The sequence below is a fragment of the Pseudomonas neuropathica genome (assembly GCF_051174785.1).
Taxonomy (GTDB): Bacteria; Pseudomonadota; Gammaproteobacteria; order Pseudomonadales; family Pseudomonadaceae; genus Aquipseudomonas; species Aquipseudomonas neuropathica_A.
In genome coordinates this window covers 3,271,186-3,327,748 of sequence record NZ_CP195111.1, presented here as the reverse complement: position 1 = coordinate 3,327,748, position 56,563 = coordinate 3,271,186, and the positions used below count along the sequence as shown (strand labels likewise).

49 protein-coding genes (2 of these 49 running past the window's edge) are annotated in these 56,563 nt (G+C 59.8%); 24 read left to right on the top strand and 25 right to left on the bottom strand.

Going from position 1 to position 56,563, the window contains the following annotated elements; genetic code table 11:
* From ACRRSD_RS15205 to ACRRSD_RS15195, 3 genes are all read left to right on the top strand, one after another.
* A protein-coding gene (locus tag ACRRSD_RS15205) for an acyltransferase family protein (RefSeq protein ID WP_435034161.1) crosses the window boundary here: on the top strand, positions 1 to 974 show its 3' portion. The gene continues 178 nt to the left of window position 1, outside the view; only the last 974 of its 1,152 coding nucleotides appear in the window; its start codon lies off the left edge, out of view; it ends in the stop codon at positions 972 to 974.
* A gap of 143 nt (positions 975 to 1,117) precedes the next feature.
* Positions 1,118 to 2,302 carry a DUF3142 domain-containing protein gene (locus ACRRSD_RS15200; RefSeq protein WP_435034160.1) on the top strand — a complete coding sequence of 395 codons (1,185 nt, stop codon included), beginning with the start codon at positions 1,118 to 1,120 and terminating at the stop codon, positions 2,300 to 2,302.
* The gene (locus ACRRSD_RS15195) at positions 2,289 to 4,427 is read left to right on the top strand and encodes a hypothetical protein (protein WP_435034159.1); all 2,139 of its coding nucleotides are present in this window, start codon (positions 2,289 to 2,291) and stop codon (positions 4,425 to 4,427) included. Before ACRRSD_RS15200 ends, ACRRSD_RS15195 begins: the two co-directional genes overlap by 14 nt.
* Here ACRRSD_RS15195 and ACRRSD_RS15190 read toward each other — a convergent pair.
* Positions 4,424 to 5,053 (bottom strand): LysE family translocator, encoded by a 630-nt coding sequence (locus ACRRSD_RS15190; RefSeq protein WP_435034158.1) that lies wholly within the window; start codon positions 5,051 to 5,053, stop codon positions 4,424 to 4,426. The genes ACRRSD_RS15195 and ACRRSD_RS15190 overlap by 4 nt on opposite strands.
* A 144-nt stretch (positions 5,054 to 5,197) precedes the next feature.
* On the opposite strand from ACRRSD_RS15190, the gene ACRRSD_RS15185 reads away from it, so the two are divergent.
* The gene (locus tag ACRRSD_RS15185; RefSeq protein WP_007960832.1) at positions 5,198 to 5,671 is read left to right on the top strand and encodes an Lrp/AsnC family transcriptional regulator; all 474 of its coding nucleotides are present in this window, start codon (positions 5,198 to 5,200) and stop codon (positions 5,669 to 5,671) included.
* 129 nt (positions 5,672 to 5,800) lie between these two features.
* Here ACRRSD_RS15185 and lpdA read toward each other — a convergent pair whose 3' ends face one another.
* The gene (lpdA, locus tag ACRRSD_RS15180) at positions 5,801 to 7,201 is read right to left on the bottom strand and encodes a dihydrolipoyl dehydrogenase (RefSeq protein WP_435034157.1); all 1,401 of its coding nucleotides are present in this window, start codon (positions 7,199 to 7,201) and stop codon (positions 5,801 to 5,803) included.
* 208 nt (positions 7,202 to 7,409) lie between these two features.
* Here lpdA and hflK (ACRRSD_RS15175) point away from each other — a divergent pair, with 208 nt between their 5' ends.
* The 5 genes from hflK (ACRRSD_RS15175) (at position 7,410) to cfaB (ending at position 14,705) form a co-directional block, all read left to right on the top strand.
* Positions 7,410 to 9,371 carry a protease modulator HflK gene (gene hflK, locus ACRRSD_RS15175; RefSeq protein ID WP_435034156.1) on the top strand — a complete coding sequence of 654 codons (1,962 nt, stop codon included), beginning with the start codon at positions 7,410 to 7,412 and terminating at the stop codon, positions 9,369 to 9,371.
* Entirely contained in the window at positions 9,368 to 10,399 is a 1,032-nt protein-coding gene (gene hflC / locus ACRRSD_RS15170) for a protease modulator HflC (protein ID WP_435034155.1), read from the top strand. Before hflK (ACRRSD_RS15175) ends, hflC begins: the two co-directional genes overlap by 4 nt.
* A complete protein-coding gene (gene hflK / locus ACRRSD_RS15165) occupies positions 10,396 to 11,445 on the top strand; it encodes a protease modulator HflK (protein WP_435034154.1) in 1,050 nt (349 codons plus the stop codon). The genes hflC and hflK (ACRRSD_RS15165) overlap by 4 nt, the downstream gene beginning before the upstream one ends.
* Positions 11,442 to 13,349: a cation-translocating P-type ATPase gene (locus tag ACRRSD_RS15160; RefSeq protein WP_435034153.1), complete on the top strand. Its 1,908-nt coding sequence runs from the start codon at positions 11,442 to 11,444 to the stop codon at positions 13,347 to 13,349. Before hflK (ACRRSD_RS15165) ends, ACRRSD_RS15160 begins: the two co-directional genes overlap by 4 nt.
* Positions 13,350 to 13,517: 168 nt before the next feature.
* On the top strand, positions 13,518 to 14,705 hold the full coding sequence (gene cfaB, locus ACRRSD_RS15155; RefSeq protein WP_435034152.1) for a C17 cyclopropane fatty acid synthase CfaB: 1,188 nt from the start codon (positions 13,518 to 13,520) through the stop codon (positions 14,703 to 14,705).
* A 36-nt stretch (positions 14,706 to 14,741) separates the two neighbouring features.
* Here cfaB and cls read toward each other — a convergent pair whose 3' ends face one another.
* The gene (gene cls / locus ACRRSD_RS15150) at positions 14,742 to 16,181 is read right to left on the bottom strand and encodes a cardiolipin synthase (protein WP_435034151.1); all 1,440 of its coding nucleotides are present in this window, start codon (positions 16,179 to 16,181) and stop codon (positions 14,742 to 14,744) included.
* 131 nt (positions 16,182 to 16,312) lie between these two features.
* Here cls and ACRRSD_RS15145 point away from each other — a divergent pair, with 131 nt between their 5' ends.
* The gene (locus ACRRSD_RS15145) at positions 16,313 to 16,831 is read left to right on the top strand and encodes a DUF3617 domain-containing protein (RefSeq protein WP_435034150.1); all 519 of its coding nucleotides are present in this window, start codon (positions 16,313 to 16,315) and stop codon (positions 16,829 to 16,831) included.
* A gap of 82 nt (positions 16,832 to 16,913) precedes the next feature.
* Here ACRRSD_RS15145 and ACRRSD_RS15140 read toward each other — a convergent pair whose 3' ends face one another.
* The 6 genes from ACRRSD_RS15140 to folE2 are packed head-to-tail and all read right to left on the bottom strand — an operon-like array spanning position 16,914 to position 22,120.
* On the bottom strand, positions 16,914 to 18,245 hold the full coding sequence (locus tag ACRRSD_RS15140) for a dihydroorotase (protein ID WP_435034149.1): 1,332 nt from the start codon (positions 18,243 to 18,245) through the stop codon (positions 16,914 to 16,916).
* Positions 18,246 to 18,248: 3 nt separating this feature from the next.
* A complete protein-coding gene (locus ACRRSD_RS15135; RefSeq protein ID WP_435034148.1) occupies positions 18,249 to 18,809 on the bottom strand; it encodes a carbonate dehydratase in 561 nt (186 codons plus the stop codon).
* Positions 18,806 to 19,681, bottom strand: coding sequence for a metal ABC transporter substrate-binding protein (locus ACRRSD_RS15130; RefSeq protein ID WP_435034147.1), 876 nt, complete (start codon positions 19,679 to 19,681; stop codon positions 18,806 to 18,808). The genes ACRRSD_RS15135 and ACRRSD_RS15130 overlap by 4 nt, the downstream gene beginning before the upstream one ends.
* Before the next feature lie 11 nt (positions 19,682 to 19,692).
* On the bottom strand, positions 19,693 to 20,559 hold the full coding sequence (locus ACRRSD_RS15125) for a metal ABC transporter permease (RefSeq protein ID WP_435034146.1): 867 nt from the start codon (positions 20,557 to 20,559) through the stop codon (positions 19,693 to 19,695).
* On the bottom strand, positions 20,559 to 21,227 hold the full coding sequence (locus tag ACRRSD_RS15120) for a metal ABC transporter ATP-binding protein (protein WP_435034145.1): 669 nt from the start codon (positions 21,225 to 21,227) through the stop codon (positions 20,559 to 20,561). The genes ACRRSD_RS15125 and ACRRSD_RS15120 overlap by 1 nt, the downstream gene beginning before the upstream one ends.
* Entirely contained in the window at positions 21,224 to 22,120 is an 897-nt protein-coding gene (folE2, locus tag ACRRSD_RS15115; protein ID WP_435034144.1) for a GTP cyclohydrolase FolE2, read from the bottom strand. Before folE2 ends, ACRRSD_RS15120 begins: the two co-directional genes overlap by 4 nt.
* A gap of 84 nt (positions 22,121 to 22,204) precedes the next feature.
* Between folE2 and ACRRSD_RS15110 the strand changes: the two genes are divergently transcribed.
* Positions 22,205 to 23,407, top strand: coding sequence for an N-acetylmuramoyl-L-alanine amidase (locus ACRRSD_RS15110; RefSeq protein ID WP_435034143.1), 1,203 nt, complete (start codon positions 22,205 to 22,207; stop codon positions 23,405 to 23,407).
* Here ACRRSD_RS15110 and ACRRSD_RS15105 read toward each other — a convergent pair.
* Positions 23,404 to 23,781, bottom strand: coding sequence for a glutamine synthetase (locus ACRRSD_RS15105; protein WP_435034142.1), 378 nt, complete (start codon positions 23,779 to 23,781; stop codon positions 23,404 to 23,406). The genes ACRRSD_RS15110 and ACRRSD_RS15105 overlap by 4 nt on opposite strands.
* A gap of 209 nt (positions 23,782 to 23,990) precedes the next feature.
* Here ACRRSD_RS15105 and zigA point away from each other — a divergent pair, with 209 nt between their 5' ends.
* Positions 23,991 to 25,196 (top strand): zinc metallochaperone GTPase ZigA, encoded by a 1,206-nt coding sequence (gene zigA / locus ACRRSD_RS15100; protein ID WP_435034141.1) that lies wholly within the window; start codon positions 23,991 to 23,993, stop codon positions 25,194 to 25,196.
* Positions 25,196 to 25,840 (top strand): DUF1826 domain-containing protein, encoded by a 645-nt coding sequence (locus ACRRSD_RS15095; protein WP_435034140.1) that lies wholly within the window; start codon positions 25,196 to 25,198, stop codon positions 25,838 to 25,840. The genes zigA and ACRRSD_RS15095 overlap by 1 nt, the downstream gene beginning before the upstream one ends.
* A gap of 4 nt (positions 25,841 to 25,844) precedes the next feature.
* On the opposite strand, the gene ACRRSD_RS15090 is transcribed toward ACRRSD_RS15095, so the two are convergent.
* Positions 25,845 to 26,201 carry an NADH:ubiquinone oxidoreductase gene (locus tag ACRRSD_RS15090; protein ID WP_435034139.1) on the bottom strand — a complete coding sequence of 119 codons (357 nt, stop codon included), beginning with the start codon at positions 26,199 to 26,201 and terminating at the stop codon, positions 25,845 to 25,847.
* A 29-nt stretch (positions 26,202 to 26,230) separates the two neighbouring features.
* Here ACRRSD_RS15090 and ACRRSD_RS15085 point away from each other — a divergent pair, with 29 nt between their 5' ends.
* The gene (locus ACRRSD_RS15085; RefSeq protein WP_435034138.1) at positions 26,231 to 27,196 is read left to right on the top strand and encodes a CobW family GTP-binding protein; all 966 of its coding nucleotides are present in this window, start codon (positions 26,231 to 26,233) and stop codon (positions 27,194 to 27,196) included.
* A gap of 40 nt (positions 27,197 to 27,236) precedes the next feature.
* Here the strand turns inward: ACRRSD_RS15085 and ACRRSD_RS15080 are convergent, their stop codons facing one another.
* Positions 27,237 to 27,650 (bottom strand): DUF3301 domain-containing protein, encoded by a 414-nt coding sequence (locus ACRRSD_RS15080; protein ID WP_242207967.1) that lies wholly within the window; start codon positions 27,648 to 27,650, stop codon positions 27,237 to 27,239.
* Between the two features lie 117 nt (positions 27,651 to 27,767).
* Between ACRRSD_RS15080 and pdxY the strand changes: the two genes are divergently transcribed.
* Positions 27,768 to 28,640, top strand: a complete 873-nt coding sequence (gene pdxY / locus ACRRSD_RS15075) for a pyridoxal kinase PdxY (protein ID WP_007912061.1) — start codon at positions 27,768 to 27,770, stop codon at positions 28,638 to 28,640.
* Between the two features lie 106 nt (positions 28,641 to 28,746).
* Here the strand turns inward: pdxY and ACRRSD_RS15070 are convergent, their stop codons facing one another.
* Positions 28,747 to 29,229 (bottom strand): acyl-CoA thioesterase, encoded by a 483-nt coding sequence (locus ACRRSD_RS15070; protein ID WP_041073853.1) that lies wholly within the window; start codon positions 29,227 to 29,229, stop codon positions 28,747 to 28,749.
* 279 nt (positions 29,230 to 29,508) lie between these two features.
* Here ACRRSD_RS15070 and ACRRSD_RS15065 point away from each other — a divergent pair, with 279 nt between their 5' ends.
* On the top strand, positions 29,509 to 31,272 hold the full coding sequence (locus ACRRSD_RS15065) for a cation:proton antiporter (RefSeq protein ID WP_007912064.1): 1,764 nt from the start codon (positions 29,509 to 29,511) through the stop codon (positions 31,270 to 31,272).
* A gap of 21 nt (positions 31,273 to 31,293) precedes the next feature.
* On the opposite strand, the gene ACRRSD_RS15060 is transcribed toward ACRRSD_RS15065, so the two are convergent.
* From ACRRSD_RS15060 to uvrD, 3 genes are all read right to left on the bottom strand, one after another.
* The gene (locus tag ACRRSD_RS15060; RefSeq protein WP_435034137.1) at positions 31,294 to 31,701 is read right to left on the bottom strand and encodes an SMI1/KNR4 family protein; all 408 of its coding nucleotides are present in this window, start codon (positions 31,699 to 31,701) and stop codon (positions 31,294 to 31,296) included.
* 138 nt (positions 31,702 to 31,839) lie between these two features.
* Entirely contained in the window at positions 31,840 to 32,715 is an 876-nt protein-coding gene (locus ACRRSD_RS15055; RefSeq protein ID WP_038359440.1) for a Tim44 domain-containing protein, read from the bottom strand.
* A 296-nt stretch (positions 32,716 to 33,011) separates the two neighbouring features.
* Positions 33,012 to 35,195, bottom strand: a complete 2,184-nt coding sequence (gene uvrD / locus ACRRSD_RS15050) for a DNA helicase II (RefSeq protein ID WP_435034136.1) — start codon at positions 35,193 to 35,195, stop codon at positions 33,012 to 33,014.
* A gap of 257 nt (positions 35,196 to 35,452) precedes the next feature.
* Here uvrD and ACRRSD_RS15045 point away from each other — a divergent pair, with 257 nt between their 5' ends.
* The 3 genes from ACRRSD_RS15045 (at position 35,453) to ACRRSD_RS15035 (ending at position 39,682) form a co-directional block, all read left to right on the top strand.
* The gene (locus ACRRSD_RS15045) at positions 35,453 to 38,323 is read left to right on the top strand and encodes a putative bifunctional diguanylate cyclase/phosphodiesterase (RefSeq protein WP_435034135.1); all 2,871 of its coding nucleotides are present in this window, start codon (positions 35,453 to 35,455) and stop codon (positions 38,321 to 38,323) included.
* 127 nt (positions 38,324 to 38,450) lie between these two features.
* Positions 38,451 to 39,317 (top strand): transcriptional regulator HexR, encoded by an 867-nt coding sequence (hexR, locus tag ACRRSD_RS15040; RefSeq protein ID WP_008078846.1) that lies wholly within the window; start codon positions 38,451 to 38,453, stop codon positions 39,315 to 39,317.
* Between the two features lie 161 nt (positions 39,318 to 39,478).
* A complete protein-coding gene (locus tag ACRRSD_RS15035) occupies positions 39,479 to 39,682 on the top strand; it encodes a PA3496 family putative envelope integrity protein (RefSeq protein ID WP_150694310.1) in 204 nt (67 codons plus the stop codon).
* On the opposite strand, the gene ACRRSD_RS15030 is transcribed toward ACRRSD_RS15035, so the two are convergent.
* Complete coding sequence (locus ACRRSD_RS15030; protein ID WP_435034134.1) at positions 39,624 to 40,586, bottom strand: LysR family transcriptional regulator; 963 nt, start codon at positions 40,584 to 40,586, stop codon at positions 39,624 to 39,626. The two genes, ACRRSD_RS15035 and ACRRSD_RS15030, sit on opposite strands and share 59 nt — an antisense overlap.
* A gap of 189 nt (positions 40,587 to 40,775) precedes the next feature.
* On the opposite strand from ACRRSD_RS15030, the gene ACRRSD_RS15025 reads away from it, so the two are divergent.
* Both ACRRSD_RS15025 and oadA read left to right on the top strand, forming a co-directional pair.
* Positions 40,776 to 42,191 carry an acetyl-CoA carboxylase biotin carboxylase subunit gene (locus tag ACRRSD_RS15025; protein WP_435034133.1) on the top strand — a complete coding sequence of 472 codons (1,416 nt, stop codon included), beginning with the start codon at positions 40,776 to 40,778 and terminating at the stop codon, positions 42,189 to 42,191.
* Between the two features lie 11 nt (positions 42,192 to 42,202).
* Entirely contained in the window at positions 42,203 to 44,011 is a 1,809-nt protein-coding gene (gene oadA, locus ACRRSD_RS15020) for a sodium-extruding oxaloacetate decarboxylase subunit alpha (protein WP_435034132.1), read from the top strand.
* A gap of 181 nt (positions 44,012 to 44,192) precedes the next feature.
* Here oadA and ACRRSD_RS15015 read toward each other — a convergent pair whose 3' ends face one another.
* Positions 44,193 to 46,364: an autotransporter outer membrane beta-barrel domain-containing protein gene (locus ACRRSD_RS15015; protein ID WP_435034131.1), complete on the bottom strand. Its 2,172-nt coding sequence runs from the start codon at positions 46,362 to 46,364 to the stop codon at positions 44,193 to 44,195.
* Between the two features lie 198 nt (positions 46,365 to 46,562).
* The gene (locus tag ACRRSD_RS15010) at positions 46,563 to 49,520 is read right to left on the bottom strand and encodes an autotransporter outer membrane beta-barrel domain-containing protein (protein ID WP_435034130.1); all 2,958 of its coding nucleotides are present in this window, start codon (positions 49,518 to 49,520) and stop codon (positions 46,563 to 46,565) included.
* A 242-nt stretch (positions 49,521 to 49,762) separates the two neighbouring features.
* Between ACRRSD_RS15010 and ACRRSD_RS15005 the strand changes: the two genes are divergently transcribed.
* Positions 49,763 to 50,041: a helix-turn-helix domain-containing protein gene (locus ACRRSD_RS15005; protein WP_435034129.1), complete on the top strand. Its 279-nt coding sequence runs from the start codon at positions 49,763 to 49,765 to the stop codon at positions 50,039 to 50,041.
* 32 nt (positions 50,042 to 50,073) lie between these two features.
* Here the strand turns inward: ACRRSD_RS15005 and ACRRSD_RS15000 are convergent, their stop codons facing one another.
* Complete coding sequence (locus ACRRSD_RS15000; protein WP_435034128.1) at positions 50,074 to 50,922, bottom strand: amino acid ABC transporter permease; 849 nt, start codon at positions 50,920 to 50,922, stop codon at positions 50,074 to 50,076.
* On the bottom strand, positions 50,919 to 51,740 hold the full coding sequence (locus ACRRSD_RS14995; protein ID WP_435034127.1) for an ABC transporter substrate-binding protein: 822 nt from the start codon (positions 51,738 to 51,740) through the stop codon (positions 50,919 to 50,921). The genes ACRRSD_RS15000 and ACRRSD_RS14995 overlap by 4 nt, the downstream gene beginning before the upstream one ends.
* Before the next feature lie 113 nt (positions 51,741 to 51,853).
* Between ACRRSD_RS14995 and ACRRSD_RS14990 the strand changes: the two genes are divergently transcribed.
* On the top strand, positions 51,854 to 52,753 hold the full coding sequence (locus ACRRSD_RS14990) for a homocysteine S-methyltransferase family protein (RefSeq protein WP_435034126.1): 900 nt from the start codon (positions 51,854 to 51,856) through the stop codon (positions 52,751 to 52,753).
* Positions 52,754 to 52,865: 112 nt separating this feature from the next.
* Here the strand turns inward: ACRRSD_RS14990 and ACRRSD_RS14985 are convergent, their stop codons facing one another.
* From ACRRSD_RS14985 to ACRRSD_RS14975, 3 genes are read right to left on the bottom strand one after another with little or no spacing between them, the layout of a single operon-like run.
* On the bottom strand, positions 52,866 to 53,537 hold the full coding sequence (locus tag ACRRSD_RS14985; protein ID WP_435034125.1) for a GNAT family N-acetyltransferase: 672 nt from the start codon (positions 53,535 to 53,537) through the stop codon (positions 52,866 to 52,868).
* A 12-nt stretch (positions 53,538 to 53,549) separates the two neighbouring features.
* On the bottom strand, positions 53,550 to 53,996 hold the full coding sequence (locus ACRRSD_RS14980; RefSeq protein WP_435034124.1) for a GNAT family N-acetyltransferase: 447 nt from the start codon (positions 53,994 to 53,996) through the stop codon (positions 53,550 to 53,552).
* Between the two features lie 10 nt (positions 53,997 to 54,006).
* Positions 54,007 to 54,630, bottom strand: coding sequence for an FMN-binding negative transcriptional regulator (locus ACRRSD_RS14975; RefSeq protein ID WP_435034123.1), 624 nt, complete (start codon positions 54,628 to 54,630; stop codon positions 54,007 to 54,009).
* A 92-nt stretch (positions 54,631 to 54,722) separates the two neighbouring features.
* Here ACRRSD_RS14975 and ACRRSD_RS14970 point away from each other — a divergent pair, with 92 nt between their 5' ends.
* Positions 54,723 to 56,276, top strand: coding sequence for a PLP-dependent aminotransferase family protein (locus tag ACRRSD_RS14970; RefSeq protein WP_435034122.1), 1,554 nt, complete (start codon positions 54,723 to 54,725; stop codon positions 56,274 to 56,276).
* On the opposite strand, the gene ACRRSD_RS14965 is transcribed toward ACRRSD_RS14970, so the two are convergent.
* Positions 56,233 to 56,563: the 3' portion of a dermonecrotic toxin domain-containing protein gene (locus ACRRSD_RS14965; RefSeq protein ID WP_435034121.1), read on the bottom strand. 4,265 nt of this gene lie beyond the right edge of the window; the window shows 331 of its 4,596 coding nt (coding positions 4,266–4,596); its start codon lies off the right edge, out of view; the stop codon is at positions 56,233 to 56,235. The two genes, ACRRSD_RS14970 and ACRRSD_RS14965, sit on opposite strands and share 44 nt — an antisense overlap.

Sequence of the window (56,563 nt, the reverse complement as noted above, 5' to 3'; positions counted from 1 at the left end):
TCATCGCCCGCAGTCTGATTCCCGCACTACGAGGTTGCAGCAACCGTCAGGAATACTGGGAGCAAACGCGTAACTTCTGGTTGCGTCGAGTCTTTCGCCTGTTGCCATCGGCCTGGTTGTGGCTGGCACTGGTGTTGTTGCTCTGCATGTTTTTCAACCGCTCCGGGGCATTCGGGACGCTACAGGCCAATCTGCAGGCCACGCTCGCAGGGGTACTGCAGTACGCCAATTTCCGTTTTGCCGACGCCTTCTTTCGCTACGAGTACGGCAGCAGCTTCGTCTACTGGAGTCTGGCGCTGGAGGAGCAGTTCTACCTGCTGTTTCCGCTGCTCATTCTGCTGTGCCGCAAACACCTGGTGTGGGTGTTGCTGGCGCTGGTGGCCGTGCAACTGTTGCTGGTGCGTACGCCGCTGCTGATGGTCGTGCGAACCGACGCGCTGGCCCTTGGCGTGTTGTTGGCCATGTGGAGTGTTCAACCGAGCTATCAACGCTTTCAACCGACGTTTCTACGACGTCCCTGGGTCGGGATTTCAGCACTGATCGTCGTCGGGTTACTGATGAGTTACCTGGCCACCGACCCTTTTTCTGCCAGTCACTATCGCATCGGCGCTATCGCCATACTCAGTGCCGTACTGGTGTGGATCGCCTCTTACAACCGCGATTATCTGTTGCCGACCGGCCGCTTGCAGCGGCTGATGGCGTGGGTGGGCAGTCGTTCCTACGGCATCTACCTGATCCACATTCCGGTGTATTTCCTGGTGCGCGAAGTGATTTTCCGATTGCAGGGGGCAGGCCTGCCAAGCCCGGCGGGGCACCCGATCATTACCTTGCTGTTGGCATGCGGCCTGATCGTATTGCTCAGCGAACTGAATTATCGCTTCATCGAAATGCCAATGCGCGACCGTGGCACCGCACTGGTGAAACGCCTTGGAACGTCCCGAGCGAACGTCGTACCTTCTGAAGTGACCTCCTGATCGACGTGTGGGAGCGAGCTTGCTCGCGAAGAGGCTGTGTCAGTCGCAGAGCTTTCGGCTGATACACCGCCTTCGCGAGCAAGCTCGCTCCCACATGGATTTGTGTAACCTTGCAGCCTGGTGGTGTCTGGGATCTGGAAGGTATGCGGTTTATTGTCGGTCTGTTTGCTTTGATGGTGTTGTCTGCTTGCAAGCCGCAGGACGCGCCAACCCTCGAGCAACAACTCTACGTCTGGCAACGCCAATGGACGCCGGCCCATGCGCCGGCGCTACGTGACAGCCGCGCTGACTTCTCGACGCTGCGCGTGCTGGCGCTGCAGGCCTTTCCCAATGCGGGATGGAACCGGGCGCGGATCGATGCGCAATTATTGAAAGCTGATGGTCGTCCGTTGATTGCGGTGATTCGTCTCGACGGCCAGCTCAAGTCGCTGGATCAGGATCAGGTCACCACGCAGATTCTGCAGGTGCTTGCCGATTGGCAAGGGCAAGGCCTGACGCTGAGCGGTGTTGAAATCGACCACGACGCGGGTAATGCGCGGTTGCCGGCGTACGCTGAATTTCTCAGACATCTGCGCTCGGCCTTACCGGCATCCCTGCCTTTGAGCATCACGGCACTGCCGGCCTGGCTCGGCAGTGCGCAATTGCCCGAACTCCTGCAAACCGTCGACAGCAGCGTGCTGCAAGTGCATGCCGTCAGCGATCCGCGCCGCGGTTTGTTCGATCCAGATCAGGCGTTGAAATGGGCCGAAGCCTGGGCGCGTATCACCGACAAACCGTTCTATCTGGCGCTGCCCGCTTACGGCGTGGCGCTGTTGCCCGATGACGGCGGGGCGCCAGTGGTGGAAAGCGAAGTGCAACTGGAGCGGGGCGGGCAGCGCCGGGAGCTGCTGGCTGATCCGCTGCAACTGAGCCTGCTCGGTCTGGCATTGCGCGCAGACCCGCCCGCGCATCTGGCCGGTCTGATCTGGTTTCGTCTGCCGCTGGCCAATGATCGCCGCGCCTGGAGTCTGACCACCCTGCGAGCAGTGGCTCGGGGTGATCAACTCACCCGTCAGCTCGGCGTGACGTTCAGCGAACACGACGGCCTCTACGACATCAAACTCGACAATCCCGGCAACCTCGACAGTGCCTGGCCCGCGCGGATCACCCTCAAGGTGCAAAGTTGTGAAGGCGCCGATGCGCTCGCCGGTTACTCGTTGCAACAAAGCCCGGATCTGCTTACCTTCACCCGCCTGCGCGACGGCCGTTTGCCGGCGGGCGGACAACGCGCTATCGGTTGGGCGCGTTGCGCAAATATTGATCAAGGAGGTTCGCATGTTGACCCGTAACTGGCCCCGCCATCTGCTCTGCCTGAGCCTCTGCCTGCCGCTGGGTTCGGCGTTGGCCTGCGGGCCGGATTTCCCCATGCGCCTGCTCGACAATCGCGGGCAGACCCTCGCGGATCTGCCGGAGGGCAACTTCAACTTCGAACTCAGCCGCCTCGGCAAAACCATCGCCGGGCTGAAAAACGTCACCGCGGCAACGCACAATCCCAATGATATGTACGGCGAGGAAAACGCGGCGGCCGAGGCTCGGGAAAAGGCTGAACAGGCCGGACTAAGCGCTGAGCAGCAAGCGTTGGTCAAACAACTGCGCGGCCTGAGCGATGCGCGTCAGGTCGAGGCGCAGGGCGCCAGCCTGCCGGCGGAAATTCGCTTGTACGTGGCTGGTGCGGTGGCATTTGCCACTGGCGAACATCAACTTGCCGTCGAGTACTTCAACAAGCTGCTGGCGCTGCCGGCGGATCAGCGTCCGTTGCGCAGCACGTGGGCGGCGTATTCGCTGGGTCGCACCTGGTTTGCCATGAGCAGCGCAGGCGGGGATTCGGTCGAGGCGCTGGAGCGATCGCGTGATGCGTTCCACCAGGCCCGGCAACTGAGCATCGACGGTTTCAGCGATCCGCTGGAGTTGGGCGTCGCCAGTCTCGGCGAGGAGGCGCGGGTGTTGCGCACGGCGGGCGACTGGAGCGGCGCCATCGAATTGTATGAAGCACAGAACCTGCACGGCTCGGCCGTGGGTTATACCTCGCTCAAGCAATTGATGAATGAACTGGCGGAGTTGCCCGAGGCCGAACTCGCCGAGTTGCTGCAGCACAAAGCCGTGCAGCAACTGGTCACGGCATCGCTGGTCAGCCGCCAGGGCTGGTCGTTTGGCGATGAGCCGCCGAACGAGAAGAAACTGGTCAAACTGCTGCAAAACAGCACCCGTGGCAGCCTCGACAACGCTGATCGTCTGGCGGCGATGAGTTATCAACAGGGCGATTACGCTGGCGCCAAAGCGTTCCTTGAAAATGCCGGCGACGGCGGCCTGGCGTGGTGGCTACGGGCGAAACTGGCGGTGCGTGACGGCGATAAAAATGCCGCTGCGGCAGCTTATGCCAAAGCCGCGCAGGCCTTCCCGCAGAACGAGGACTGGGGTTACCGGCGCACGCCGGACTGGGCGTTTGAAAGTGTTCAGCCGAAGTGCCGGGTCGAGGGCGAAAGTGCGATTCTCGCGTTGCAGCGCGGCGAATACCTGCAAGCCTTCGTGCAGTTGTATCGCAGCAACAGCACCTATTGGTTCGACGCCGCCACCGTGGCCGAGCGTGTGCTGACGGTTGAGGAATTAAAACGCTACGTCGATGAAAACGTGCCGGCGCCGCCAGCGTTGACCCAGCAGCAGCGCGACAACTATGTACCGCTGCCGGTCGCCGCCAGCCTGCGCAATCTGCTTGGTCGGCGCTTGCTGCGTGAAGGGCATTACGCCGACGCGGTCGCTTACTTCGACAATCCCGATCTGCAAAACAAGGCTCGCCTCTACGGCGAACAACGGCTGAAGGCCGATGCTGCGTGGTGGCCGACCAAACGCGCCAGTGCGCTGTACAACGCCGCGTGGACGGCGCGTGAATGGGGCATGGATATTCTCGGTTACGAGATGGCGCCGGACTACGCCACGTTCGGTGGCAACTACAGCCTGGAAAGCGCAGAGCTGAAAGTCGGCCCGCTGGTCAGCGAAGCCGAAGTGCAGCGTCAGGCCGCCAGCGAAGCGAGACCGGATCAGCGCTATCACTACCGTTTTGTCGCCACCGAACTGGCCGGGCGCGCCGCTGACAACCTGCCGCATACCAGTCAGGCGTTTGCCGCCGTGCTGTGCAACGCCGCTGGCTGGAACAGCAGTCTTGAAGATCAGAGCGCGCTGTATCAGCGCTACATCAAGGAAGGCCCGTTCGTACCGTGGGCGGTGGACTTCGGCAATCAGTGCCCGTACCCGGATTTCGAAAACGCCGACAAGCGTTATGTCACTCAGGTAACGGATGCTGTGCGCTCGTCGCTGCGGCCGTACAAATGGCCGGTGCAGATCGGCGCGATTGTGCTGGTCGCGGGTGCTGCGTTGCTGTTGATCAGCCGTCGCCAGCGCAAGGTCCGCAAAGGCTAAGCCTGCTGGACGAAGGTCAGGCGCACGGCGAAACCGATCAACAGGCTGCCGAACAGCCATTGTTGTACGCGTTGGGCCGTTGGACTGTGTTGCAGCCAACGGCCCAACGCGGCGCCGGTCAAGGCGTAAGCACTGTCGAATAGCAGGCCGACGCCGACCAGCAGCATCCCGAGCACGGCGAACTGGCTTAGCACCGGCGCACCATCATTGACGACGAATTGCGGCAGCAACACCGAACAGAACAACAACGCTTTGGGATTGAGCAGATTAGTCAGCAAACCGCGTCGGACGGCTTCGCGCCATTGCCCGTGGGAATCGCCAGGCTCGACAGCATTCAGGTTCGGCAGCAGGGTGCTGCGCAGGCATTGAATGCCGATCCACAGCAGATACGCCGCCCCCGCCAATCGCACTACCTCGAATGTCCACGGCGCGGCTTTGAACAGCGCCGCCAGCCCCAACGCCGCCAAGGCCACGTGACAACCACGGGCAACGCCCAGGCCGATGGCAGTGGCCAGCGCCGCGCCGCGACCCTGGCGGGCACCGGTTTGCAAAAGCAGGATCATGTCCGGACCGGGCAGCAGATAGACCACGGCCAATGCCAGGAAAAACAGCCAGAGACTCGCCACGCTACACCCCTTTCGTTGTCGATTCGGTGAGCCAAGTCTAGGGCCGAAAGGTGGGGCAGGTGCTTGCGTAGTCCGCTTCAAAAGCCTGCTGCTTTGGCATAACCTGCTGGTTTTCACCGTAACGACTATCAGGATCTGCCAAACATGAAACTCGACGCCTTTGATCGCAAGATTCTCGCGGCCCTGCAACGTAATGGACGCCTGAGCAATGTCGAGCTGGCGGACGAAATCGGCTTGTCGGCCTCACCGTGTCTGCGCCGGGTGCGGATGCTTGAAGAGGCCGGGGTGATTCGCGGTTATCAGGCCAATCTCGATCGCGATGAAGTCGGCTTGGGGCTGACGGTGTTTGTCGGGGTCAAGGTCGAGCGCCACAACGATGAACAGGCCGAGGCGTTTTATGCTGCGGTAACGGCGCTGCCGGAGGTGATTTCAGCGTTTCTGGTATCGGGCGAGTCGGATTTTCTGTTGCAAGTGGTGGTGCCGGATCTGCGCGCGTATGACCGCTTTCTCAGTGGTTGCCTGCTGAAGCTGCCGGGTGTGAGCGATATTCGCAGCAACTTTGCGATCCACACGGTGAAGACGCCGGGCGCTTTGCCGTTGGGGCATCTTCCGTTATAGACCGAGTCGCATCCTTCGCGAGCAAGCTCGCTCCCACAGTGACCGCGCTCTTTCAGGCGTATTACGGTCGAATGTGGGAGCGAGCCTGCTCGCGAAAGTGGCAGTCCGGTCAATAAAGATTTCAGAACCCTACATCTGCGTCGCCATCCCCTCGACATTCATCGCCGCCTGGCGCAAAGCCTCGGAGCGCGTCGGGTGTGGATGGCACGTCAACGCAATGTCCTCAGCCGAAGCGCTGAACTCCATCGCCACACAGAACTCGCCAATCATTTCACTCACACTCGGCCCCACGAGATGCACGCCGAGTACTTCATCGGTGCGCTCATCAGCGAGGACTTTGGCGAACCCCTCGGTCTCGTGGTTGATCTTCGCTCGGCTGTTGGCGGTGAACGGAAACTTGCCGACCTTGTAGGCGCGGCCCTCGGCCTTGAGTTGTTCTTCGGTCTTGCCGACGCTGGCCAGTTCCGGTTGGGTGTAGATCACGTTAGGGATCAGGTCGTAATTGACCTCGCCAGCCTTGCCATGGATCTGCTCGACACACGCCATCGCTTCGTCTTCAGCCTTGTGCGCGAGCATCGGCCCGGAGGTTACGTCGCCGATCACCCAAACCCCGGCGGCTTCGGTGCGATGCTGTTGGTTGGCGAGCATGCCGCGTTTGTCGGTACTCAGGCCGACGTTCTCCAGACCGAGGCCCTGGGTGTACGGGCGGCGACCGATAGCGACCAGCACGTAATCGGCTTCGAGCAGTTCAGCTGTGCCACCCGCAGCAGGCTCGACGCTGAGCTGCACACTGTTTGCAGAAGAAGTGGCGCTGGTGACTTTCGAACCCAGTTTGAACGCGATGCCCTGTTTGCTCAGCGAGCGTTGCAGGGTTTTACCGGCTTCGCCATCAACGCCCGGACAGATGCGGTCGAGGTATTCGACCACGGTGACCTGTGCGCCCAGACGCCGCCATACCGAACCCAGTTCCAGGCCAATCACCCCGGCACCGATCACCACCAGATGCTTGGGTACTTCGCTCAGCGACAACGCGCCGGTTGAATCAAGAATGCGCTGGTTGTCGATCTCGACGCCGGGCAGGGGAGTGGGCTCGGAACCGGTGGCGATAATGATGTCCTTGGCGGTCAGTTCGATTTTGCTGCCCTGATCGTCGGTCACTGTGACCTTGCCGGGGCCATCGATGTGGCCCCAACCCTTGATCCACTCGACTTTGTTTTTGCGAAACAGAAACTCGATGCCTTTGGTCAGGCCGGAAACGCTCTCGTCTTTCTGTTTCATCATTTGCGCGAGGTTCAACGTCGGTTTGACCTCGATGCCGAGGTTGGCAAATTCCGCGCCCATCGCCGCGTCGTACAGCTCCGAGGCATGCAGCAAAGCTTTTGACGGCATGCAACCGACGTTCAGGCAGGTGCCGCCGAGCGTTGCCCGGCCTTCCACGCAAGCGGCCTTGAGGCCCAACTGGCCGGCGCGGATTGCTGCGTTATAGCCACCGGGGCCGCCGCCCAGAATCACCACGTCATAGTTGCTCATGCGCTTGCTCCTGTTTGATGGATGCGGATCGCTAAAAGTAGTTCCGGATGAAAATTACGAACGTAATATGTGCGTTTCCACACATTTCGGTCAAGGCTTCAGGCAAGCGACAGGTTGGGCATCTTTGAATAAGCGTAATTGTGTACGAATATTTCACCTATTTCGTTATATCGTAACGATAGGTGTGAGCCAATGAATTTGGGGTGATATGCAAGTCGATCTGGACGTAGAAGGCACGCAAGTGACCGGACTGCCGCGCTTTCAGCAGGCAGCCGTGCAAAGCCGACGCCTGCGACGCTGGGCAATCGGTCTCGGCGGTTTGGCCGGGGCAGGGTGGGTGCTGGCATTTTTTGTCGGACTGTTCGCTCCGCAGTCTTTGTGGCTGCCGCTGCTGGTCAACCAGAGTGCGGGGTTGCTGGTGCTGGTCGCAGGGCTGCAATCGGCGTGGTGGGTGACGCAATGGCGCGCGCAGGTGATCAATCCTGTTGTACTGACGCCGCTTACTGAGGAGGAACAACCCGCGCCGGAAGGTTGGTACGAGCGGCTATTGGATCGCTTCAGTCAAGGCAGTCTGCATCTGCTCAATCAGCTCGGTGCGGCGACGCTGTGGCTGGCGGGCTGGTCGCTGCTGGTGATGCTGAGCATCGAGCCGGTGTGGAACCTCGCGTTGCCGGCCTCTGCCGTGGGGGTATCTGCCACTGTGGGTGCTGCGTTGGCGCTGTTGCTGGCGTTCGGTTTGCTGGTACTGGAGCGGCAACTCGCTCAGGAAAATCCGGCGCAATGGCCCGAAGCAGGTGCATTGGCGCAACTGACGCGCGTGGCGATCATCAGTCTGGTGCTGGGCGCGATGTGTTTGTTGTTTGCAGGCGAGAATGCCGTGTGGCCGGTTCGCGTCGCCGTGTTGATCGGCATCTTGCCGGGACTGGTCGCGATCGAGCTGCTATTGCGCGCTGTTCTCTCAATATTTAGCCCGCGCCGTGAGCAGCTTGAACCGACGTTGCTGGCACGCTGTTTTGTCGCCGACATGCTGCGTTGGCCACCACAGCCGTTACTCGCCTTGCAGCATGAATTGCACAATCGCTTCGGCATCGATCTGCGCCAGATCTGGGCGTTCAGTTACATGCGCCGGGCTTTTCTGCCGGTGCTGACCTTGGTCGCCGCAGTGGGCTGGTTACTCACCGGCGTCCATGAAATCCCGTTACAGGGCCGTGGTATTTATGAGCGATTCGGCAAACCGGTGCAGGTGTTCGGTCCGGGACTGCATACGGGTCTACCGTGGCCGTTGGGGCGGGTGTTGATCGTTGAAAACGGCGTTGTTCATGAATTGGCAACCAGCGTCGGCGAGAACTCTGCGCCGCTGCAAGCCGACCCAGCTGAAGGTCCGGCGCCCATTACCGCCAACCGTTTGTGGGACGCCACTCATGTCAACGACAAGTCGCAAGTCATCGCCAGCAGCCGTGGCGAGCAGCAGAGCTTTCAGATCGTCAACATGGACGTGCGCTTTGTCTATCGCATTGGCTTGAGCGATCAGGCCGCGTTGGCCGCCACCTACAACAGTGCCGATGTGCCGACGCTGATCCGCAGCACCGCCAGCCGGATTCTGGTGCACGACTTTGCCTCACGCACGCTCGACGGTTTACTCGGTGAAGACCGTGTCGGGCTGGGCGAGGAGATCGGTCGCGCGGTGCAAAGCGATCTGCAAAGACTCGACAGCGGCGTGGAAATTCTCGCCACGGTCGTCGAAGCCATTCATCCGCCGGCCGGTGCCGCCAATGCCTACCACAGCGTGCAAGCGGCGCAGATTGGTGCGCAGGCCTTGATCTCTCGTGAGCGTGGCGCAGCGGCTGAAGCGAGCAATCAGGCGCAGTTGCAGGCCAGCCTGGCTCGCGATCAGGCCAGCGCCAATGCGCGGGAAACCGGCGCTACGGCGCAGGCAGCGGACCTGAGGTTCAGTGCCGAGCACAAAGCCTTCGTGAGTGCTGGTCAGGCCTTTGTGCTCGAGCAATACCTCGGTCAGCTCAGCCAAGGCCTGAGCAAAGCCAAATTGCTGATACTCGATCATCGCCTGGGTGGCAGCAGTAATGCTCCGACCATCGACCTGCGTACGTTTTCGCTGCCGGCTGACCCGACGCCTGCGCGCACCACCGCTCAACCAGGAGTCGCCCATTGAGCCAGTCGCACACACACGATCATCATGACCACAGCGGACACGCTCACGGTCACGGCGGGCATCACCACCATCACCACCACGGTGCGCCGGAAGAGGCCGGGCCTTTTCCGTGGCGACGGATGGGCTGGGCAGCCTTGTTGGTGGTGTTTGCCATTGCGGCGGCGAGCCTGGTGCAAGTGCGTTCCGGCGAAGCCACGGTCATTACCCGTTTCGGTAATCCATCGCGGGTGCTGCTTGACCCAGGTTTGAGCTGGCGCTGGCCGGCGCCGTTCGAGGCGGCGATTCCGGTGGATTTGCGTTTGCGTACGACCTCCAGTGGCTTGCAGGATGTCGGTACGCGCGACGGTTTGCGCATCATTGTGCAAGCTTACGTGGCGTGGCAGGTACAGGGTGATCCGGACAATGTGCAGCGCTTTATGCGGGCGGTGCAGAACCAGCCGGATGAAGCGGCGCGGCAGATTCGCACCTTTGTTGGCTCGGCGCTGGAAACCACCGCCAGCAGCTTCGATCTGGCGAATCTGGTCAACACCGATGCCAGTCAGGTACGCATCGCCGATTTCGAAGCGCAACTGCGCGAGCAGATCGATCAGCAATTGCTCGCGACTTATGGCGTGCGGGTGGTGCAGGTCGGCATCGAGCGATTGACCCTGCCGTCGGTGACGCTGACTGCCACCGTCGATCGTATGCGCGCCGAGCGTGAAACCATCGCCACGGAGCGTACGGCCATCGGTAAACGTGAAGCTGCACAAATCCGCTCTGCTGCCGAGCGTGATGCCCGGATCGTTCAAGCCGATGCCACCGTGAAGGCAGCAGAAATCGAAGCGCAATCCCGGGTCGAAGCGGCGCAGATCTATGGCCGCGCCTACGCCAGTTCACCACAGCTCTACAATTTGCTGCGCTCGCTGGACACCCTCGGCACCATTGTCACCCCGGACACCAAATTGATTCTGCGCACCGACGCCGCGCCATTCCGCGTGCTGGTCGATGGCCCACCGACACTCGACAGCAAACCCGGATCACAGCCATGAGTGATGAAGTTCCACGTGGAACACATTCGCTGAACAGTCCGTGGATTCAGGCTGGGCGTTTGGCGTTTTTTGCCCTGTATGCGGTGACAGTATTGGCCGCGCTGGCGTGGGCATTTTCTAATGTGCGGCAGATCGACCCGCAGAGTCGTGCGGTGGTTTTGCATTTCGGCGCACTTGATCGCATCCAGAATGCCGGTCTGTTATTGGCTTGGCCACAGCCGTTCGAACAGGTGGTTTTGCTGCCGGCAGCGGATCGGGTCATTGAGCGTCGAGTGGAAAATCTGTTGCGCAGCGATGAAGCATTGAAGGCTGATCGAGTCGCTTCGTTCGCCGTACCGCTGAGCGATGCGCTGGCTGGATCTGGTTATTTATTGACCGGCGATGCCGGCGTAGTGCAGCTCGATGTGCGGGTGTTTTACAAAGTCAGCGACCCTTACGACTTCGTATTGCAGGCCGATCATGTGCTGCCAGCCCTGGATCGATTGGTCACCCGCAGCGCCGTGGCGCTGACTGCCGCACGGGATCTGGACACCATTCTGGTCGCTCGCCCGGAGTTGATCGGCACTGACAATCAAGCGGCCGAACGCCGTGAAAGGCTGCGCGGTGATCTAGTGCAAGGCATCAACAAACGCTTGGCCGAGTTGAAAGCGAGCGGGCAGGGCATCGGCATCGAAGTGGCGCGGGTCGATGTGCAATCGAGTCTGCCGGCTCCGGCGGTCAGTGCGTTCAACGCGGTTCTCACGGCCAGCCAGCAAGCTGACAAAGCAGTGGCCAATGCACGCACGGACGCTGAGAAACTCACTCAGACTGCCAACGAACAGGCCGATCGCACTCTGCAAGTCGCTCACGCGCAGGCCGGTGAGCGCTTGGCCAAAGCTGCTGCCGACACCGCCACAGTATCGAGTCTGGCCAGCGCCACCGACCCGCAAATGCTCCTGCGCCTTTACCGCGAACGCATGCCGAAAATTCTCGGTGCGGCCGGTTCGGTGACCACGGTCGACCCGAAAGACGATTCCCGCCTGATCATTCAGGGAGCCAGTAAATGACTGCGACGACTGCCGTACCCAGCTTGTTGTCCTCCGCCGAACAACGCCGCGCTGCACGGCAACTGACCTTGGCCATGCTCGCGCTGGGGCTGCTTGGCCTGGGTCTGATCTGGCGCTGGTGGGTTCCGGAGCAAACCGGGGTTAGCCAATTGCTGCTCGGTTTTGCTTCATTATTGGTTGCTGTGCCGGTGATGCGTTCGGCGTGGTTCAGCCTTCGCTATCCGAGCCTGCATGGCATCACCGATCAACTGATTGCCCTGGCCATGCTCGGCGCGTGGGCGACCGGCGATCTGCTGACGGCGGCACTGCTGCCGATCATCATGATCTTCGGCCATGTGTTGGAAGAGCGCAGTGTCATTGGTTCGCAGGAAGCGATTCACGCCCTCGGTCAACTGACCCGCAGCCTTGCGCGCAAAGTTCAGGCTGATGGCTCGATCATCGAAGTGGATAACGCCACGCTGAAGGCCGGCGATACCGTTGAGGTGCGTGCGGGTGATCGGGTGCCGGCGGACGGTCGGGTGCTGTCCGGCCAAGCGAGTCTCGATACGGCTTCGATTACCGGTGAATTGGTACCGGTCGAAGCGGGCGTCGGCATGACGGTGTTCGGTGGTGCGATCAACCTCGACGGTCTGCTGCGGATCGAAGTGACGCGCACCGGCGATGACTCGACGCTGGGCAAAGTCATCGCGTTGATGCAAAACGCCGAGCGTTCGAAACCGCCGATCACGCGCTTGCTCGAACGTTATGCCGGAAGCTACATGGTGCTGGTGTTGCTGCTGGCGGCGGTGACCTGGTTTATCACCCACGATGCCCAAGCGATGCTCGCCGTGTTGGTCGCAGCCTGTCCGTGCGCGTTGGTGCTGTCGGCACCGGCCACGGCGATTGCCGGTGTCGCGGTAGCGGCACGCCACGGCATTCTGATCCGCAGTTCGGCGTTCCTAGAAGAACTGGCCGACCTCACTTCTCTGGTCGTCGATAAGACCGGAACCCTGACTTACGGCACCCTCCGCTTGCAGTCGATCAATAGCCCGCGTGCCGATTCGTCCACGGTCATGGTGCTCGCCGCCAGCCTCGGCGCGGCAAGCAGTCACCCGGTCAGTCGTGCGCTTGCGGGGTTGGTCGGTCAGGCAGAGTGTTTACCGCTGAGCGATATCCACGAACGCCAAGGCCTCGGCGTGGTGGCCATGACGGAGCAGGGCGAAGCGGCACTCGGTCGACCGGAATTGTTCGCGCAGTTGGGGATCGTAACCACCGCGGTCCCTGAGCACGATGGACCGATCGCCGGACTGGCCCTGAACGGCGAATTCTTCGCCTGGTTGTTGCTGGCCGACACGGTCAAGCCGGAAGCCCGCTTTGCCCTCGGCGAATTGCGTGCACTGGGCCTCGGTCGGCAACTGTTGCTGACTGGGGATCGAGAGAGCGTGGCCCAGTCTTTGGCGCGGGACGTCGATTTGCATGAAGTCCAGGCCCAAGCCTTGCCCGAAGACAAACTCAATCGCGTGCTCAAGGAAATCGACAATGGCTTCCGGCCAATGGTGGTGGGTGACGGCATCAACGATTCGCTCGCACTCAAGGCGGGCGTGGTCGGTGTGGCGATGGGCGCAGGCGGGGCAGACATCGCTCTGGCCTCGGCGGACATCGTCTTGATTGGCAGCGATTTGCGTCGTCTCGGCACTTGTGTGCGGCTCAGCCGCCAGTGCCGCAGAACGTTGCAGGTCAACGTGATCATCGGACTGGGCTGGACTCTGGTGATTGTCGTGTTCGCCGCCTTCGGTTGGCTCGGCGCTGCCGGGGCCATGATCGCCGCACTGTTGCACAACCTCAGCACGTTGCTGGTACTGGGTAACGCCGGGCGTTTGTTGCGTTTCCAAGAGCCTCTGCTAAAGATGAAAGAGCAGAATTGATCGTTTTTTGAACTGCGCGCCGGGCTGTCTGTCCTTAGATCAGGCGCGTTGAATACGGATCACACAGCCTTGCAGGTTCATAGTCAGCGGCTATCAAATCGATAGCCTGCTATTTTTCAAGGATGGTCTACCCTCAGATCAGACGTCTGAAACAAGGGGGGATTTTCCATGCTCGCGCAACTTCCACCGGCCTTACAGAATCTGCAGCTACCGCTTCGACTGCGGCTCTGGGACGGCCATGAGTTCAATCTTGGGCCAGCGCCCAGCGTCACCATCGTGGTCAAGGACCCGCAGATGGTCACCCAGTTCACCCATCCAAGCCTCGATGCGCTTGGCGCGGCTTTCGTTGAAGGCAAACTCGAACTGGAGGGTTCGATCAGCGAAGTCATCCGGGTCTGTGACGAATTGAGCACGGCCTTGCTCGATGAGGACGAAGGCAGTCAGCCCGTGCGGGTTTTTCACGACAAGGAAACCGACGCCAAGGCCATTTCCTACCACTACGACCTGTCCAACGCGTTCTACCAGCTCTGGCTGGACAGCGACATGGCGTATTCCTGCGCGTATTTCGAAACCGGCAGCGAAACGCTTGAGCAAGCGCAGCAAGCCAAATTCCGCCATCTGTGCCGCAAGCTGCGTTTGCAGCCGGGTGACTATCTGCTGGATGTCGGTTGCGGCTGGGGTGGTCTGGCACGTTACGCGGCTCGAGAATTCGGTGCGAAGGTCTTCGGCATTACCCTGAGCAAGGAACAGCTTGAACTGGCACGCGAGCGGGTCAAAGCCGAAGGACTGGAAGACCAGATCGAACTGCAGCTGCTCGACTACCGCGATCTGCCCCAGGACGGGCGTTTCGACAAGGTCGTCAGCGTCGGCATGTTCGAGCACGTCGGTCACGCCAATCTCGCCGAGTACTGCAAAACCCTGTTCGGTGCGGTAAAGGAGGGCGGTCTGGTGATGAACCATGGCATCACCGCCAAACACACCGATGGTCGTCCGGTAGGACGCGGAGCGGGGGACTTCATCGAGAAATACGTATTTCCCAACGGTGAGTTACCGCACCTGGCGATGATCTCGGCCGAGATCAGCGAAGCTGGCCTGGAGGTTGTTGACGTCGAAAGTCTGCGCCTGCACTACGCGCGCACGCTGGATCACTGGAGCGAGCGGCTGGAGGACAATCTCGAAGCCGCTGGCAAACTGGTACCGGATCAAGCGCTGCGCATCTGGCGTTTGTACCTGGCTGGCTGCGCCTATGCGTTCGCGCGTGGCTGGATCAATCTGCACCAAATCCTCGCGGTGAAGGCACACCCGGATGGCAGCCATGAACTGCCGTGGACTCGCGACGACATCTATAACCCTTAACACTGAATAATCCGCTCTCCCACGGGAGAGGGTTTTTTATAGAATCGGCGAAATCAGCCGGGCGATCCGCATGCCTACTTGTTGCAGGCGGTGGAGCTCCCGGCTTTCTTCTTTGGCGATTTCGTAGGCTTGTTCGAAATCCGATTTGAGCATGTTTTCCACACTGGCGGCGAATGTACTGTCGACGGTCAGCAGCATCACTTCGAAATTCAGCCGGAATGAGCGGTTGTCCAGATTGGCGCTGCCGATGGCGCTGATCTCGCTGTCGATCAACACCACTTTCTGATGCAGGAAACCGGGTTCGTAGCGGAATACCCGCACGCCAGCGCGCACGGCTTCAAACGCGTAGAGGCTGGAAGCGGCGTAGACGATGCGGTGATCTGGCCGCGACGGCAGCAGCAATCGCACATCGACGCCACGCAGAACGGCCAATCTTAATGCAGCAAATACAGCCTCGTCGGGGATGAAATACGGGCTGGTGATCCACACCCGTTCGGTCGCCGCGTGGATCGCTTCGACAAAGAACAACGAGCAGGTTTCGTAGGCATCCGCCGGGCCGCTGGCGAGCAATTGGCAGAGCACGCCGTCATCCGGGTATTCATCTGGCAGGATCAGCGGCGGCAGGGTCCGTGCGGCCCAGAACCAGTCTTCGGCAAAGGATTCCTGCATACACGCGACGACCGGGCCACGTACCTTCACATGGGTATCGCGCCAAGGTGCCAGTGGTGGTTTTTCACCCATGTATTCATCGCCAACATTGTGCCCGCCGACAAAACCGACCACGCCATCGACCACGACGATCTTGCGGTGGTTACGGAAGTTGACCTGAAAGCGATTGAGCCAACCGCTGCGTGTGGCGAAGGCTTTGACCTCGACGCCGCCATCGCGCAATGCCTGCACATAGTTGTGGGGCAGGGCGTGGCTGCCGATGCGGTCATAGAGCAGATGAATAGAGACGCCTTCGGCGGCTTTCTTCAGTAACAGATCGCGCAGGCGTTGGCCGAGCCGATCATCGTGAATGATGAAAAACTGGATCAGCACCGCTTCTTTCGCTTGATCGATGGCCTGGAAGATCGCGTCGAAGGTGGCCGCACCGTTTATCAACAATTGCACTTCATTGTTCGCCAGGCACGGCATGCGGCCGAGCTTGGGCATTGCGCGTAACGAGGCGTAGGCATTCGAGGCGCGCGCAGTCAGTGCCTCTTCCACCCACGGGCGCCAGTTCAACTCGGAGATGGCCTGACGCATCTGTTCATTCGCCTGGCGCCGCGCCTTGATGTACCCATCAAAGGTGCTGCGGCCGAACACCAGATACGGAATAAGCGTGAGGTAGGGAATGAAGATCAGCGACAATGCCCAGGCGATCGAGCCTTGAGCCGTGCGCACGGTGAGCACCGCATGGATGGCGGCGATCAAGCCGAGGGTGTGTATCAGGGCGATCAGATAACCGAAAATGTGCGGTCCAAAATAATCCATGGGGCAGCCTTGCTCCGGAAGATTCAATGCTTAACAGACCATGTTCTGTCGCGAATGTCGCTATTTAATTGGTGCATGAACCGAAGCAATCGGCCGACGTCTAACGGCCACTACTGATCAGGAGTTTTTCGATGAACGTTCGTCTGCTGGGTTTGGCGCTGGGCCTGGGTTTGGCATTGCCGGTGGTTGCGCAGGCGCAGATGTTGCAGCCGGGGCTGTGGGAAATGACATCGAGCAACGTCAAGGTCGATGATCAGCCAATGGATGTGCAATCGATCCTCGGCCAGTTGCAAGGGCAGATGACCCCGCAACAGCGTGCAGCGCTGGAGAAGAACGGGATCAATATCGGCGGCAAGGGTATTCGCGCGTGTCTGACGCCGCAGCAAGTGGCGACCAACGATATTCCGCTGGCCGATCCGCAATCGGGTTGCAAACAGCAGATCACCGAGCGCAGCGGCAACCAATGGAAATTCCGTTTCAGTTGCCCGAAAGCGCAGGGCACCGGTGTGGCGACGTTCCTCAGTGATCGGGAATTCACCACCGTGGCCAACGGCACGTTCAATGCGATCGGGATCAATCAGAAGGGCAGTCTGGAGACCCGCGCGGTTTGGTTGGGCCAAGACTGCGGCAGCGTTAAACCAAGAGCTTAAAAGCTTCGCGAGCAGGCTCGCTCCCACCTTTGAAATGCAGTCTGATGTGGGAGCGAGCCTGCTCGCGATAGCGTCCTCGAATTCAGCGCATAAATCTCAGCGCTAACCCCCGACACCCCTCGTTCACCCGCCCATTCCGCCACGCAATCTGCCCTGAGACAATCGTCGTACTTACCTGATGACGAAAGCTGCGTCCGGCAAACGGCGTCCATGCACACTGCGACAGAATGGGTTGTCGATTCACTTCCAGCGTTTGTGGCTCCACCAATACCAAGTCCGCCCAGTACCCCTCACGTAGATACCCACGATCGGGAATCGCAAACAGATCCGCGACTCTGTGGCTGGTCTTCGAAACCAACGTTGTGATTGGCAGCACATCGTCCGCCACCAGCTCCATCAGTGCCGGCAACGCATGCTGCACCAGCGGCAATCCCGAAGGTGCCTGCGCATAAGGCCGCTGCTTTTCCTCCCAGGTATGCGGCGCGTGATCACTGCCGATCACGTCCAGGCGATGGCTGTTCAGCGCTTCGCGCAAAGCATCGCGATCGCCCTGCGTCTTGATCGCCGGGTTGCACTTGATCAGGTTGCCGAGGCTTGGGTAGTCGCGATCATCAAACAACAAATGATGCAGACAGACTTCGGCAGTGATGCGTTTTTGCGCCAGCGGTTTGTCCTCGAACAACGCCAATTCTCGCGCGGTAGTCAGGTGCAAAACGTGTAACCGCGTGCCGTGACGTTTCGCCAGTTCCACCGCCAGTGAAGAGGAGCGATAACATGCCTCGGCATTACGTATCAGCGGGTGAGCGGCGGGAGGGATTCGCTCGCCGAACAACTCACGCAGATTGGCTGCGTTGGCGTCGATGCTCGGCGTGTGTTCGCAGTGGGCCAACAGGATCGTCGGCACCTCGGCAAACAGTCGCTCAAGGATCTGCGGATCATCCACGAGCATGTTGCCGGTCGAAGCGCCCATGAACACTTTTACGCCGGCCACTTCACACGGATTGAGCGCGGCGACCGTGTCGAGGTTGTCGCGGCTCACGCCAAAGTGAAAGCCGTAATTGGCCACCGAGTTGATTGCCGCCCGGCGCTTTTTATCCGTCAGTGCTTCATGGGTGAGGGTGGCCGGATTGGTGTTGGGCATGTCCATGAAGCTGGTGATGCCACCCGCAACCGCTGCTCGCGACTCGGTATAAATACTGCCCTTGGCCGGCGCCCCCGGTTCACGAAAATGCACCTGGTCATCGATCATCCCCGGCACCAGCCATTGGCCGTTGGCGTCGATTTCCACCGTGGCATTTTCGCCTTCGATGCAGCGGGCAATCTTGACGATGCGGCCATTGCTGACCAACAGATCACTGTCGAACTCGCGCCCTTCGTTGACCAGTCTTGCATTGCGAATCAGCACGCTGCTCATGGTTCAGAACTCGTTCTGCAAAGCTTTATAGCCGCGCACCAGATCGACGTTGGTGCGCGCTACGTCTTCGGAAAACTCCGAGGCGCTGATACTCACCGGCGGAAATAACGAGAGGTCGGTATTCGGTCCGATGCGAGTCGTGGAGGGCACGTAGAACGCGTCCGGCAAATCGCGACCGTCGACCACCGAGTTGTGCCGCACCACGCAGCCGTTGCCAACGACACAGTTGAACAGCACGCTGTTGAAACCGATAAACACTCGGTCGCCAACCACGCAGGGGCCGTGCACGATAGAGCGGTGGGCGATGGAACTGAATTCACCGATGGTCACTGCCGCGCCGGATTTGGAGTGGATCACCACGCCATCCTGGATGTTCGAGTTGGCGCCGATGGTGATTGGCTCCATCTCTCCAGAGGCGTCCACTTCATCGGCGCGAATGACCGCATAAGGGCCGACGAAAACGTTTTCACCGATGACCACCTTGCCGCAGACGATCGCGGTTTTATCGACATAGGCCGACTCGGCAATCTGCGGCAAATCACCTGAAGGATTCTTGCGGATCATGGTCGGCTCAGTGCGTCGTAAAGGGTGTTGAGGTTGTATTCGAACAGACCCGTGAAGGTGCTTGCCGGGCCGCTGGTGGCGAGGGCATCGGAGTAGAGCGTGCCGCCGATATGCGCACCGCTTTCGTCGGCGATCTGTTTGAGCAGGCGTGCATCCTTGATGTTTTCCATGAACACCGCTTTGACTTTGGCCTGACGAATCTGAGTGATCAGCGCCGCAACTTCAGCAGCTGATGGCTCGCGTTCCGTGGACAAACCCTGTGGCGCCATGAAGTCGATGCCGTACGCCTGGCCGAGATAACCGAAAGCATCGTGACTGGTGACGATCTTGCGGTTGCCCGGTGGCAGCGACCCGAGCTTGACCTTGGCTTCAGCAAGCAGCGCGTAGATCTGCTTCAGGTAGGTTTTACTGTTGCGTTCGTAGTCGGCTTTGTTCGCCGGATCCGCAGCGATCAGTACCTTGGTGATATTGGCGACGTACAACTCGGCGTTTGCCAGGTTGTGCCAGGCATGTGGATCGGGAACGGTCTCGCCGTCTTCATCCAGTGAGCGTGGAATCACACCGTAACTGGCACTGATGACCGTGGCTTTGGTGTCGGTGCTGGTGACCAGACGATCCAGCCATGGCTCGAAACCCAGGCCATTCTTGATGATCAGTCTGGCCTTGAGCAGGGCTTTGGCATCGTCTGGGCTCGGCTCATAAGTGTGCGCGTCGGCGTCCGGGCCGACCATGTTGGTGACCTGGATATGTTCGCCGCCGACCTGATGAACCATGTCCGCGAGAATGCTGAAGCTGGTAACCACCGGCAATTTTTCCGCCGCCGACAAGGACATCGACAGCATCAGGCTGAACAACACGACTAGAGCACGCATCGGGAAACACCTCATTGGGATGTGAGCAAGGGCGGGCGGCGCAGCAGACCGTGTACCGGTCCGAACACCACGGACAGCAGATAACCGAGACCGGCGACCAACACGATGGCCGGGCCGCTGGGCAGCGAGTAGTAGAATGACAGCAGCAGGCCGAACCAGACCGAGAGGCAACCGATGACGGCCGCGATGGCGATCAGGATCGGCAGGCGTCGGCTCCAGAATCGCGACGCCGCGGCGGGGAGCATCATCAGTCCGACCACCATCAGTGCGCCGATGGCCTGGAAACCGATGACCAGATTGAGCACGACCAGCGTCAGGAACACGCCGTGGGCGAGGGGGCCAAGTCGGCTGACGGTTCTCAGGAACAATGGGTCGAGGGTGTCGAGCAACAGCGGTTTGTAGATCAGCGTCATGGCGATCAGGCTGAATGCCGAAACCCATAACATGCCGTTGAGGGTCGGCCCGTCGACGGCCAAAGCCGAGCCGAACAGCAGGTGCAACAGATCGAGGCGTTTGCCGGCGATGCCGAGGATCAGCACACCGCTGGCGAGGGAGATTGGGTAGATCGCAGCGAGGCTGGCGTCTTCGCGCAGACCGGTGCGGCGGGTAATCCAGGCGGCAAGACCGGCCATGCTCAGACCAGCACCGAGGCCGCCGAGTGTTAGGGCGGGTAGACTCAGGCCGGCGAACCAGAAACCCAATGCCGCGCCGGGAAGGATGCCGTGGGCGACTGCATCGCCGATCAGGCTCATTCGTCGCAGGATCAAAAACACGCCGAGTGGCGCCGTGCTGCACGCCAATACCAAACCGCCAACCAGGGCGCGGCGCATGAAGACGAACTCGTTGAACGGTTGCCAAAGGTGGGCGACGGCGAGCATCAGGCCACCCGCGTGTGAGGTGTTTGTTGAATGAGTTGCGCACTCGCGCCGAATACGCAGTCGCGGTTTTTGATCAGCAAAGTCTCGGGAATGTGCTGGCGCACGGCGGCGAGGTCGTGGCACACAACGAGCAGTGTTCGACCTTGGTCATGCCAGGCGTGGATGTGTTGCCATAGCAACTGTTGGCCGATTTCATCCAGTGCGGCGTGAGGTTCGTCGAGGAGCAACACCGCAGCGTCGGTCAGACTCAGTCGAGCGAGCAGGGCACGTTGCAGTTCACCGCCGGACAGAGCCATAAGCGGACGCTGTTCGAGCCCGCTCAGGTGCCAGTTTTCCAGTGCGTCTTTCAAGCGTTGTGCGCGCAGTTGAGTTGAGAGTCGACGTCCCCAGAAACCCGCCGCTATCAGCTTCTCGAGGCTGATGGGGAATTGGCGATCGAGATGTTGCTGTTGAGGGAGAAAGGACAATCCGCTTTGACGTGGAACACTCAGGGCGATGTTGCCAGCCAATGGCTTTTGTAGCCCGGCGATGACTTTCAGCAGGCTGCTTTTGCCGCAGCCGTTTGCGCCGATGATTGCCGTCAGGCTGCCGCTGTCGAGTTCAAGGTTCAGAGGTGCGGTCAGCGGTTGGCCGGGTGCACCCCAGCTCAGGGATTGGCAGCGGATCATACTTGCTCACGCTGCCAGCTACTTTCGGCGACGGCATCGTGGGCGTGCAGACTTTCAGCGTGGACCACTCGGAGGTGGAATTGACTGACGCCGGGGGTTCTACGAAGCGCGAGATTCAGTCGGCGCGCAGCGTCTTCACAGAACATCAGGTTTTGCCCGTTGGCGAGGGCGAAGGCTTGTTCGTCTGCGCGTTTTACGGCGGTCTGTACAGCTGTCCCGAGTGCAGCCTCGGCGTCGTTGATGATTGCGCTCAATGGCAACTCATCAATGAATTCGTCGAGGTGCAGATGCAGTTGCGCCGTGCTGCGTTGGCTGTGGGGAGTGGCGACAATGCCTTGGGTCGAGCCGAGCCAAGCGAGAATGTCAGCGTGTTGAAGCGGCTTGTTGGCGAAGTCGTTGATGAATTGCTGCTGAATCAACTGCCTCGCCAGCGCAGCTGAACATGGGCAAGTTGAGGAGTAGGGCACTTCGATTTTGAGTTCCACGTGGAACATCTGATTTTTCAGGCTCGCGGAAATAGACGCCGGGTAGGATTTCCAACCCGCTAGCGGACTGACCAGTGCCGGTCTCTTCAGCAACAAATCAGTGTGAATATTCAGAAAACCACAGTTGGATAAGCCCGCGTGACTGTGCAAAAACTCCTCGAGAATCTGCCGCAACAAGGCAGGAGAAAGGTTCTCCCGCTCAAGCACTTCTAGCGCCAGATACAGGCGCGACATGTGAATGCCACGTGCTTCGCCATCATCCAGGCTGACGCCAGCGTCGGCCTTTGCGCTCAGTCGTTTTCCTTCCAGCAAGACAGGCAATGCGATGCCGTGCATGCCCACCCATTCGAGTGGCAAAGCTTGGCGAGTGGCCTGCGCGGCGATATCCGGGAGTGTCAGCGAATTCATGTTCGGGACCATCGTGTTGAGTGAAATCGATGTTACATTATAACAATTCAAATCACGATGTCTTTTTCATGAACGGGTTTTCATATGCGTCGACGTCACGTGCTCAATCTGATTCTGGCCAGCGCAGCTTTTGCTATGCCCTTCAGTGTGTCGGCTACGCAAATTCGCAATGCGCGGCTTTGGCGTTCGGATGAAAAGCTGCGATTGGTCTTCGATTTGAGCGGGCCCGTACGCTACAAGACCTTCACGCTCAGCGCTCCGGAGCGGTTGATTGTCGATGTAGCCGATGCGAATCTGAGCAGTGATTTCAGTCAGTTGGCGCTCACTGGCACGGTGATTCGTTCGATTCGAACCGGGCCTTTTGGTCAGGGAAACACGCGGATTGTTCTCGATTTGAGCAGTCCAGTGCTGCTGAACAGCTTTCTTTTGGCGCCGCAGGATGGCCAGAGTCATCGGCTTGTTCTGGATTTAGTCAGCGCAAAAGCGGCGCCAACAACACCGATGGTTCCACGTGAAACACCCAAGATTGGCGTTCACCCGAAGCGCGACATTATCGTTGTCGTCGACCCAGGACACGGCGGGAAGGACCCCGGCGCAGTCGGCGCCAAGGGCGAAAAAGAAAAAGATGTAGTGCTTTCCATCGCACAATTACTCGCCAAACGTTTGAAAAAAGAGAAAGGCTTTGATGTAAAACTGGTGCGCAATGACGACTTCTTCGTTCCTTTGCGCAAGCGCGTAGAGATCGCCCGACGGCACAAGGCCGACATGTTCATCTCGGTGCATGCCGACGCCGCTCCGCGGCTGACGGCTTCAGGCGCGTCGGTTTATTGCCTGTCGGAAGGTGGTGCGACGTCGGCGACGGCCCGTTTCATGGCGCAGCGAGAGAACGGCGCGGATCTGCTCGGCGCCACCAATCTGCTCAATCTGAAGGATAAGGACCCGATGCTAGCCGGGGTAATTCTCGACATGTCGATGAACGCGACGATCGCCGCCAGCCTGCAACTGGGTAATACGGTGCTAGGCAGTCTGGCCGGCATCACCACCCTGCATCAGAAGCGCGTGGAACAGGCCGGATTCGCCGTGTTGAAGTCGCCCGATGTGCCGTCAATTCTGGTGGAAACCGGCTTTATTTCCAACGCGCGCGACAGTCAGCGTCTGGTCACGGCGCGGCATCAGCAAGCAGTGGCGGATGGTTTGTTTGAGGGATTGCAGCGTTACTTCGAGAAAAATCCACCGATCAACAGCTATCTCGCCTGGCAACAGGAGCAACGCAAAGCGCAGGCCTAGCAGCCAGCAATCCGGCTGCAAGTGAATTTCGCGCTACTACCGCCGGAGCTGGAGAAGCGATTGATGGTCGTCCAGCCGACGCGGCGGGTGTAGCCGACCCAGGCTTCCCCGTCGGAGGCGATGCCAGTGAAGAACGTCAGTTGCCCAAAACGGCTGTTGGTTTGGGCCCAATAACGCTGGCCAGTCTTTTCAAATCCGCGCAGATAAAGCGTATTGCCGACGGTGTTGACGCTATACGCGTTGCCCTCGGCATCGACGCACGCCAGCAAGTTAGCGCTGCGTGTACAGCTCGCGAGCGTCGGTAACTGTGCCCACGCGCTATCAGCAACCAGCAATCCAAGACTCAAAAACCAGCATTTCATTACAGTTTTCATTACGAATTCCGGATGTGAGGCTGGCTCAGCTTCCTGCTGTTTTTCGCTAAGAACAAGAGCAAAGCTGGTTTATTTGTGTTGTTATACTATAACATAAATATCAATTGAGCCTGAGCGGTCCGATTTCAAGCGTTTACCTCGTATGAGGTACCAAAACGCCAAGCGCTAGCAAAAGCGCCAGTCGGCTGCATTCCTATGAGGATTATCAAATGTCAGCCGATTTGCCCGTTACCGTACTTTCAGGATTTCTTGGAGCCGGAAAAAGTACACTTTTGAATTACGTACTACGTAATCGCAAGGGTCTACGTGTCGCTGTAATCGTTAACGATATGAGCGAAATCAACATTGATGGCAGCGAAGTCCAGCGTGATGTCAGCCTGAACCGTGCTGAAGAAAAAATAGTCGAAATGAGTAACGGCTGTATCTGCTGTACGTTACGCGAAGATTTATTGGAGGAAGTCAGCAAGCTCGCCCGGGAAGGACGCTTCGATTATTTGCTGATCGAATCCACCGGCATTTCCGAACCATTGCCCGTGGCAGAAACCTTTACCTTCCGTGATGAGCAGGGCCAAAGCCTTTCCGACATTGCGCGTCTCGACACCATGGTCACTGTAGTCGACGGTGTGAATTTCCTGCCGGACTACCAGGCGGCCGAAAGCCTCGCTTCCCGTGGTGAGATTCTCGGTGAGGAAGATGAGCGCTCCATCACCGATCTGTTGATCGAACAAATTGAATTCGCCGACGTGCTGTTGATCAGCAAGATCGACTTGATCAGTCAGCGCGAGCGTGAAGAATTGATCGCTATCCTCAAGCGTCTCAACGCCCATGCCGAAATCATCCCGATGGTGATGGGCGAGGTGCCGCTGGAGAAGGTGCTCAACACCGGTCGCTTCGATTTCGACAGAGCCGCCCAAGCACCCGGTTGGCTGCAAGAGTTGCGCGGTGAACACGTGCCGGAAACCGACGAGTACGGCATCGCCTCAACCGCCTACCGCGCGCGTCGGCCCTTTCACCCGCAACGCTTCTTCAGCTTCATCGACCGTCCATGGCTTAACGGCAAACTGCTGCGTTCGAAAGGCTTTTTCTGGCTGGCCAGCAAACCCACTGATGCCGGCAGCTGGTCGCAGGCCGGTGGGTTGATGCGCCACGGCTTTGCCGGACGCTGGTGGCGTTTTGTGCCGAAAAACCAGTGGCCGCAAGATCAGGAAAGCACCGCCGCCATCATGGAAAACTGGACGCCGAGCGTAGGAGACTGCCGCCAGGAACTGGTGTTCATCGGTCAGAACATCGATTTCCTGCAGCTCTCCGCCGAACTGGATGAGTGTCTGCTGACCGATGAGGAGATGGCAATCGGTGTAGAAGGCTGGCGTGCGCTACCGGATCCCTTTGGCCCTTGGCACGAAGAGGCTGCCTGATGCTTGCCCTCAAACAAATGCAAATCCGCACGCGTCATCAGCACCAAGGATCGACCCCAAAAACGCTGACGCGCATTCTGGACGACGACACCAATCTCGCCGTCTGGAAGCGCCAACTGCCGTTGCACATCAGTGAATTCGCCCACTTGCTGCTATCGCTCAATGAACCCTTTGCGGAATCGTTGTGCCTTGAGTTGCCGGATGAGGACGCGGAGCCTGACCTCACTGGCCTGGCCTCAGGGTTCCGCGATCTGGAGGGCTACGAAGGCTTTGTTGCCGACCTGAAATGGCTGGTCGGCGCCTTCGCCTGTTTGCTGGGAGCCAAGCGAATCGGACTGCGTCTGCGAGTGCTCGATAAAGCCATGTGCCCGCGTTTTCACGTCGATCACGTGCCGGTGCGGCTGATCACCTCCTACGCCGGCGTCGGCAGCGAATGGCTCAAGGAAGGCGCGATGGATCGCAGTCAGTTGGGGCAGGCCAACGCCGAACCCCAAGGGCAAATCCAGCAACTCGACAGCGGCGACGTCGCGTTATTGAAAGGCGAAAAATGGCACGGCAACGAGGGCTTCGGCCTGGTTCACCGCTCGCCGCAACTGACTGCGGGCCAGCGCCGCCTGATACTGACCCTCGACTGGCTCGGCTAACGGTTCAAGGCTTTAGCCACGAACCCTGGCTCTGGCGTTCGCAATACGGTTTCAGATATGCCGCATCCGTGGCTACGCCGTAATAGTGGATGTCCTGGCGATAAGGCATATTGGCGACTTGCGCGTTGCTGCACACGCCAAACGCACCGCTCGGGCACTGATCGACGTATTGCACTTCGACTTTCTGCCCGGCCAGCGTTGGCTGGCAGAAACCGTCGTTGAACAGTTTCTCCGGGATATTGCGGTTCTGCTGACAGACTTTGACGTCGAGCCGCTCACCCTGACTGTGCACCACACAGGCCTGGGCCCACGCTTCACTCGACAGCAGCGCCAGCAGCAACGACCATCCCATCCAACGCATCTTTGAATCTCCCAAGAAAGCTCCCGGCCATGTTGCAGAACATTCCTACCCATGTCATTGCTGGCCCTTTGGGCGCCGGCAAGACCAGCCTGATTCGCCAACTCATGGCCCAGCGGCCGGAAAGCGAGCGTTGGGCGGTGCTGATCAACGAGTTTGGTCAGATCGGTCTCGACGCCGCTCTGTTGACCAGTGACGCCGATGGTATCGCACTCGGCGAAGTGGCCGGGGGCTGCCTGTGTTGCGTCAATGGCACGCCGTTTCAGATTGGCCTGGGGCGTTTGCTGCGCAAGGCGAAGCCGGATCGGCTGTTCATCGAACCGTCCGGGCTGGGGCATCCGGCGCAGCTGATTCAACAGTTGAATGAGGCGCCGTGGCTGGGTGTGCTGGCGGTGCAGCCGTGTGTATTGGTGCTGGATGCTCAGTCGCTCCATGCCGGCAGAGCATTGCCGGCAACTCAGCAGGAAGCGTTGGCCAGCGCTGGACTGTTATTGATGAACAAGGCAGAAAACCTTGATGAAAAAGAACGACAGAAAATCGCGGGTCAGCTCCCTCCGGTCAGACAGATCTGGACGCGGCAGGCACAACTCGCCTTGAACGAGCTACCGGGGCTGGCGGCGCAAGCGGCTGTCGGTGTGGATAACCTGGTGGTGCCCAAAGGGTTGGCGCGTATGCCGGCTGTCTGGAGCGACCCGACGATGCCGATTTGCCTGAGTCTGGCGCAGGAGGAGGGCTGGAGCATCGGTTGGCGTTGGCATCCGGCTCAAAAGTTCGACAAGGCACGTATCGCCGATTGGCTAAACGGGCTTCATTGGAAAAGAGCGAAACTGGTTATCCACAGCGCAGATGGCTGGGTTTCGGCGAACGCGCTGGAGAATGCGCAGTTGGTTTGGCTGGCCAGTGAATGGCGGAAAGATTCGCGCATCGAGCTGATCTTCAGTGAGGCGCAGGATGTTGAGGTGCTGCAGAGAGGGTTGTCGGGGTGCCGGGAGGGTTAAGATCAAAAGATCGCGGCCTTCGGCAGCTCCTGCATGGCCGTCAGGGCTTCCATTTGGTGTGCTCCTGGCGCCACTGACTCAGCTCGATAACTTCCGCGCGAGGCTTCTGCACCTCAACCACCGGCGGCGTATCGTCGAACGGTGCCGGATAGGGCGCCAGTTCGATCTGCGCACTGTGCGCTCCAAACTGGGTGATGGTGCCGTTATGGCGGGTTTCGCCGGTCACGGTGAACTCGAAGTTGTACACCCGCGCCAGTCGTCGGCGACCGTTGGCATCCTTGATGAAACCGATCTTTTTTAGCGCAACGTTGCCGTCGAGCAACTCGACCCGCACGTTCAGACAATGCTGTTTGACCCGCTCCAGCGCCCGCTCGCGCAAGCCGTGGTTGTGCCATAACCAGGCGCCGGCAGCGGCGAACAGCATCAGCACAAAGATGTTTTCCAGGGTCAGCATCAACATCGAACTCCAAAAGATAGCGTCAGCTTAACTGCGTCGCCGGTCTGTCGTACAGGCTGCGTTTCGTCGCATACTGCGCGGCTTGAATTTCAATCGTTTTACGGAATGACCCGAATGAAACGTACGCCTCATCTGCTCGCCATTCAGTCCCACGTGGTGTTCGGCCACGCCGGAAACAGCGCCGCGGTTTTTCCGATGCAGCGGGTCGGGGTCAATGTCTGGCCGCTCAACACCGTGCAGTTCTCCAACCACACCCAATACGGTCAGTGGGCCGGCGAAGTGCTGGCGCCGCAGCAGATCCCGGAACTGGTCGAAGGCATTGCGGCGATTGGCGAGCTGGGCAACTGCGATGCGGTGCTGTCCGGTTACCTTGGCAGCGCGGCGCAGGGTCGGGCGATTCTCAGCGGTGTCGAGCGGATCAAATCGGTCAACCCGAAGGCGCTGTATCTGTGTGATCCGGTGATGGGCCATCCGGAAAAGGGTTGCAGCGTGCCGACCGAAGTCAGTGACTTCCTGCTGGAAGAGGCAGCGGCCGTGGCAGACATCATGTGTCCGAACCAGTTGGAGCTGGACAGCTTTTCCGGGCGCAAGCCGCAGTCGTTGTTCGACTGTCTGGCGATGGCCCGAGCCTTGCTGGCGCGGGGGCCGAAAGCCGTGCTGGTCAAGCATCTGGATTATCCGGGCAAACCGGCCGATGGCTTTGAGATGCTGTTGGTGACGGCCGAAGGTAGCTGGCACCTGCGTCGTCCGCTGTTGGCGTTTCCGCGTCAGCCGGTGGGTGTGGGCGATCTGACGTCCGGCCTGTTTCTGGCGCGGGTGTTGTTGGGTGACAGCTTGGTGGCGGCGTTTGAGTTCACAGCGGCGGCGGTGCATGAGGTGTTGCTGGAAACTCAGGCTTGCGCCAGTTATGAGCTGCAACTGGTGCGGGCGCAGGATCGGATAGCGCATCCTCGGGTGAAGTTCGAGGCAACCGCGATCAGTCTTTAAGACCGCGTTGCCCCCCATTCGCGAGCAGGCTCGCTCCCACAGATGAATGCATTCAAATGTGGGAGCGAGCCTGCTCGCGAAAGCGGTCGTCTGAGCGCTACAAATCTCAAGCGTCGCCCTTGATCTCCTGATACCGCTTTTCCAGCTCCTGGCGAATCTGCCGCCGCTGCTGCGCCTGCATATAACGACGCTTGTCTTCGCTGTTCTGCGGTTGCAGCGGCGGCACGGGTGCCGGTTTGCGCTGGTCATCCACCGCAACCATGGTGAAGAAGCAACTATTGGTGTGGCGCACCGAGCGTTCGCGGATGTTCTCGGTAACGACTTTGATGCCGACTTCCATCGAAGTGTTGCCGGTGTAGTTGACCGACGCAAGGAAGGTCACCAGTTCGCCGACATGGATCGGCTCGCGGAAAATCACCTGATCCACCGACAGCGTCACCACGTAGCGGCCGGCGTAACGGCTCGCGCAGGCGTAGGCCACTTCGTCGAGGTATTTGAGCAGGGTGCCGCCGTGGACATTGCCAGAGAAGTTGGCCATGTCGGGGGTCATCAGTACCGTCATCGACAGCTGGGCGTTTCCGGGTTCCATAACGTTCTCACGGATCAAGGCTGATTTCTGGAAGCACCTCTATGGGTGCCTGGTCGCTTTTCAAAAGCACCGTTATCGGGACGCCGGGCGACTGGCCGTCGTCACGCCGGGATCGATCTGTTTCCATATATTGCACCGCCTTCCAGGCGGAAGTCGCGGTGTTACCCTGCAAAAGCCCGCCTCAAGGGCAATTCCCACACGAAAAGCGGATTTTTACCTAGCTCGCTCAGACATTTCTGACGTCTGTGCGCGAGCCTCGTCATTCAAGGAGCCCACGCCATGCATGCCATCAGTTTTATTCAGGACTTGGCAGTGATCATGTTGGTCGCAGGTGTGGTGACCGTGTTGTTCCACCGGTTCAAGCAGCCGGTGGTGCTTGGTTACATCGTCGCTGGTTTCATCATTGGCCCGCACACGCCGCCGTTCGGTCTGATCCACGATGAAGAAACCATCAAGACCCTCGCCGAGCTCGGGGTGATTTTCCTGATGTTCTGCCTCGGCCTGGAGTTCAGCCTGCGCAAGCTGTTCAAGGTCGGCGCCACGGCGTTTATTGCGGCGTTCCTCGAAATCGTCCTGATGATCTGGATCGGTTATGAAATCGGCCGCTGGTTCGACTGGAACACCATGGATTCGCTGTTCCTCGGCGCGATTCTGGCTATCTCCTCGACCACCATCATCGTCAAAGCACTCAACGATCTGAAGATGAAAAACGAGCGCTTTGCGCAGTTGATCTTCGGCGTGTTGATTGTTGAAGACATCCTCGGCATCGGCATCATCGCGCTGCTATCGAGCATCGCCGTCAGCGGCACGGTCAGCTCCGGCGAAGTGTTTTCCACGGTCGGCAAGCTGTCGCTGTTCATGATCGTCGCGCTGGTTATCGGCATCCTGCTGGTGCCGCGTCTGCTGGCCTATGTGGCGAAATTCGAAAGCAACGAGATGCTGCTGATCACTGTGCTAGGCCTGTGTTTCGGCTTCTGCCTGCTGGTGGTCAAACTTGAGTACAGCATGGTGCTCGGTGCGTTCCTGATCGGCGCGATCATGGCCGAGTCGCGGCAATTATTGAAAATCGAGCGCCTGATCGAACCGGTTCGCGACCTGTTCAGCGCGATCTTCTTCGTTGCCATCGGCCTGATGCTCGACCCGATGATTCTTCTCGAATATGCGTGGCCGATTGCGGTGATCACCGTGGCCGTTGTGCTCGGCAAGATGTTGTCCTGCGGCCTCGGGGCGTTTATCGCCGGCAACGACGGACGCACCTCACTGCGGGTGGGGATGGGGCTGTCACAGATTGGCGAATTTTCCTTCATCATCGCCGCGCTGGGCATGACCTTGCAGGTCACCAGTAACTTCCTTTACCCGGTCGCTGTGGCCGTGTCGGTGATTACAACGCTGCTGACGCCGTATCTGATCCGTGCGGCTGATCCGCTGTCGATCAAGCTGTCTGCGGCGGTGCCCAAGCCTCTTGGTCGTGTGCTGGGCATGTACGGCGAATGGCTGCGCAGCATCCAGCCGCAAGGCGAGGGCGCGATGCTGGCTTCCATCATTCGCAAGATCTTGCTGCAGGTCGGGGTCAATCTGGCACTGGTCATCGCGATCTTCTTCGCCGGCGCGTATTTCGCCGAACGCATCTCGTTGTGGCTGCAAGACTGGATCAGTGATCCGAGCTGGCAGAAGGCGTTGATCTGGGGTGGGGCGTTGCTGGTGTCGTTGCCGTTCCTGATTGCCGCTTACCGCAAGCTCAAGGCGCTGTCGATGTTGCTGGCGGAGATGGGCGTGAAACCGGAGATGGCCGGGCGTCACACGCAGCGAGTGCGCCGGGTGATCTCCGAAGTGATCCCGATTCTCTCGCTGCTGGTGATTTTCCTGCTGTTGGCAGCCTTGTCGGCCAGTATTTTGCCGACCAACAAGTTGCTGGTGCTGATCGCCGTGGTTGCGGCAGCAGTAGCGGCGCTGCTTTGGCGCTGGTTCATCCGCGTGCACACGCGGATGCAGGTGGCGCTGCTGGAAACCCTCGACAACCACAAGGAGTCGTCGGGGCATTGACCACCCGGGGCGGCTGGCCGATCAGCTTTCCAGCCAGACGTCCCGCGCCCAGTGCCACACCGATTCCCAGGTTTCTTCGGCAATCAGCTCTTCTTCGGCCTGCCACAGCACCACCGTGCCATCTTCTTCGACGCAGTAGTAGTTATCACCGTCCTGACAGATCGGGATCAGGCTGCGATCAACACCGACATCCCAAGCGTTGGCGGCAACGTCCGGCAAGTAGGTGTGGGATTGTGGGTCGGTAACGGTCACCGGCTCGAGGCTGCCGTAAACCACATCGCTGACGGTCAGCAGAAACTCTTTGAAGACAAACGGAATGTCGATGAACAGTTGTTCTTCGATTTCGACCAGCAGGTCTTCGTCAGGCAACTCCAAAGGAACCGGCACGGGTTCGTTGGCTTCACGCAGTTGTTCGATGATTTCTTCCACGTCCGGGATCCTCTTGCTTGAATGGCGCGGTTTATATGGGCCGGTTTATACAGTAGCTCGCTATAGATGCAACCGCGAAATAGAAAACCCCGGCCGAGGCCGGGGTTTTTTGTTGCGGCAGGTGACGCCTGGAAGGGATCAGCCGTTCTGGCGGATACCGGCAACCAGCCAAGGCTGATTTTCGCCCTGCGGACGTTCCATGTTCCAGCTTTCGCTGAACACTTCGCCCTGGTCGAAGCGTGAGGTTTTCGACACACCGCTGAAGGTCAGGGTGGCGATGGTCTTGTCGGCACGGTCATCCACGCCGTCCAGTTGAACCTGGAGGTTGTCGATGTAGGTCGACTGGAAGGCGTCGCCCAGATCAGCACGCTCACGCTTGAGGAACTCGAGCATTTGCGGGGTCACGAACTCGGCGATCTTGTCCATTTCATTGGCGTCCCAGTGCTGCTGCAGCGACTGGAAGTGGCTGCGTGCAGCTTCAAGGAAGTTCTGCTCGTTGAACCAGGCCGGCGCGTTGATCACCGGACGGGCGGCAGCAGGTGCAGCCGAACCACCGAAGATCGAACCCATGGCGGCAGGCTTCTGCTCGAACACTTCACGCTGCATCGGCGCACCGGCCGGAGCGAACTGCTCCTGCTGCTTGCGGCGACGCGCGGCGATGAAGCGGAAGATCACGAACGCGATCACGGCCATGATCAGGATGTCGAAGATCTGCATGCCCTGGAAGCCGCCGCCCATGAACATGGAAGCGAGCAGGCCACCGGCGGCGATACCGGCCAGAGGACCGAGCCATTTCGAAGCACCACCGGCCTTGGCGGCAGCGCCAGCGGCACCGGCAGCACCAGCGGTCGCTGCTGCGCCGCCGACGCCTGGAGAAGAAGGAGCCATCTGGCTGGTCTGGTGCGTCGGCGCAGCGCCGGCGCTTTTGCCACCACCAAAGCGCTTGGCGTTGGCGTCGAGGCTCATCGTCAGGCCGATGCACAACGCCATGGCGATGCTAAGAAAACGTTTCATAAAGGGTATTCCCGTTTGTGGAGACACGCGCGCCATGTTGCACAGCTGAAGTGTTACTGGCTAGCGAGAGAGTGTTTCGGGCTTTTGCCTGACAGGTCGCGTTCAGCTTCGCGAGGCAATAAGAACGTGTACTTTTGGCTGTAGGAAAAGGAGATAGGTTCCGCGGGATTGTTGGTCAGAACACCAAACCCTGTGGGAGCGAGCCTGCTCGCGAAAGCTGCACCCGCGGTCTATCAGATCAACCGCGGTGATTCATTCGCGAGCAAGCTCGCTCCTGCAGAAAAGCGAAACCGGCGTCAGATCGCTTCCAGCTTGGCGTAGCCAAGCATCAGCCACTTGCTGCCTTCGCTGAAGTTCACCTGCACCCGCGCCTGCGCGCCGGCGCCCTCGAAGTTGAGGATCACGCCGTCGCCAAAGATCGAATGGCGCACCGTCTGACCCAGGCTGAAACCCGTTTCCGGAATCTCGCTGCCGCTGAACAGGTTGCTGCCGCTCATCGACTGATTGCCGCCGAACGGCCGGCTGACGCTGTTCGACAGGCGAACTTCCTGAATCAGGCCCTTCGGCACTTCGCGGACGAAACGCGAAACCTTGTTGTAGGTTTCACTGCCGTACAGGCGTCGGGTCTCGGCATAGGTCATGACCAGATTCTGCATCGCCCGGGTAATGCCGACGTAAGCCAGACGCCGTTCTTCCTCAAGACGCCCCGGTTCTTCCAGGCTCATCTTGTGCGGGAACAGGCCTTCTTCCATGCCCACAAGGAACACGTAAGGGAATTCCAGGCCTTTGGCGCTGTGCAGGGTCATCAGTTGAATGCTGTCTTCGTGCTCGTCGGCCTGAGTGTCACCAGCCTCCAGCGAAGCGTGGCCGAGGAACGCCGCCAGTGGCGTCAGCTCTTCGTCTTCTTCGGTGTTCTCGAAGTTGCGTGCGGCGCTGACCAGTTCCTCAAGGTTTTCTACCCGGGCCTGGCCTTTCTCGCCTTTTTCCGCTTCGTGATAAGCGATCAGGCCGGAATGCTCGATGACGGTTTGCGTCATCAGGTGCAACGGCATTTCCATGCACTTGGCGGCGAGGTTCTCGATCAGCTCGATAAACGCACCAAGGGCACCCGCCGCGCGACCGGTCAGGCCTTTGTTGGCGACCAGTTGACGCATCGCTTCCCACATCGATACATCGCTGTGACGCGCGTGATCGCGGATGGCTTCGACGGTTTTCTCGCCGATGCCACGGGCCGGCACGTTGATCACCCGTTCCAGCGCCGCATCGTTGCCGCGACCTTCGAGCAAGCGCAGGTACGCCATGGCGTTCTTGATTTCCGCGCGTTCGAAGAAGCGCTGACCACCATAGATGCGATACGGAATGCGTTCACGCAGTAAAGCTTCTTCCAAAACGCGTGATTGGGCGTTGGAGCGGTACAGAATCGCGATATCGCTACGGGCCAAGCCGGTTTTCAGCGCGCTTTCGATGGTTTCTACAACGTAGCGTGCTTCGTCGTGTTCGTTGAACGCGGCGTACAGATTGATCGCTTCGCCGTCGCCACCGTCGGTCCACAACTCTTTGCCCAGACGCCCGGTGTTGTTGGCGATCAGGGCGTTGGCAGCCTTGAGGATGCCGGCGGTGGAGCGGTAGTTCTGCTCCAGACGAATGGTCACCGAATCCGGGAAGTCGGAGGAGTACTGATGAATGTTTTCGATCTTCGCGCCACGCCAGCCGTAAATCGACTGGTCGTCGTCGCCCACCACCATCAGGCTGTCGCCGCCCTTGCCCAGCAGACGCAACCAGGCGTACTGCACGGCGTTGGTGTCCTGGAACTCGTCCACCAGAATATGCCGGAAGCGCTTTTGGTAATGCGCCAGCAAGCCCGGGTGATCGCGCCACAGATCGAGGGCACGCAGGAGCAATTCGGAGAAGTCGATGACGCCGGCACGCTGACACGCTGCCTCGTAGGCTTCGTAAATGCCGCGCATGGTCGCCAGATACAAGTCGCCGCTGGCCTGAATGTGTTGCGGACGCAGACCTTCGTCTTTCTGGCCGTTGATGAACCACTGCGCCTGACGGGCTGGCCAGCGTTGCTCGTCCAGACCCAGCTCGCGGATCACCCGCTTGACCAGGCGTTGCTGGTCGTCACTGTCGAGTATCTGGAAGGTCTGGCTCAGCCCGGCTTCCTGCCAGTGCGCCCGCAGCAAGCGGTGCGCCAGGCCGTGGAAGGTGCCGACCCACATGCCAGCCGGGTTGATACCCAGCAACTGTTCGATGCGATGACGCATCTCGGCAGCGGCCTTGTTGGTGAAGGTCACCGACAGAATGGAGTGGGGCGAGGCGTTTTCGACCTGGATCAACCAGGCGATACGGTGCACCAGCACTCGGGTTTTACCGGAACCGGCGCCGGCCAGGACCAACTGACGGCCAACGGGGGCTGCTACGGCCTGGCGTTGGGCATCGTTGAGGGAGTTCAGCAGAAGGGAGAGATCATCGCGCATCAGGGCATTCTAGGGTGCGCCGCAGGCCCGGGCAAACCGAGCTTTGCATTAGCCGATGAAACTCCTGCCGATGACGACCGGTCAGTCACTGGCTACAAGCATCGGCCCGCCGCGCTCCAAGGGTTTTGCCGGTAGCAAAGGGCGGAAAAGTTTCGCTGAAATTATGATCTGGAGCAGTTTGGCAACGGGATCGGCTTGTGTATGCTCCGTCCACGTTTCGGGCGCACGCCCTCCTTATAAGAACAAGAACGTTGCCCATGACCCTCAGCTCCGAACTGTCGGGCCCCTCTGTGGAACCCCGGGTTATCCGCAAGCACTATGCCGTCGAGATGGCGGTCGAGCGCACGCGTCTGCTGTATCAGGGCTCGTTGTTGCCCACGCTGTTCATGTTGATCAATGGTTTGGTCTGCGCCGCTTTGCTCTGGAGCCCGCAGCGCTATTTCGTGGTCAGCGTCTGGCTGGTGTGGTTGCTGTCGCTGGTCGCGTTGCGGGTGATTCAGGTCGCAGCGTTCGACTCGGCAATTCCTGATCGTCAGGCGCAACCGATCTGGCGGCGGATGTTTCTGCTCGGCTCGACCATGACCGGCCTGACCCTGGCAGGCGCCGGCATCGCCCTGGTGCCCGCCGACAACTTCATTCAGCAGGCGTGGGTGTTCGGCCTGATCGGCGCCGCGACCCTGTCGGCCAGCGTCGCCTACGCGGTGAGCCTGCCGGCGTTTCTGTCGTTTACCTTGCCCTGCCTGTTGCCGGCGATCGGTTATCTGTTCTGGGGCGGTGACGAGCAGGCGCGCGGCTGGGGCTGGCTCGGATTGATCTTGCTCGGCTCCTTGAGCGTGGTGGCGTGGCAGGTCAATCGGCTGATTGATCGCGGTTTGCTGCGGCGCTTCCAGAATCAGCACTTGATCGAACACTTGCAGCAAACCCAGTCGCGCAGCGAGCAGCTCAATCTAGAGCTGGCGAAGGAAATCGACCACCGGCGCTGCGCCGAGGGCAAATTACGCGAAGCCCAGGTCGAACTTGAAGACCGCGTTGCCCAGCGCAGCCGAGAGCTGGATGCCGCCAATCAGGCCTTGAGCAAAAGCGAAGCACGCCTGGCGCTGGCGTTGAAGGCCAGTGAGTTGGGTCTGTGGGACTGGAACCTGCAAACCGACGAAGTCCACCACACGCAGATTCAGGAACTGTTCGGCCTCGCTCCGGAATACGTCACGGCGCTCCTGCGCGACCTCAAACCACGCCTGCATCCAGACGATGTGCCGACGCTGAAATACGCGTTGATCGAGCATTTGAAGGGGCGCACCGAGGACTATCAGATCGAATACCGCGTGCGTCACAGCGATGGCCATTGGGTGTGGATCGAGGACCGTGGCCGCGCCGTAGAGCGCAGCGACAGCGGTCGGGTGATTCGCATGGTCGGCACCCGGCGCGACATCAGCGCCAGTAAAAGCCTTGAAGAGCAGCAACGGCTGGCGGCGACGGTGTTCGAAGCGGCCAGTGAAGGCATTGTGATTCTCGATCCGAACTACGCACTGATTGCAATCAATCAGGCGTTCAGCCGGGTTACCGGTTACGACATCGAGGACATGCTCGGGCGCAACGTCGTCGAGCTGCCGTGCAGTCGAGATGCCCGCCGTCATTACGTGGCGATCCGTCATGCACTGGAGCAGCACGGCAGTTGGCAGGGTGAACTGGTCGAAACCCGCAAGAACGGCGAGCTGTATCCGCAGTGGCTGCAACTCAATGCGGTGCGTGATGGTCGGGGAAACGTCAGCCATATCGTCGGCTTCTTCGCCGATCTGTCAGCACGCCGCGAATCTGAAGAGCGCATGCGTTACCTGACCCATTACGACGAACTGACAGGGTTGGCCAACCGCTCACTGTTCCGCGAACGCCTGCATGAAGCGCATCAGCGCTCCCGTCAGGGCCGGCGCAGTCTGGCGCTGCTGCACATCAATCTCGATCGATTCAAATTGCTTAACGACAGCCTTGGCCATGAGATTGCTGACCAGTTACTGCAGAAAATGGCGCGCCGCTTGGTCAACGCCTTGCCGGAAGCGGACACCATCGCGCGGTTGTCCGGCGACGAGTTCGCCGTGCTGTTCGATGCCTACGGTAACCTGTCGAGTCTGGCTCGGGTCGCCACGCGCCTGTCGAGCAAATTGCGCCTGCCTCTGACGGTTGAAGGGCATGAGCTGGTGGTCAGCGCCTCGATGGGCATCAGCATGCTGCCGGATAACGCCCGGGAGATTTCTGCGCTGGTCAGCCAGTCGAACATGGCTATGCAACACGCCAAGCATCTGGGCGGCAACAACTTCCAGTTCTACACCGACAGCCTGCAAGCCAGCACCCTTGAGCGCTTGCAGCTGGAAAATCAGTTGCGCAAAGCCATCGAAGAAAAGCAGCTCAAAGTGTTCTATCAACCGAAGTTGTGCCTTGAAACCGGGCGGTTGAATGCCGCGGAAGCGCTGGTGCGTTGGGATCATCCGAGCATGGGCCGGGTGCCGCCGGGGGATTTCATCGGGTTGGCCGAGGAAACCGGTCTGATCGGCCCGATCGGCGAATTCGTCCTGCGTCAGGCTTGCTGGCAGGCTTGTGAATGGCAGCGTCAGGGGCTGGAGCCGATCCGTGTTTCGGTGAACCTGTCGGTGCATCAATTGCGTCAGGGCAAGCTGGTCAGCCTGGTGCGGCAGGTGCTGGAGGAAACCGGTCTGGCGCCGCACTGCCTCGAACTGGAGCTGACCGAAAGCCAGTTGCTCGATAGCGTCGAACACATCATCGCGACCTTCCAGCAGTTGCGTGAACTGGGCGTGAAACTGGCCATTGACGATTTCGGCACCGGCTATTCGTCGTTGAGTTATCTCAAGCGCATTCCGGTGGATTACGTGAAGATCGATCAGGCCTTCATTCGCGGGTTGGGTGAGGGCAGCGAAGACGCGGCGATCACTCGGGCGATCATTGCCATGGCCCATGGGTTGTCATTGAAAGTGGTAGCCGAAGGGGTCGAGCGCCAGGAGCAGCTGGATTTTTTACGAGCTGAGCGTTGCGATGAGGTTCAGGGTTATCTGATCAGCCGGCCGGTCGAGGCTGCCAGTCTGGCCGGGCTTTTGCGCGATCAGAACAATCCGTTTTAAGGGCTACATGCGCTCCATCGCGCCTGATACGGGGACATGGAGTTACGCATTGAGCAGGCAAAAAGCCAATTCATGTAGTATAACTACAAGCGTGCTACATCCTTGCCCATAAGAAGAGTCCAGCCCCTTGAATCTGCTGCAACACATCGCCCAGTCACGTCACCTGTTACGCAAGTCGGAGCTCAAGGTCGCCGACCACGTGCTGCTTGACCCTGCGGCGGTGATGCACAGTTCCATGGCCGACCTGGCCCACAGCGTCGGCATCAGTGAGCCGACCATCGTGCGCTTCTGTCGCGCCATCGGTTGCTCCGGTTTCCAGGATCTCAAGCTCAAACTGGCGCAAAGCCTGGCCGCTGGCGCCAGCTTCGGTCAGTTCGCGATCCATGAAGACGACTCGGTTGCCGATTACAGCCTGAAGATTTTCGACACCACGTTGCACACCTTGATGGAGGTTCGCGAGAAGCTCGACCCTATCGAGTTGCAACGTGCGGTGACGTTGATGTCGCAGGCGCAGCGGGTTGAATTCTACGGTTTCGGCGCGTCGGGCGCGGTGGCGGCGGATGCACAGCACAAGTTCTTCCGTCTGTTGCTGACCGCAGCGGCGTATTCCGATCCGCACATGCAGGCGATGTCGGCGGTGACGTTGAAGCCGACCGATGTGGCGATCTGTATTTCCCAGTCCGGGCGCTCCAAGGACTTGCTGATCACCGCCAATCTGGTGCGTGAGAGCGGCGCTTCGCTGATTACCTTGTGCCCGAGCCAGACGCCGCTGGCCGAACTGTCGACCGTCAATCTGGCAATCGATGTGCATGAAGACACGGAAATCTATACGCCGCTGACTTCGCGTATTGCGCACCTGGTGGTGATTGATGTGCTGGCGATGGGCGTGGCCATGGCGCGCGGGCCGAGTCTGGTCAACCACCTCAAGAGCGTGAAGCGCAGTTTGCGCAGTTTGCGTTTGTCCCCAAAAGCCGCCAAAGCCCTGGATGATTAAGATCAAAAGATCGCAGCCTTCGGCAGCTCCTACATGTGGAATGCGATACCTGTAGGAGCTGCCGAAGGCTGCGATCTTTTGCTTTACGACGGTTACTTTCATCAAACCGTCATCCCCCACGCCTATCGTGAAACTCCCGTACTCGCCTTGGGAGAATCGAAATGGCTCAGCCCTACGAAGAACGCAACAGCGCCGCGAAAACCCGTCGTCAGCAGGAAGACCAGCGCCGCATGGAGTTTCGCCGCGCTATCGAAGATCGCTTCGAACTCCGCCAGCTTCAGGCCGAAATCGGCGATTTTCCTGAGATCACTCACTGGCAGGCCGCTCCCGTAGCTTCCCGTCGAAGCGCTCAACCAGCGCGCTGATCTGCACCCGTTCGCTGCGGATAAACGCCAGGAAGGCGTGTGCCACCGGGGACAAGCGTTTGGCTTTGGCTTGCACCAGGCACCAGCTACGCAAGAGCGGCAGTTCCTCGACCGGCAACTCGACGAGGCCGCCGGTCGCCAGTTCCAGGTTCAGGGCGTGGCGCGTCAACAGCGCCAGGCCCAGACCCGCTTGCACACATTCACGTTGTGCTTCGGCCGAGGCCACTTCCTGGGTCTGGGTGAAGTGCACGCGTTTCTCTTTGAAATATTCCTCGCACGCCAACCGCGTCCCTGAACCGGGTTCGCGAATCAGCAGCGTGTAAGGCTCAAGATCTTGCAGGCGTAGCGGCCCCATGTGCGCCAAAGGATGATCCGGGCGCGCCACCGCTACAATCGGGTTATTGAGGAATGGCAAGAACTCCAGGCCCATGTCCTGTGGCACCATCGACATGATCACTAGATCGTCGCGGTTGTCCGACAGCCTGCGAATCACCTGGCCACGGTTGACCACGGTCAGTTGCAGATTCACTTCCGGGTGCTGGCGCTTGAACGCGGCGAAAAGGTGCGGGACGAAGTATTTGGCGCTGGATTCGACTGCCAGTTTCAGCTGACCTTGCAGCGAACCCTGCATGTCCGACAGTTGCATGTCGAGGTTTTCCAGGCGCCCGAAAATGTCCCGACTGGCGCGCTGCAAGGCTTCAGCGGCCTCGGTCATGTAGAGTTTTTTACCGACATAATCGAATAATGGCTGGCCGATCAGCTCTTCGAGCTGACGAATCTGTAGGCTGACGGCCGGTTGGGTGAGGGACATTTCCTCGGCTGCGCGGCTGTAGGAGCGTAAATCACACACTTCATTGAAGATCTGCAGTTGACGCAATGTCATACGCATCAAGGACTTACGCATTTTTTCAGGCTCTGACAGCTGGCGGATGTTTCAACTATAAGTCTTTGCTTATGCCTGACCCAATTTTTATTCATTTTTGTTAATCCCTCATGAGCGCTAGTGTGGACCTGCGACTAAATTGAAACATTTGGTCACGCGTCGACCTGGGTCTAGCAGGTCGTGGTGCCACCGGCTCAAGGGAACCTCCAAGTGATAACAAAGATCCTGATCGCCAACCGTGGTGAGATTGCCGTACGAATCGTGCGAGCCTGCGCCGAAATGGGCATTCGCTCGGTTGCGATTTTTTCCGACGCCGACCGTCATGCGTTGCATGTGAAGCGTGCGGACGAGGCCCACAGCATCGGTGCCGAGCCACTGGCCGGTTACCTGAACCCGCGCAAACTGGTGAACCTGGCGGTTGAAACCGGCTGCGATGCGTTGCACCCCGGCTACGGTTTCCTCTCGGAAAACGCCGAGCTGGCGGACATTTGCGTCGAGCGCGGAATCAAATTCATCGGTCCGTCGGCAGAAGTCATTCGCCGCATGGGCGACAAAACTGAAGCGCGCCGCAGCATGATCAAGGCCGGGGTGCCGGTCACGCCGGGCACTGAAGGCAACGTGGCCGACATCGAAGAGGCCTTGGCCGAAGGTGACCGCATCGGTTACCCGGTGATGCTCAAAGCCACTTCCGGTGGTGGCGGTCGCGGTATCCGTCGCTGCAACAGCCGCGAAGAACTCGAACAGAATTTCCCTCGGGTGATTTCCGAAGCGACCAAGGCTTTCGGTTCTGCCGAAGTGTTCCTGGAAAAATGCATCGTCAATCCCAAGCACATCGAAGCGCAGATTCTCGGCGACAGCTTCGGCAACGTCGTGCACCTGTTCGAGCGTGATTGCTCGATCCAGCGTCGCAACCAGAAACTCATCGAAATCGCCCCGAGCCCGCAACTGACCCCGGAACAGCGTGCCTACATCGGCGACCTGTCGGTGCGTGCGGCCAAGGCTGTAGGTTACGAGAACGCCGGTACCGTGGAGTTCCTGCTCGCCGAGGGTGAGGTGTACTTCATGGAGATGAACACCCGGGTGCAGGTGGAACACACCATCACCGAAGAGATCACCGGGATCGACATCGTCCGCGAGCAGATTCGCATCGCTTCCGGCCTGCCGTTGTCGGTGAAGCAGGAAGACATCCAGCACCGTGGTTTCGCGTTGCAGTTCCGCATCAATGCCGAAGACCCGAAGAACAACTTTCTGCCGAGCTTCGGCAAGATCACCCGTTACTACGCTCCCGGCGGTCCGGGCGTGCGCACCGACACAGCGATCTACACCGGCTACACCATTCCGCCGTTCTACGACTCGATGTGCCTGAAACTGGTTGTGTGGGCACTGACCTGGGAAGAGGCGATGGATCGTGGCCTGCGTGCGCTGGACGACATGCGTCTGCAAGGCGTGAAGACCACCGCCGCGTACTACCAGGAAATCCTGCGCAACCCGGAATTCCGTAGCGGCCAGTTCAATACCAGCTTCGTTGAAAGCCACCCTGAACTGACCAACTACTCGATCAAGCGCAAACCCGAAGAGCTGGCCCTGGCCATCGCCGCCGCCATCGCCGCCCACGCAGGCCTGTGAGGAATACAACAATGTCCAAAAAGATTTTTGTCACCGATACCATCCTGCGCGACGCTCACCAATCGCTGCTCGCCACCCGCATGCGCACCGAAGACATGCTGCCGATCTGCGACAAGCTCGACAAAGTCGGCTACTGGTCGCTGGAATGCTGGGGCGGCGCGACGTTCGACGCCTGCGTACGCTTTCTGAAAGAGGACCCGTGGGAGCGTCTGCGCCAACTGCGTGCGGCACTGCCTAACACGCGTCTGCAAATGCTCCTGCGCGGGCAGAACCTGCTCGGCTATCGCCACTACAGCGACGACGTGGTCAAAGCCTTCGTCGCCAAGGCTGCGGTGAATGGCATCGACGTGTTCCGGATCTTCGACGCGATGAACGACGTGCGTAACCTGCGCGTGGCCATCGAAGCGGTGAAAGCGGCCGGCAAACATGCCCAAGGTACCATCGCTTACACCACCAGCCCCGTGCACACCATTGACGCGTTCGTGGCGCAAGCCAAGCAGATGGAAGCCATGGGTTGCGACTCGGTGGCGATCAAGGACATGGCGGGTCTGCTGACTCCATACGCCACCGGTGAACTGGTGCGTGCGTTGAAAGCCGAGCAATCGCTGCCGGTGTTCATCCACTCGCACGACACGGCCGGTCTGGCGACCATGTGCCAGCTCAAGGCCATTGAAAACGGCGCCGACCACATCGACACCGCAATCTCCAGTTTCGCTTCGGGCACCAGCCACCCGGGCACCGAGTCGATGGTCGCTGCACTCAAAGGTACCGAGTTCGACACCGGCCTGAACCTCGAACTGCTGCAAGAGATTGGCCTGTACTTCTACGCCGTGCGCAAGAAGTACCACCAGTTTGAAAGCGAGTTCACCGCCGTCGACACCCGCGTGCAAGTCAACCAAGTGCCGGGCGGGATGATCTCGAACCTAGCCAACCAATTGAAAGAGCAGGGCGCCCTGAACCGCATGGCTGAAGTCCTCGCGGAGATCCCGCGTGTGCGTGAAGACCTTGGCTTCCCGCCGCTGGTGACTCCGACCTCGCAGATCGTCGGCACCCAGGCGTTCTTCAACGTGCTGGCCGGCGAGCGCTACAAGACCATCACCAATGAAGTGAAGCTTTACCTGCAAGGCGGCTATGGCAAAGCACCGGGCGTAGTGAACGAAAAACTGCGTCGTCAGGCGATCGGCAGTGAAGAGGTCATCGATGTGCGTCCGGCCGATCTGCTCAAGCCGGAAATGACCAAGCTGCGTGCCGATATCGGCGCACTGGCCAAGTCCGAAGAAGACGTGCTGACCTTTGCGATGTTCCCGGACATCGGGCGCAAGTTCCTCGAAGAGCGTGCCGCCGGCACCCTCACGCCGGAAGTGCTGCTGCCGATTCCAGAGGCTGGCGGTGTGACGAAGGCTGGCGGTGAAGGCGTGCCGACCGAGTTCGTTATCGACGTCCACGGCGAAACCTACCGCGTCGACATCACCGGTGTTGGCGTCAAGGCTGAAGGCAAGCGTCACTTCTATCTGTCCATCGACGGCATGCCGGAAGAAGTGGTGTTCGAGCCGCTCAACGAGTTCGTCAGCGGTGGCAGCAGCAAGCGCAAGCAAGCCTCGGCGCCGGGCCACGTCAGCACCACCATGCCGGGCAACATCGTCGATGTGCTGGTCAAGGAAGGCGATACCGTCAAGGCCGGCCAAGCTGTGTTGATCACCGAAGCAATGAAGATGGAAACCGAAGTCCAGGCGGCGATTGCCGGCAAGGTCACCGCGATTCATGTGGCCAAGGGTGATCGGGTCAATCCGGGTGAAATCCTGATCGAGATCGAAGGCTGAGATAACGGCCGCGATCCAACGCTTTAAACCTCGGGGGGGCATGTGCTCCCCTTTTTTTTGCGTTTTTTAACCCTGTAGGAGCTGCCGAAGGCTGCGATCTTTTGATGTTGTTTTGGGTTAATAAAAACAAAGGTCAAAAGATCGCAGCCTTCGGCAGCTCCTACAGAAAGCGTTGTGTCAATCAGAACGCCATGCGCCATTGACCCATCACACCGTGGGTGCGGCTGTCAGTGGCCATTTCAGCGGTGAGACCCACACCGACCGTATGATTGGCAGACAGACCGAGGTCGAGGCCGGCATCCACCGACAGGCTGTTGCGATCCAGCGCTGCCCCGGCAACCTCAAACCGCTTGCCACCCTTGACCAGTTGCTGGCGGGTGTCGTTTTCGATCTCGCCGAAGGTGTGCTTCCAGCCGGCACTGAATCGCGGTGTCAACGTCATGCCGTTATCCAGCCGATTGATTTTTGCCGTGCGCAGGCCGAAGGTGCTGCTGAGATTGTCGCGGGTTTGCCCAAAGACCTTCAGCGCCGCATCCCCACCTTTTTCGCTGTAGCTGTCGCGCTGGTAGCGCTGATAGCCGAGGCTGGCGAACGGTTCGAGCGTCGCGTTGTGCCGGCCAATGTTGACCGCCAGTTCGGCAAAGGCTTGCTGAGTGTTGGCGTCGTAATTGCCCTTGAGGCGATCACTGAAGCCGTTGAAGGCCACGCGGCGTTTGCTGTCGCCGTCATGACTGGCATAGGTTGCCCCGAGACGCAGTGAGAACGGTCCATCCTGGCGCACGGCGTAGGCGCCGAGGTGCCAGCTGTCGAGGTCGCCATCGTACTGGCGGGCGTCGAGTCTGGTCTGCGATTTTCCGCCGACCAGGCCGACATGCCATTGCTCATCGAGCCGCCAGTCGGCGCCCATGACCAGACCTTGGGTCGCGTGTTTCAGGGTGCTGTCGAACTCGCGGTCAACCTTGCCGCCATGGCCGAGCGCTTGAATCCACACCCGGCCGGAATCGGCAGCGCCAGCGGCCTGACGCGGCGAGTTGCCGGAACCGTAGGCAGAGCCGTAACGGCTATTCAGTTGCTGCATGGCCGAGAGCATGCTCGCGCTCACGGGTGTGATGCTGCTCAGGGTGGCTTTGGCGAGATTGGCGTTGCTGCCGGCGGCGAGTTGTTCGATGGCGACGGGGGCGGTGGTTTTGTCGCTGGTCAGGAGCGCGGCGACTGCAGCGTTTGCAGGTTTTAGTGGCGCAGGGGCGGGCGGTTCGGCGGTCTCGTTAACTTGCGCAATAAGAGCTTCGTCCTGCATTGGCGCTGGGACGGATTCTGCAACGGGAGTCGACGCTGAAGGCGGAACTGGAACTGGAACTGGAACTGGTGCGGATGCCGTCAGTGGCGTTTCGGATGGCGCAGGCGTTTGTGGTTCGACAATGCTGTCGGCAACCGAACGACCGTTGCCTGTCGTGGCAACGCTTGCAAGTGGCTCACCGTTACGGGCGTAAGTCAGCCCTACGGATTTTTTGTTGTATTGAGGTGTGGCGGTCATGAAGGCGAGGTTGTTAAGGACCTTACCGAATTCACCTTCCACATTGCCGGCTTCGATGATTTTGTACTGTTTGCTTGGCGGATATTCTCCCGAAGCGGCAACGACATTCAGAGTGGCGCCTTCCAGCCTGGCGGTGCCATCGACTTTGATCGTTTGACTGCCATCGGGAGTGACCTCGTAAGCCAGTTCGGCGGTTGGAGACAGGCGCAAATTTCCTTTGACTCGCGGACTGCCTAGCGCTCCATTGACGGTAAGCAGGCCGTCGACCTCCAAGCCTCCCACCGCACCTTTACCTGCAAAGCTGCCACCCCTTGCGACATAGACGTCGCCCTTGATGCTTCCCAAGTTATTCAGAGCGGTCCCACTGTTCACCAGCACACCTTCCTTGAAGTCTCCCTTGGAACTCGACGTCCAGGCTCCTCGAGCGAGAAACAGACCGTTGAAGTTACGTGTGTCTTTCAACTCTCCGCCTTCAGCGGCATTCAAAAAGAGGACGTTATCCCCCTCGCCACCATCCAGCAGGCCCGTAAAGCTTGCGCCGTCCGTGAGCGTGATCAGATCGTTTACAGCGGTACCTTTAAAAGTTTTTTCAGGGGTTTCAAAAGCGATGGGCACCGTACTTGGGGCAGTGAGAAATGCCCTGAGTCGTTCAAGCGCCATTTCTTTATGGCTGGTTTCGGACGATTCTGCAGCATCCATTATTGCGGGTGAATCAGCGACTTCAGAGGGTTGCTGAGCGTTGGCGAACGCTACGCAACCCAGAGCCAGCGAAATGGCCAAAGCCAAGTGTTTTGGCTTGAAAGTGTGTTGAAGGGGCATCAGGTGGGGCCTTTTCTGAAAGGAGACCCAACTCTATTGATGCACCGAAAAAACCGATGTCGGCTGCTTCCCGCACGCTTGCAGGCGACATCGCATCGTTTTGTAGAAAATGACCGCGTGATCTGGAACCCGGAGTTTTGCTCGGCTGCAGCGGCTCTTTTTCCTACAGCCAATCAAGACCCCGTCGTCTGTTCAATCTCAAAAACTCATCTGCCACTGCCCGATCAACCCGTGATTGCGGCTGTTGCTGCCAATCTCACCGCTGTATCCCACACCCAACGTGTGCCGCGCAGAAATCCCCACGTCCAGTCCGGCCTCCAGCACCAGGCTGTCGCGATCCAGCGAACTGCCATCGACGCTGAATGCCGTGCCGCCAATCACAAACGCCTGACGCGTCGAGCTGCTGACATCGCCGTAAGTGTGTTTCCAGCCAGCAGCCATGCGCGGGGTCACGCTCATGCCGTTGTCCAGGCTGCTCAGTTGTGCCAGGCGCAGGCCGAAGGTACTGCTGAAGTTGTCCTGGGTCTGGCTGTCGACTTGCAGCGCGGCGGCGCCGCCTTTTTCCTTATAGCTGTCGCGGTGGTAGCGCTGATAACCGAGGCTGACGAACGGCTCGGCGCTGAGGCGGCCGCTGCCCATGGCGTAACCAAGTTCGGCGAAGGCTTGCTGGCTGTCGGCGTCGTAGTCGCCTTTCGGGCGATCGTTGAAACCATTGAAGGCGATGGTGCGTTTGCTTTCGCCCTGATGGCCGCTGTACGCCGCACCGAGGCGCAAAGCGATCGGGCCGTTCTGGTGCAGCGCGTAGACGCCGGCGTGCCAGCTCTCGACGTTGCCGTCGACACCGGTCGCGTCCAGATCGGTTTTCGAATAACCGCCCAGTACGCCCAGGCGCCACGCTGGATTCAGTGACCAGTCGGCGCCCAGCACGCTGCCCTTGGTGCGTTGTTCGAGACCGCTGCTGCCGTGTTCGCCATCGAGCTTGCCGTAGCCGCCGATGCCTTGCAGCCAGAGCCGGCCGCGAGCGTTCGGGTCATTCAGATTGCGTGCTTCGGACGGCACGCCATTGGCCGCCAGCACGGGGGTGTCACGCTGATCGAGACCGACCATCAGTCCCGTGCTGCCACCCATTTGCTGCATGGCCGAGAGCATGCTGCTGCCGACCTGACTGCTGGCGCCGAGGGTGGCGCTGGTCAGGTTGGCGTTGCTGGTGCCGGCCAGTTGCTCGATCGCCGCGCCGGCCGTGCTTTGGCTGGTGTTGAGCAAGGCGTTGTACAGCGCATTGTTTTTACCGATCGAGGCCAGGCTGTTGGCGGCGTTGCTGCCGTTGCCGGTCGTGGCGAACTCATTGAAAGCCACGTCATTGCGCGTGTAGGTCAGGTCGATGTGGGTTGGCGTGTAGGCGAGGGTCGGAGTCAGGAACGCATAGTCGCTGCTGACCTTGCCGAAGGTGCCGTTGATCTGCGCCGCTTGCAGCACGGTGTAGTGGCTTTGCCATGGATAGGTGCCGCTGCCGGGATTGACCGCGAGCGTTGCGCCATTGAGATTGGCGATGCCGCCGACCTGTACCGGCGCGCTGCTGCCATCGGCATTGACGCCGTAGGCGAGGGTGGCTGCGCTGCCCATGTTCAAATCACGAGCGATGGTTGCACGGCCGAGGTCAGTGTCGGTGCGCAACGTGCCGTTGACGTTGAGATTGCCTACCGAACCGCCACCGGCATACACGCCGCCGGCATCCACGGACAGGTTGCCGGCGATGCTGCCCTGATTGATCAGCGTTGCGCCGTTGCGCACTGCACCGCCGTCGCTGAAGTCGCCGCTGCCTGTGAGTGTCCACGCGCCTTGCTTGACCTCCAGCCATTCGAAGTTGCGACTGGCGCCGAAGCTGCCACCGGCCGCGTCCTCCATCACCACGCGGTCATAACCGCTGCCGCCATCCACCACGCCGACAAAGCGACTGCCGTGGCGCAAGGTCAGGCTGTCGTTACCGCCACCCAGATCCAGCGCCAGGCCATTGCTGCCACTGATCGTTCCGCCGTTGATAACGTCGTCGGCGAATTCACCGACGAGCTTCACGCCGAAACCGTTGAGGCCTTGAATGGTGCCGAAGTTTTCCAGCGTGGTCGCCGCCAGCCCCGAGCCGCCGCTGCCATCGTCCACCAGAATGGCGCTGTCGGCACCGCTGATCAGTGCACTACTGGCGTTGAGAATGTAACCGCCACCCAGCGCGATACCTTCACTGCCGTTGGCGAAACCACCCTTGTCCACACCGCCCGCACCGACGCCTTGAATGGTCCCGTAGTTTTCGATGTGGGCGATCTTGTCGATGTCCACACCGTCGCCGTCACCGTTCGCTTGCAAGCCTGAGTAGGCGCCGGTGATGGTGCCGTGGTTGATCACCGTGCCATCGCCGTCGGAACCAAATCCGGAACCATTGCGGCCGGTGATCTGCCCGTAGTTGATCAGCGTTGCGCCAAGATCGGTGGTGATGCCGTGCCGGCCACCGGAAATCACTCCGTAATTGGTCACACTGACTCCGCTCGCGGAGTCGATATCGATGCCATCGAACTTCTCGTCGGCATTGTGCGAATCGCCGGTGGAAATCTCGCCGTAGTTGGTAATGCTCGCGTTGGCGCCGGTCTTCATGCCGTCACTGGCGTCGCCGCGAATCAGCCCGCCGACGCGGTTGATAATGGTGGTCTTCACGCCGTCACTGCGCAGCGCATCGAGGTCCAGCCCCTGGCCGGTGGTGGAGCGAATCACGCCGCTGTTATCGATCACCAAACTGCCGCTGACGAAATTGCTGTCGATGCGCAAAGCATCGTTGGCGCCGAGAATCTGCCCGCCGCTGCGGTTATAGATTGTGTAGTTGCGCGTCTGGCTCAGATCACCGCTGCTGTCGATGGCCCGGCCGCCGCTGGAAATGACTTTGCCGGCGTTATCGATCACCACACCTGCACCACTGGTCTTGTCTTTCAGGCTCACGGCCTTGCCGCTGTTGGTGATGCTGCCCGGCGCGGAAATCGTCAACGTATCGTTGCCACCCAGCGTTTGCGCTGCCGTGGTGGCGGCGTCGATCTGCACGGTTTTGCCGTGGGCTGCCGTGGCAGCGATCAACAGGGCAATGGCAAGGGACAGACGCTGGGGCGGGAACGGCATGGTCGGACGGCCTTTTTGTTATAAGCGGGCCGTCCTGTATAGCGAAGGGTTTTTACAGAATGATGTCGGTTGCTGATCTGCATTGTTTTGCATTCAGATTTCGCTTGCCAGGAGTAAATCTGCATTTTGTTGCAGATTTTGGCGTTCTATCAGGCTTTGAATGCACTACATTGCATCCGGATCAATGAAGGCTCTGTTGAAATGTATTTAAAAGTAGAGGAAATGAAAGCGTGGGATCTGCAATGAGCCTGACGGTAGCTGAGCGCATGGCGCTCATCGAAAGCATCCAAGAAGCGCTGGCCGACGGGACATTGGACATCAGCGAAGCCGTCCGCCGTTTACGAGTGGAGGTGACAGGGCTGCATCAAATCCAATTCGCTAAGATGTGCAAAATTTCGGTCCGCACGTTGATACACATAGAGCACGCTGAGGGTAATCAGACGTTGAGGTCGTTGGACTCAATATTCCGATTGTTTGGCCTGAAAATGGGCGTTGTGCGGGTACGCCGAGAGCCCCATTAAAACCCGACGCAACCCGCAAGGTGCCGATCCCCCTAGCTCCGTCGCACGTAAGCCTTACCGTAATGCCGCTCCATCCGCGCCTGAATCAATTCCAATCCAATCGACATCAGCCAGTAAATGATCGCCGCCGTCGTCAGCATTTCGATGTAGCGGTAGCTTGAGCGCCCGTAAGACTGGGCGAGAAACATCACCTCCCAGACGCCCATCACCGAGATCAGTGACGAGTCCTTGAGCATCGAGATGAACTGGTTGGTGGTGGGCGGGATGATCGTGCGCATGGCTTGCGGCAGGGTGATGCGCCAGAAAATCACCGTCTCGCGCATACCCAGTGCCAGCGAAGCTTCGCGCTGGCCGTGGTCGACACCGAGGATGCCGGCGCGGAAGATTTCGCTGAGATAGGCGCCGTAGTTCAGCGACAGGGCAATGATGCCCGCGACGATGGCGCCGGGCACGATGCCCAGTTGCGGCAAGCCGAGATAGATCAGCAGGATCTGGATAAGCAGTGGCGTGCCGCGAAAGAACGAGGTGTAAAAACTGGCGATGCCGAATGCCACGGCGCTTTTCGACAGGCGTGCCAATGCCGTGATGAAGCCCAGCAGGGACGAGGCGACAATCGAGCACACACAGAGGAAAAGCGTCAGCGCCGCGCCTTGCAGAAAGCCGTTGGGCGCCAGGTGCAGGCCGACCAGATTGGGCAGTTTGTCGAGGATGATCGAGAACTTCAGGTCGAAGCTCAGGAAGAACCCGGCGAACAGGCAGAACAGCGCAGCCCAGGTCAGGTACAGCCGCGTACGAAAACCGAACATCCGTTGCAGACGAGTTTCAGCCACCGGTTGCGGTTGCGGTTGCGGTTGCGGTGGCGGTGTCGGGAAAGAAGTCATTGGCTGATATCGGCGCCGATCCATTTTTGCGACAGCTTGCTCAGGGTGCCGTCTTGCTTCAGTTGCGCGAAGACTTCGCGCACTTTGGCGTCCCATTGCGCGTCACCCTTCTCGATGGCCACCGAGTTTGGCTCCGAATACAGCGGCGCGCCGGCCAGTTTGAAGCGTTTGTCCTGGTTCAGACGTGGCTGCGCGGTGACGAGGTTGGTGAGGATTGCATCCAGGCGCACGCCGGCGCCCAGCCCCAAGTCCTGGAAGGCGACGTTGTCGGTGTCGTACGGCGCGATCTGCACATCGTCGAACGGGTACTGCAGCTGCGTGTCTTCGGCGCCTTCAATGACCAGGTTCTTGTTCAGATAACTTTCGTAACTGGACGCGCTGGTGAGGCCGACTTTTTTGCCACTCAGATCCTTGGCAGCGTGAATCCGCTCATCCTTGGCGTTGACCACGATCACTGCCGGCGAAGCGTAGTACTCGACCGGGAAATCGAACACTTCGGCGCGGGCCTTGCTCGGAGTCATCGAGCAGATGCAGATATCGTAGCGCCCGCTCCAGCGGCCGGCCGCAATGACGTCCCAGGACGGCGTTTCGAGTCGCAGCTTGACACCTAACTTGTCAGCCACGGCTTTGGCGACATCAACGTCGAAGCCATCAAGTTGATTCTGATCATTGAGAAACGAGAACGGTGGATAGCTTTCCATCAGTACGCCGACCAATTCTTTCTTTTGCTCGATACGGTCCAGCGTCGTGCCACCAAAGGCGTGAGTGGAGGCGGCCAGAATCGTCAGGCCCAGGGCCAGTAGCGGTTTAAATTTCACAGTCGATCCCTGGGTAAAAAAGAAGTTGTTTTTAACGGAATGGTGCGTATTAAATAGTTATAAGAACGACTCTGATAGTGAGTTATTTTCATAAGCATATGAGTGAAAAGCATATGGGCGCAGGCAGCACGATTATTCTCGATGGCGGCATGGGCCGTGAGTTGCAGCGCGCCGGTGCGCCATTTCGTCAGCCAGAGTGGTCGGCGCTGGCGTTGAGCGAAGCACCGCAGGCGGTGCAGGCGGTGCATACCGCTTATATCGCCAGTGGCGCCAATGTGATTACCACCAATAGTTATGCCGTGGTGCCGTTCCATATAGGCGAAGAGCGCTTCGCCGCTGAAGGGCAGGCTCTGGCGGCGTTGGCCGGTGAACTGGCGCGACGTGCGGTGCACGTCTCGGGAAAATCCGTGCGGGTGGCCGGCTCGTTGCCGCCGCTGTTCGGCTCCTATCGTCCGGATCTGTTCGAAGCCGCCCGAGTGAGCGAGTTGCTGGCGCCCTTGGTCAATGGCCTGGCACCGCACGTTGATCTGTGGCTGGCGGAAACCCAGAGTTCGATTATCGAGGCGCGAGCCATCCACGCCGGGTTGCCGAAGGATGGCAAACCGTTCTGGTTGTCGTTCACCTTGAAGGACGAAGACACCGATGAAGTGCCGCGCCTGCGCTCTGGCGAAGCGGTCGCCGAAGCGGCTGCGGTGGCGGCTGAATTGGGCGTCGAGACGTTGCTGTTCAATTGCAGTCAGCCAGAAGTGATCGGTGGCGCGATTGATGCCGCGCGTGAAACCTTCGAGCGTCTGGGGGTGAAGATAAACATTGGTGCTTACGCCAATGCGTTTCCGCCGCAGCCAAAAGAGGCTACGGCCAATGACGGACTCGATCCGTTGCGCGATGACCTGGATCCACCGGGTTACTTGCACTGGGCGATTGACTGGCAGCAGCGCGGTGCCAGCCATTTGGGCGGTTGCTGCGGGATCGGGCCGGAACACATCGCGGTGCTGGCGCAAAAGCTGGGCTGAAAACAGATCAAAAGATCGTCCGAACGCGGCCCGAGCCTGCGGCAGCTTCTGCAGGGTGAACGTCAATCCCGTGCAGGAGCTGCCGCAGGCTGCGATCTTTTGCTTTGACGATTTAACTACGGCACTCGACCAAGCCTTTCACCTGCCCGTCGGGCGTCTGATTTTCATCCGACAGCCACCTCTCGAACCCTGCCGCAATCGCCGGCCACTCGCCATCCAGAATCGAATACCACGCGGTGTCGCGGTTCTGCCCCTTGACCACCATGTGCTGACGGAACACCCCCTCAAAGCTGAAACCCAGTCGCTCGGCGGCGTACTTGGAGCGGGCGTTGCCGTTATTGCATTTCCATTCGAGGCGGCGGTAGCCGAGGTCGAAGGAATGTTTGGCCAACAGGTACACCGCTTCGGTGCTTCTCGGCGAGCGCTGCATTGGCGCGCCGAAAGTGACGTGGCCGATTTCGATGCGGCCCTGGGCCGGGACGATCGACATCAGGCTGAGGATGCCTTGTACCTGATCGGTCGCGCGATCAACGACGCTGAAGAAATACGGGTCGCTGGCGGCCGCGTGGTTGTTCAGCCAGGCGTTGAACGCATGGCGCTCCGGAAACGGCCCGTAAGGCAAGTAATCCCAGAGTTTCGGGTCGGCACCGGGGCCTTCGAGGGCGGCGAACAGCTGGTCGCCGTGGCGCGCCGGGTCGAGTCGTTCCAAGCGAATGAAACGGCCTTCGAGCAGCGTGGTGGTGGGGGCGGGGACGCCTTTCCAGTCTGCGAGTGATGCGGTCATGCGTGCGTCTCCTTAAAGGGCTTTGCGAAACTGGATGAAGCCCGGGCGTTCAGCGATGCGCTCATAGAGCTGGATCGCGGTGGCGTTGGTTTCGTGGGTCAGCCAGTGCACTTTGCAGCAGCCGTCAGCCTTGGCCGTGGCGTAAACGTGTTCGATCAACAGACGGCCGACGCCAGTGCCGCGAGTTTCTGGCGCAACCAGCAAATCTTGCAGGTAGCAGGAGTTTTCAATGCTCCAGTTCGAGCGATGGTAGATGTAATGCACCATGCCCACGGCTTTACCGTCGGCCCACGCCAATGCTGCGTGGGTGGGCTCGCTCGGGTCGAGAAAACGCTGCCAAGTGCTTTGCGTCACAGCTTCCGGCAGTTCGGTGTTGTAGAAACGCAGATAAGCCTGCCACAGCGGTAGCCACGCGGCGTGGTCGTTGGCGCTGACCTGGCGAATGTCGATCTGACTCATGTTGATTTCCTTAGCGCATCAATCGGGCGAGGGTTTGATCATTGATGTCCGGGCTGGCCGCTAGACCTTCGCGCACGCCGGCAATGTCTTCGGCGCTGCGGTTCTGGCTGAGCTTGCGCTTGCCTTCGAGGCGGTCGATGGGAATGGCGAAGCCGACAATCGCTTTGAGCATGCCGTCGATGTAATCGGCAGGCGCGTCGGCGACCGACCACGGTTGCGTGCGGCCGGCTTCATGACGGTCGGTGAGGGTGCTGACGATGTCGAGCAGGCGTCCGCCGTCGCTGAAGGTTTCGGCGTGGCCATAGGCGTGCACAGCGATGTAGTTCCAGGTCGGCACGACTTTGCCGTGCTCAGCCTTGCTCGGGTAAAAGCCCGGGCTGACGTAGGCATCGGCGCCAGCGAAGATCAACATGGCCTCGGCGCCGTCGCGCAGGTCTTTCCACTGTGGATTGGCGCGGGCCAGGTGTCCGTACAACGTGCCGTACTCACCTTGTTCGCAATGCAGCAGCACCGGCACATGGCTGGCTTGCAGGCCACTGTCGCCGTGAGTTACCAGAATGGCGAGGCGGGTGGTGAGGATCAGTTCGTGCAGTTGGGACAGGTCTTCGATGGCAAAGGCGCGTGGTGTGTACATGGACAGATTTTCCTTGGCGAATGCCTGCATCGTAGGCAGGCTATTGGTCTGTTGTAAGAGCCATTGATGACCAATTTCATAGGTCCATTGCCATGCCCGATTCGCCGACGTTATCCATGCCATTCAACCCTGCCGGTATCGAGCTTGATCGTCGCCAGGGCTTGAGTCGCCAGCTCTATCAGGCATTGCGCCTGCGTGTGCTGGATGGGCGGCTGGCGAGTGGTACGCGGTTGCCAGCCAGTCGCGATCTGTCGGCGGCGTTGGGGATCTCCCGTAACAGCGTGGTGCGCGCCTACGATCAACTCTATGCCGAAGGCTTTATTGAAGGGCGGGTAGGGGACGGCACCTACGTCGCCCAATTGATGCCCGTAACGACCCTAACGAAAAAACTATCCACAAAAGTATCCACAGGGTTTTCAACAGGCTTACCCACAGCTTTATCCACAAATTGGCTGGATTTACCTGTGATTCCATCCAGTAAAGTTATCCACAACGATAGTTTTTCGCGCATCGAAAAGAATCATTTGGCCCGGCCACCGAGTGGTCCGCCGCGAGCATTCAGGGTGGGTGTTCCGGCGTTTGATCTGTTCCCGTTCGAGGTGTGGGCCAAGCTGAATGCGGCTTTCTGGCGCAAACCGGATCTGGAGCAACTGTGCTACGGCGATCCGTCCGGCGATGCGCGTTTGCGCGCAATGATCGCTGCCTATCTGCGCAGTTCGCGCGGCATGCAGTGTTCGCCTGAGCAAATTGTGATCACCAGCGGCGCACAACAGGGCATTAGCCTTTGTGCACAGTTGCTGGTGGCGCCGGGCGATGGCGTGGCGATCGAGAATCCTGGCTACCGCGCGGCCGGTCATGCCTTCGCCGTGGCGGGCGCTCGATTGCACGGCATTGCCGTGGACGAAGAGGGCATGGATTGCTCGGCGCTGTCGGCTACCGGGGATTGTCGGGTGGCGTATGTGACACCCTCTCATCAGTACCCGACCGGTGTGGTAATGAGCCTTGCACGACGCCTGGAACTGCTCGCCTGGGCCGAGCGCAACCAAGGCTGGATCGTCGAGGACGACTACGATGGCGAATACCGCTACACCGGTGCGCCGCTGGCGCCTTTGGCGGCCCTCGATCGACAGGGGCGAGTGTTGTATGTCGGCACCTTCGGAAAGGTTGCGTTCCCGGCGTTGCGCCTCGGTTATCTGGTCCTGCCCCCGGCGTTGGTCGATGCATTCTCGCAACGCCGGGCCGTCGATGTCCGCCATTCCGAGGTCAGTACCCAGGCGGTGATGGCCGAGTTCATGGCGGCCGGGCATTTCCAGCGGCATATCCGGCGCATGCGCCGCGCCGCGCTAAGCCGGCGCAACACCTTGCTCGACGGTTGGCCAACCGCCATCGACGGGGTGGGTGATTTGCCTGCCGTCTCTGCCGGGCTGCACCTGACTGTGGCCGTGGACAGCATCGAGCGCGAGCAGCAGTTGATCGCGCAAGCGGCTCGCGTCGACGTCGAGATCAACGGCTTGAGCAGCTACTGGCTGCCCGATTCCACGACACCTTCGGACCAGCGGGCCGGGTTGGTGCTGGGTTTTGCTGCAGTCCCTGAACCGGCGATCAAAGCGGCGCTGAGTCGGTTGCGACAGGCGTGGCAGGTGTGAGAAACAGCGCTCGCGCAGACTTGTCGGAAATGCCGCTGCGATGGATTTCGATCAGCGCCTGATTGCTCAGAAAACGTGGTTCATAGGCCCCGCCCATACGTCGCTGAGCCACGGTTTTCATATGCCCGGCGGGAAATGGTGTGACGGGGGCTTGCACGCTGCTGTAGTGAAAATGGGCGTAGCACACGACCTTGTTGGTGTGAGCGTCGCGTATTTCGTACTCGTCGAGGAAATCCAGGTCTGGACCTTTGAGCCGGCGTCGAGTCACGGTTTGTGAGATCGTCACT

Bases quoted from the DNA above. Each gene is read 5' to 3' on its own strand.
- ACRRSD_RS15125 (WP_435034146.1), bottom strand. From the start codon at position 20,559: ATGCTCGCCGTCGCCCACCTTTGGCAACCGTTCAACGAGTTCGTCTTC.
- ACRRSD_RS14985 (WP_435034125.1), bottom strand. From the start codon at position 53,537: ATGACCGCATCACTCGCAGACTGGAAAGGCGTCCCCGCCCCCACCACC.
- pdxY (WP_007912061.1), top strand. From the start codon at position 27,768: ATGAAACGTACGCCTCATCTGCTCGCCATTCAGTCCCACGTGGTGTTC.
- ACRRSD_RS15030 (WP_435034134.1), bottom strand. From the start codon at position 40,586: ATGCGTAAGTCCTTGATGCGTATGACATTGCGTCAACTGCAGATCTTC.
- ACRRSD_RS15015 (WP_435034131.1), bottom strand. From the start codon at position 46,364: ATGCCCCTTCAACACACTTTCAAGCCAAAACACTTGGCTTTGGCCATT.
- ACRRSD_RS15120 (WP_435034145.1), bottom strand. From the start codon at position 21,227: ATGATCCGCTGCCAATCCCTGAGCTGGGGTGCACCCGGCCAACCGCTG.
- oadA (WP_435034132.1), top strand. From the start codon at position 42,203: ATGTCCAAAAAGATTTTTGTCACCGATACCATCCTGCGCGACGCTCAC.
- hflK (WP_435034156.1), top strand. From the start codon at position 7,410: ATGCAAGTCGATCTGGACGTAGAAGGCACGCAAGTGACCGGACTGCCG.
- cfaB (WP_435034152.1), top strand. From the start codon at position 13,518: ATGCTCGCGCAACTTCCACCGGCCTTACAGAATCTGCAGCTACCGCTT.
- ACRRSD_RS15110 (WP_435034143.1), top strand. From the start codon at position 22,205: ATGCGTCGACGTCACGTGCTCAATCTGATTCTGGCCAGCGCAGCTTTT.
- ACRRSD_RS15000 (WP_435034128.1), bottom strand. From the start codon at position 50,922: ATGACTTCTTTCCCGACACCGCCACCGCAACCGCAACCGCAACCGCAA.
- ACRRSD_RS15140 (WP_435034149.1), bottom strand. From the start codon at position 18,245: ATGAGCAGCGTGCTGATTCGCAATGCAAGACTGGTCAACGAAGGGCGC.
- ACRRSD_RS15185 (WP_007960832.1), top strand. From the start codon at position 5,198: ATGAAACTCGACGCCTTTGATCGCAAGATTCTCGCGGCCCTGCAACGT.
- ACRRSD_RS15135 (WP_435034148.1), bottom strand. From the start codon at position 18,809: ATGATCCGCAAGAATCCTTCAGGTGATTTGCCGCAGATTGCCGAGTCG.
- ACRRSD_RS15055 (WP_038359440.1), bottom strand. From the start codon at position 32,715: ATGAAACGTTTTCTTAGCATCGCCATGGCGTTGTGCATCGGCCTGACG.
- ACRRSD_RS15035 (WP_150694310.1), top strand. From the start codon at position 39,479: ATGGCTCAGCCCTACGAAGAACGCAACAGCGCCGCGAAAACCCGTCGT.
- ACRRSD_RS15080 (WP_242207967.1), bottom strand. From the start codon at position 27,650: ATGCTGACCCTGGAAAACATCTTTGTGCTGATGCTGTTCGCCGCTGCC.
- ACRRSD_RS15195 (WP_435034159.1), top strand. From the start codon at position 2,289: ATGTTGACCCGTAACTGGCCCCGCCATCTGCTCTGCCTGAGCCTCTGC.
- ACRRSD_RS15105 (WP_435034142.1), bottom strand. From the start codon at position 23,781: ATGAAAACTGTAATGAAATGCTGGTTTTTGAGTCTTGGATTGCTGGTT.
- ACRRSD_RS15145 (WP_435034150.1), top strand. From the start codon at position 16,313: ATGAACGTTCGTCTGCTGGGTTTGGCGCTGGGCCTGGGTTTGGCATTG.
- ACRRSD_RS15010 (WP_435034130.1), bottom strand. From the start codon at position 49,520: ATGCCGTTCCCGCCCCAGCGTCTGTCCCTTGCCATTGCCCTGTTGATC.
- ACRRSD_RS15200 (WP_435034160.1), top strand. From the start codon at position 1,118: ATGCGGTTTATTGTCGGTCTGTTTGCTTTGATGGTGTTGTCTGCTTGC.
- lpdA (WP_435034157.1), bottom strand. From the start codon at position 7,201: ATGAGCAACTATGACGTGGTGATTCTGGGCGGCGGCCCCGGTGGCTAT.
- folE2 (WP_435034144.1), bottom strand. From the start codon at position 22,120: ATGAATTCGCTGACACTCCCGGATATCGCCGCGCAGGCCACTCGCCAA.
- ACRRSD_RS15045 (WP_435034135.1), top strand. From the start codon at position 35,453: ATGACCCTCAGCTCCGAACTGTCGGGCCCCTCTGTGGAACCCCGGGTT.
- ACRRSD_RS15070 (WP_041073853.1), bottom strand. From the start codon at position 29,229: ATGGAACCCGGAAACGCCCAGCTGTCGATGACGGTACTGATGACCCCC.
- ACRRSD_RS14980 (WP_435034124.1), bottom strand. From the start codon at position 53,996: ATGAGTCAGATCGACATTCGCCAGGTCAGCGCCAACGACCACGCCGCG.
- ACRRSD_RS14990 (WP_435034126.1), top strand. From the start codon at position 51,854: ATGGGCGCAGGCAGCACGATTATTCTCGATGGCGGCATGGGCCGTGAG.
- ACRRSD_RS15090 (WP_435034139.1), bottom strand. From the start codon at position 26,201: ATGCGTTGGATGGGATGGTCGTTGCTGCTGGCGCTGCTGTCGAGTGAA.
- cls (WP_435034151.1), bottom strand. From the start codon at position 16,181: ATGGATTATTTTGGACCGCACATTTTCGGTTATCTGATCGCCCTGATA.
- ACRRSD_RS14975 (WP_435034123.1), bottom strand. From the start codon at position 54,630: ATGTACACACCACGCGCCTTTGCCATCGAAGACCTGTCCCAACTGCAC.
- zigA (WP_435034141.1), top strand. From the start codon at position 23,991: ATGTCAGCCGATTTGCCCGTTACCGTACTTTCAGGATTTCTTGGAGCC.
- ACRRSD_RS15005 (WP_435034129.1), top strand. From the start codon at position 49,763: ATGAGCCTGACGGTAGCTGAGCGCATGGCGCTCATCGAAAGCATCCAA.
- ACRRSD_RS15065 (WP_007912064.1), top strand. From the start codon at position 29,509: ATGCATGCCATCAGTTTTATTCAGGACTTGGCAGTGATCATGTTGGTC.
- ACRRSD_RS15160 (WP_435034153.1), top strand. From the start codon at position 11,442: ATGACTGCGACGACTGCCGTACCCAGCTTGTTGTCCTCCGCCGAACAA.
- ACRRSD_RS15095 (WP_435034140.1), top strand. From the start codon at position 25,196: ATGCTTGCCCTCAAACAAATGCAAATCCGCACGCGTCATCAGCACCAA.
- ACRRSD_RS14970 (WP_435034122.1), top strand. From the start codon at position 54,723: ATGCCCGATTCGCCGACGTTATCCATGCCATTCAACCCTGCCGGTATC.
- hflK (WP_435034154.1), top strand. From the start codon at position 10,396: ATGAGTGATGAAGTTCCACGTGGAACACATTCGCTGAACAGTCCGTGG.
- ACRRSD_RS15130 (WP_435034147.1), bottom strand. From the start codon at position 19,681: ATGCGTGCTCTAGTCGTGTTGTTCAGCCTGATGCTGTCGATGTCCTTG.
- uvrD (WP_435034136.1), bottom strand. From the start codon at position 35,195: ATGCGCGATGATCTCTCCCTTCTGCTGAACTCCCTCAACGATGCCCAA.
- ACRRSD_RS15085 (WP_435034138.1), top strand. From the start codon at position 26,231: ATGTTGCAGAACATTCCTACCCATGTCATTGCTGGCCCTTTGGGCGCC.